The 55,006-nt window shown below is 74.4% G+C and carries 56 protein-coding genes and 1 tRNA gene (2 of these 57 only partly in view); 28 read left to right on the plus strand and 29 right to left on the minus strand.

All coding sequences use genetic code 11. The features are described from left to right. The 3 genes from GV155_RS00950 to GV155_RS00960 form a co-directional block, all read right to left on the minus strand. Positions 1-15 carry the 5' end (the start) of a low molecular weight protein-tyrosine-phosphatase gene (locus GV155_RS00950; protein ID WP_328820779.1) on the minus strand. The gene continues 540 nt to the left of window position 1, outside the view, so 15 of the gene's 555 nt are visible here — the first part of the coding sequence; its start codon is at positions 13-15; the stop codon falls past the left edge of the window. Next, complete coding sequence (locus GV155_RS00955) at positions 12-410, minus strand: phage holin family protein (RefSeq protein WP_160004421.1); 399 nt, start codon at positions 408-410, stop codon at positions 12-14. Before GV155_RS00955 ends, GV155_RS00950 begins: the two co-directional genes overlap by 4 nt. 78 nt (positions 411-488) lie before the next feature. Then, complete coding sequence (locus GV155_RS00960) at positions 489-1,169, minus strand: GntR family transcriptional regulator (RefSeq protein ID WP_160004423.1); 681 nt, start codon at positions 1,167-1,169, stop codon at positions 489-491. 116 nt (positions 1,170-1,285) lie between these two features. Between GV155_RS00960 and GV155_RS00965 the strand changes: the two genes are divergently transcribed. From GV155_RS00965 to GV155_RS00990, 6 genes are all read left to right on the plus strand, one after another. Further along, complete coding sequence (locus GV155_RS00965) at positions 1,286-2,173, plus strand: dimethylarginine dimethylaminohydrolase family protein (protein WP_160004425.1); 888 nt, start codon at positions 1,286-1,288, stop codon at positions 2,171-2,173. Positions 2,174-2,192: 19 nt separating this feature from the next. Next, the gene (locus tag GV155_RS00970; RefSeq protein WP_160004427.1) at positions 2,193-2,771 is read left to right on the plus strand and encodes a VanZ family protein; all 579 of its coding nucleotides are present in this window, start codon (positions 2,193-2,195) and stop codon (positions 2,769-2,771) included. Next, positions 2,768-3,856 (plus strand): histidinol-phosphate transaminase, encoded by a 1,089-nt coding sequence (hisC, locus tag GV155_RS00975; protein WP_160004429.1) that lies wholly within the window; start codon positions 2,768-2,770, stop codon positions 3,854-3,856. Before GV155_RS00970 ends, hisC begins: the two co-directional genes overlap by 4 nt. 111 nt (positions 3,857-3,967) lie before the next feature. Further along, positions 3,968-4,600 (plus strand): PepSY domain-containing protein, encoded by a 633-nt coding sequence (locus tag GV155_RS00980; RefSeq protein WP_160004431.1) that lies wholly within the window; start codon positions 3,968-3,970, stop codon positions 4,598-4,600. A 74-nt stretch (positions 4,601-4,674) separates the two neighbouring features. Then, positions 4,675-5,649 (plus strand): glutathione S-transferase family protein, encoded by a 975-nt coding sequence (locus tag GV155_RS00985; protein WP_160004433.1) that lies wholly within the window; start codon positions 4,675-4,677, stop codon positions 5,647-5,649. Position 5,650: 1 nt separating this feature from the next. Beyond that, the gene (locus GV155_RS00990) at positions 5,651-6,370 is read left to right on the plus strand and encodes an SDR family NAD(P)-dependent oxidoreductase (protein WP_201300008.1); all 720 of its coding nucleotides are present in this window, start codon (positions 5,651-5,653) and stop codon (positions 6,368-6,370) included. 39 nt (positions 6,371-6,409) lie between these two features. On the opposite strand, the gene GV155_RS00995 is transcribed toward GV155_RS00990, so the two are convergent. Beyond that, positions 6,410-7,369 (minus strand): type IV toxin-antitoxin system AbiEi family antitoxin domain-containing protein, encoded by a 960-nt coding sequence (locus tag GV155_RS00995; protein ID WP_160004435.1) that lies wholly within the window; start codon positions 7,367-7,369, stop codon positions 6,410-6,412. A gap of 104 nt (positions 7,370-7,473) precedes the next feature. Here GV155_RS00995 and GV155_RS01000 point away from each other — a divergent pair, with 104 nt between their 5' ends. The 3 genes from GV155_RS01000 to GV155_RS01010 all read left to right on the plus strand — a co-directional run bounded on the left by GV155_RS01000 (position 7,474) and on the right by GV155_RS01010 (position 11,016). Continuing rightward, positions 7,474-8,388: a cation diffusion facilitator family transporter gene (locus GV155_RS01000; protein ID WP_160004437.1), complete on the plus strand. Its 915-nt coding sequence runs from the start codon at positions 7,474-7,476 to the stop codon at positions 8,386-8,388. Between the two features lie 94 nt (positions 8,389-8,482). Beyond that, positions 8,483-10,600, plus strand: coding sequence for a 4-alpha-glucanotransferase (malQ, locus tag GV155_RS01005; RefSeq protein WP_201300009.1), 2,118 nt, complete (start codon positions 8,483-8,485; stop codon positions 10,598-10,600). After that, on the plus strand, positions 10,597-11,016 hold the full coding sequence (locus GV155_RS01010; protein WP_160004439.1) for a hypothetical protein: 420 nt from the start codon (positions 10,597-10,599) through the stop codon (positions 11,014-11,016). The genes malQ and GV155_RS01010 overlap by 4 nt, the downstream gene beginning before the upstream one ends. 19 nt (positions 11,017-11,035) lie before the next feature. Here GV155_RS01010 and GV155_RS01015 read toward each other — a convergent pair whose 3' ends face one another. Beyond that, the gene (locus GV155_RS01015) at positions 11,036-11,509 is read right to left on the minus strand and encodes an SRPBCC family protein (RefSeq protein WP_160004441.1); all 474 of its coding nucleotides are present in this window, start codon (positions 11,507-11,509) and stop codon (positions 11,036-11,038) included. 200 nt (positions 11,510-11,709) lie between these two features. On the opposite strand from GV155_RS01015, the gene pdhA reads away from it, so the two are divergent. Genes pdhA through GV155_RS01030 form a run of 3 tightly spaced genes read left to right on the plus strand, consistent with a single transcriptional unit; the run spans position 11,710 to position 15,374 of the window. Then, the gene (gene pdhA / locus GV155_RS01020; protein ID WP_160004443.1) at positions 11,710-12,882 is read left to right on the plus strand and encodes a pyruvate dehydrogenase (acetyl-transferring) E1 component subunit alpha; all 1,173 of its coding nucleotides are present in this window, start codon (positions 11,710-11,712) and stop codon (positions 12,880-12,882) included. Further along, entirely contained in the window at positions 12,879-13,862 is a 984-nt protein-coding gene (locus GV155_RS01025) for an alpha-ketoacid dehydrogenase subunit beta (protein WP_160004445.1), read from the plus strand. Before pdhA ends, GV155_RS01025 begins: the two co-directional genes overlap by 4 nt. 15 nt (positions 13,863-13,877) lie before the next feature. After that, the gene (locus GV155_RS01030) at positions 13,878-15,374 is read left to right on the plus strand and encodes a dihydrolipoamide acetyltransferase family protein (protein ID WP_160004447.1); all 1,497 of its coding nucleotides are present in this window, start codon (positions 13,878-13,880) and stop codon (positions 15,372-15,374) included. Between the two features lie 16 nt (positions 15,375-15,390). On the opposite strand, the gene GV155_RS01035 is transcribed toward GV155_RS01030, so the two are convergent. Next, on the minus strand, positions 15,391-16,365 hold the full coding sequence (locus GV155_RS01035) for a hypothetical protein (protein ID WP_160004449.1): 975 nt from the start codon (positions 16,363-16,365) through the stop codon (positions 15,391-15,393). Positions 16,366-16,545: 180 nt separating this feature from the next. On the opposite strand from GV155_RS01035, the gene GV155_RS01040 reads away from it, so the two are divergent. The 4 genes from GV155_RS01040 (at position 16,546) to GV155_RS01055 (ending at position 18,825) form a co-directional block, all read left to right on the plus strand. Then, positions 16,546-17,151, plus strand: coding sequence for an alternate-type signal peptide domain-containing protein (locus GV155_RS01040; RefSeq protein WP_160004451.1), 606 nt, complete (start codon positions 16,546-16,548; stop codon positions 17,149-17,151). A 63-nt stretch (positions 17,152-17,214) separates the two neighbouring features. Next, positions 17,215-17,766 (plus strand): signal peptidase I, encoded by a 552-nt coding sequence (locus tag GV155_RS01045; RefSeq protein WP_160004453.1) that lies wholly within the window; start codon positions 17,215-17,217, stop codon positions 17,764-17,766. Further along, positions 17,759-18,382: a TasA family protein gene (locus GV155_RS01050; RefSeq protein WP_268892560.1), complete on the plus strand. Its 624-nt coding sequence runs from the start codon at positions 17,759-17,761 to the stop codon at positions 18,380-18,382. The genes GV155_RS01045 and GV155_RS01050 overlap by 8 nt, the downstream gene beginning before the upstream one ends. Next, complete coding sequence (locus tag GV155_RS01055) at positions 18,379-18,825, plus strand: hypothetical protein (RefSeq protein WP_160004457.1); 447 nt, start codon at positions 18,379-18,381, stop codon at positions 18,823-18,825. Before GV155_RS01050 ends, GV155_RS01055 begins: the two co-directional genes overlap by 4 nt. Before the next feature lie 13 nt (positions 18,826-18,838). Here the strand turns inward: GV155_RS01055 and GV155_RS01060 are convergent, their stop codons facing one another. The 3 genes from GV155_RS01060 to GV155_RS01070 form a co-directional block, all read right to left on the minus strand. After that, on the minus strand, positions 18,839-19,219 hold the full coding sequence (locus GV155_RS01060) for a hypothetical protein (RefSeq protein WP_160004459.1): 381 nt from the start codon (positions 19,217-19,219) through the stop codon (positions 18,839-18,841). 80 nt (positions 19,220-19,299) lie between these two features. Continuing rightward, positions 19,300-20,727: a M1 family metallopeptidase gene (locus tag GV155_RS01065; RefSeq protein ID WP_160004460.1), complete on the minus strand. Its 1,428-nt coding sequence runs from the start codon at positions 20,725-20,727 to the stop codon at positions 19,300-19,302. Next, on the minus strand, positions 20,724-21,308 hold the full coding sequence (locus GV155_RS01070) for an RNA polymerase sigma factor (protein ID WP_160004462.1): 585 nt from the start codon (positions 21,306-21,308) through the stop codon (positions 20,724-20,726). The genes GV155_RS01065 and GV155_RS01070 overlap by 4 nt, the downstream gene beginning before the upstream one ends. 165 nt (positions 21,309-21,473) lie before the next feature. On the opposite strand from GV155_RS01070, the gene GV155_RS01075 reads away from it, so the two are divergent. Continuing rightward, entirely contained in the window at positions 21,474-22,964 is a 1,491-nt protein-coding gene (locus GV155_RS01075) for a serine/threonine-protein kinase (protein ID WP_236554435.1), read from the plus strand. Positions 22,965-22,983: 19 nt separating this feature from the next. On the opposite strand, the gene GV155_RS01080 is transcribed toward GV155_RS01075, so the two are convergent. Beyond that, positions 22,984-23,622 (minus strand): hypothetical protein, encoded by a 639-nt coding sequence (locus GV155_RS01080; RefSeq protein ID WP_160004466.1) that lies wholly within the window; start codon positions 23,620-23,622, stop codon positions 22,984-22,986. A gap of 76 nt (positions 23,623-23,698) precedes the next feature. On the opposite strand from GV155_RS01080, the gene GV155_RS01085 reads away from it, so the two are divergent. Together GV155_RS01085 and GV155_RS01090 are read left to right on the plus strand one after the other, a co-directional pair. Continuing rightward, positions 23,699-25,246, plus strand: coding sequence for an amidohydrolase (locus GV155_RS01085; RefSeq protein ID WP_160004468.1), 1,548 nt, complete (start codon positions 23,699-23,701; stop codon positions 25,244-25,246). A gap of 112 nt (positions 25,247-25,358) precedes the next feature. Next, entirely contained in the window at positions 25,359-26,972 is a 1,614-nt protein-coding gene (locus tag GV155_RS01090; protein WP_160004470.1) for a M4 family metallopeptidase, read from the plus strand. A gap of 9 nt (positions 26,973-26,981) precedes the next feature. On the opposite strand, the gene GV155_RS01095 is transcribed toward GV155_RS01090, so the two are convergent. Together GV155_RS01095 and GV155_RS01100 are read right to left on the minus strand one after the other, a co-directional pair. Beyond that, on the minus strand, positions 26,982-27,953 hold the full coding sequence (locus GV155_RS01095; protein ID WP_160004472.1) for an SGNH/GDSL hydrolase family protein: 972 nt from the start codon (positions 27,951-27,953) through the stop codon (positions 26,982-26,984). Positions 27,954-27,962: 9 nt separating this feature from the next. After that, positions 27,963-29,114: a PucR family transcriptional regulator gene (locus GV155_RS01100; RefSeq protein ID WP_236553805.1), complete on the minus strand. Its 1,152-nt coding sequence runs from the start codon at positions 29,112-29,114 to the stop codon at positions 27,963-27,965. 123 nt (positions 29,115-29,237) lie between these two features. Here GV155_RS01100 and GV155_RS01105 point away from each other — a divergent pair, with 123 nt between their 5' ends. Together GV155_RS01105 and GV155_RS01110 are read left to right on the plus strand one after the other, a co-directional pair. Then, positions 29,238-30,401 (plus strand): ferredoxin reductase, encoded by a 1,164-nt coding sequence (locus GV155_RS01105; RefSeq protein WP_160004476.1) that lies wholly within the window; start codon positions 29,238-29,240, stop codon positions 30,399-30,401. A gap of 61 nt (positions 30,402-30,462) precedes the next feature. Next, entirely contained in the window at positions 30,463-31,704 is a 1,242-nt protein-coding gene (locus GV155_RS01110) for a fatty acid desaturase family protein (protein ID WP_160004478.1), read from the plus strand. Between the two features lie 86 nt (positions 31,705-31,790). Here the strand turns inward: GV155_RS01110 and GV155_RS01115 are convergent, their stop codons facing one another. The 8 genes from GV155_RS01115 to GV155_RS01150 form a co-directional block, all read right to left on the minus strand. Then, a complete protein-coding gene (locus GV155_RS01115) occupies positions 31,791-32,573 on the minus strand; it encodes a peptidase E (protein ID WP_160004480.1) in 783 nt (260 codons plus the stop codon). A gap of 86 nt (positions 32,574-32,659) precedes the next feature. After that, positions 32,660-33,397, minus strand: coding sequence for a DUF2470 domain-containing protein (locus GV155_RS01120; RefSeq protein WP_160004482.1), 738 nt, complete (start codon positions 33,395-33,397; stop codon positions 32,660-32,662). A gap of 69 nt (positions 33,398-33,466) precedes the next feature. Further along, positions 33,467-33,832: a monovalent cation/H(+) antiporter subunit G gene (gene mnhG / locus GV155_RS01125; RefSeq protein ID WP_160004484.1), complete on the minus strand. Its 366-nt coding sequence runs from the start codon at positions 33,830-33,832 to the stop codon at positions 33,467-33,469. Further along, on the minus strand, positions 33,829-34,203 hold the full coding sequence (locus GV155_RS01130; RefSeq protein ID WP_201300010.1) for a monovalent cation/H+ antiporter complex subunit F: 375 nt from the start codon (positions 34,201-34,203) through the stop codon (positions 33,829-33,831). Before GV155_RS01130 ends, mnhG begins: the two co-directional genes overlap by 4 nt. Continuing rightward, positions 34,200-34,709 carry a Na+/H+ antiporter subunit E gene (locus GV155_RS01135; protein WP_160004486.1) on the minus strand — a complete coding sequence of 170 codons (510 nt, stop codon included), beginning with the start codon at positions 34,707-34,709 and terminating at the stop codon, positions 34,200-34,202. Before GV155_RS01135 ends, GV155_RS01130 begins: the two co-directional genes overlap by 4 nt. Continuing rightward, on the minus strand, positions 34,706-36,394 hold the full coding sequence (locus tag GV155_RS01140) for a Na+/H+ antiporter subunit D (RefSeq protein ID WP_236553806.1): 1,689 nt from the start codon (positions 36,392-36,394) through the stop codon (positions 34,706-34,708). Before GV155_RS01140 ends, GV155_RS01135 begins: the two co-directional genes overlap by 4 nt. Next, positions 36,391-36,837, minus strand: a complete 447-nt coding sequence (locus GV155_RS01145; protein ID WP_160004488.1) for a Na(+)/H(+) antiporter subunit C — start codon at positions 36,835-36,837, stop codon at positions 36,391-36,393. The genes GV155_RS01140 and GV155_RS01145 overlap by 4 nt, the downstream gene beginning before the upstream one ends. Continuing rightward, a complete protein-coding gene (locus tag GV155_RS01150; protein WP_160004490.1) occupies positions 36,834-39,776 on the minus strand; it encodes a Na+/H+ antiporter subunit A in 2,943 nt (980 codons plus the stop codon). Before GV155_RS01150 ends, GV155_RS01145 begins: the two co-directional genes overlap by 4 nt. A 134-nt stretch (positions 39,777-39,910) precedes the next feature. Here GV155_RS01150 and GV155_RS01155 point away from each other — a divergent pair, with 134 nt between their 5' ends. The 3 genes from GV155_RS01155 to GV155_RS01170 all read left to right on the plus strand — a co-directional run bounded on the left by GV155_RS01155 (position 39,911) and on the right by GV155_RS01170 (position 43,082). Next, the gene (locus GV155_RS01155; protein ID WP_160004492.1) at positions 39,911-40,717 is read left to right on the plus strand and encodes a crotonase/enoyl-CoA hydratase family protein; all 807 of its coding nucleotides are present in this window, start codon (positions 39,911-39,913) and stop codon (positions 40,715-40,717) included. Next, the gene (locus tag GV155_RS01165; protein ID WP_201300011.1) at positions 40,714-42,366 is read left to right on the plus strand and encodes a hypothetical protein; all 1,653 of its coding nucleotides are present in this window, start codon (positions 40,714-40,716) and stop codon (positions 42,364-42,366) included. The genes GV155_RS01155 and GV155_RS01165 overlap by 4 nt, the downstream gene beginning before the upstream one ends. 149 nt (positions 42,367-42,515) lie before the next feature. Beyond that, entirely contained in the window at positions 42,516-43,082 is a 567-nt protein-coding gene (locus GV155_RS01170) for a GrpB family protein (RefSeq protein ID WP_160004496.1), read from the plus strand. Here GV155_RS01170 and GV155_RS01175 read toward each other — a convergent pair. Then, on the minus strand, positions 43,048-44,004 hold the full coding sequence (locus GV155_RS01175) for an oxidoreductase (RefSeq protein ID WP_160004498.1): 957 nt from the start codon (positions 44,002-44,004) through the stop codon (positions 43,048-43,050). The genes GV155_RS01170 and GV155_RS01175 overlap by 35 nt on opposite strands. A gap of 5 nt (positions 44,005-44,009) precedes the next feature. Continuing rightward, positions 44,010-44,666 carry a LysE/ArgO family amino acid transporter gene (locus GV155_RS01180; protein WP_328820780.1) on the minus strand — a complete coding sequence of 219 codons (657 nt, stop codon included), beginning with the start codon at positions 44,664-44,666 and terminating at the stop codon, positions 44,010-44,012. An 81-nt stretch (positions 44,667-44,747) separates the two neighbouring features. On the opposite strand from GV155_RS01180, the gene GV155_RS01185 reads away from it, so the two are divergent. After that, positions 44,748-45,626, plus strand: coding sequence for an ArgP/LysG family DNA-binding transcriptional regulator (locus tag GV155_RS01185; protein WP_236553808.1), 879 nt, complete (start codon positions 44,748-44,750; stop codon positions 45,624-45,626). 12 nt (positions 45,627-45,638) lie between these two features. Here GV155_RS01185 and GV155_RS01190 read toward each other — a convergent pair whose 3' ends face one another. The 3 genes from GV155_RS01190 to GV155_RS01200 all read right to left on the minus strand — a co-directional run bounded on the left by GV155_RS01190 (position 45,639) and on the right by GV155_RS01200 (position 50,113). Next, positions 45,639-47,927 (minus strand): putative bifunctional diguanylate cyclase/phosphodiesterase, encoded by a 2,289-nt coding sequence (locus tag GV155_RS01190; RefSeq protein WP_160004502.1) that lies wholly within the window; start codon positions 47,925-47,927, stop codon positions 45,639-45,641. Positions 47,928-48,016: 89 nt separating this feature from the next. Beyond that, positions 48,017-48,217, minus strand: coding sequence for a DUF6458 family protein (locus GV155_RS01195; protein WP_160004504.1), 201 nt, complete (start codon positions 48,215-48,217; stop codon positions 48,017-48,019). A gap of 36 nt (positions 48,218-48,253) precedes the next feature. Beyond that, complete coding sequence (locus tag GV155_RS01200; RefSeq protein ID WP_160004506.1) at positions 48,254-50,113, minus strand: acyl-CoA dehydrogenase; 1,860 nt, start codon at positions 50,111-50,113, stop codon at positions 48,254-48,256. 152 nt (positions 50,114-50,265) lie between these two features. Between GV155_RS01200 and GV155_RS01205 the strand changes: the two genes are divergently transcribed. After that, complete coding sequence (locus GV155_RS01205; RefSeq protein WP_160004508.1) at positions 50,266-50,724, plus strand: RrF2 family transcriptional regulator; 459 nt, start codon at positions 50,266-50,268, stop codon at positions 50,722-50,724. Between the two features lie 43 nt (positions 50,725-50,767). Here GV155_RS01205 and GV155_RS01210 read toward each other — a convergent pair whose 3' ends face one another. The 4 genes from GV155_RS01210 to GV155_RS01225 form a co-directional block, all read right to left on the minus strand. After that, positions 50,768-51,631: a hypothetical protein gene (locus GV155_RS01210; RefSeq protein ID WP_160004510.1), complete on the minus strand. Its 864-nt coding sequence runs from the start codon at positions 51,629-51,631 to the stop codon at positions 50,768-50,770. Positions 51,632-51,728: 97 nt separating this feature from the next. After that, positions 51,729-52,370: a DUF2461 domain-containing protein gene (locus GV155_RS01215; RefSeq protein ID WP_160004512.1), complete on the minus strand. Its 642-nt coding sequence runs from the start codon at positions 52,368-52,370 to the stop codon at positions 51,729-51,731. A 191-nt stretch (positions 52,371-52,561) separates the two neighbouring features. Then, positions 52,562-52,637 (minus strand) — tRNA-Gly (locus GV155_RS01220). A 49-nt stretch (positions 52,638-52,686) separates the two neighbouring features. Next, positions 52,687-53,484, minus strand: coding sequence for an SGNH/GDSL hydrolase family protein (locus tag GV155_RS01225; RefSeq protein WP_236553809.1), 798 nt, complete (start codon positions 53,482-53,484; stop codon positions 52,687-52,689). 103 nt (positions 53,485-53,587) lie between these two features. On the opposite strand from GV155_RS01225, the gene dcd reads away from it, so the two are divergent. Together dcd and GV155_RS01235 are read left to right on the plus strand one after the other, a co-directional pair. Then, the gene (gene dcd, locus GV155_RS01230; RefSeq protein ID WP_160004516.1) at positions 53,588-54,163 is read left to right on the plus strand and encodes a dCTP deaminase; all 576 of its coding nucleotides are present in this window, start codon (positions 53,588-53,590) and stop codon (positions 54,161-54,163) included. A gap of 81 nt (positions 54,164-54,244) precedes the next feature. After that, positions 54,245-55,006 carry the 5' portion of an ABC transporter substrate-binding protein gene (locus tag GV155_RS01235; RefSeq protein ID WP_160004518.1) on the plus strand. Its footprint extends 294 nt past the window's final position, so the window shows 762 of its 1,056 coding nt (coding positions 1-762); its start codon is at positions 54,245-54,247; its stop codon lies beyond the right edge, outside the window.

Consider the following 55,006-nt stretch of genomic DNA (forward strand, 5'->3'; position numbering starts at 1 on the left):
CGGGTCGGTGCTCACGCCCGCTTCTCGGTGCCGAGGAGGGCGTCGAGAGCCCAGGTGACCACGGTGATCACGACGGCCCCACCGACCGCCGACCAGAAGCCGTCGACGCGGAACCCGAGGCCGAGCTGCTCGGCCAGCCAGCCCGTGAGCAGCAGCATGAACGCATTGATGACCAGCAGGAACAGCCCGAGGGTCACCAGGATCAGCGGGAAGGACAGCAGCTGGAGCACCGGCTTCACGAACGCCGACACGGCGCCCAGGATCAGCGCCACCGCCAGCAGCGGCAGGATCTTGGACTCGATCTCGGCGCTCCCCGAGCGCGGCCCGGTGAAGCGCAGCCCGTCCAGCAGGGCGGTCGCGGCGGCCAGGGCGAGGGCGGTGGTCAGCAGCCAGGTGAGGAATCGGGTCACCCGCCCATCCTCCCAGTCCTGGCTGAACGCCGCCTGAACCGTCGTCGCGGCCCCGCCGCCCGACTCCGGCGGGCGGGGTCAGCCGAGCCCGAGCGCCCCGATCACCTGCACCGCGGCGTCCTCGAGGTGGTCGCACAGGAAGGCGCCCGCGCCCTCGACGTCGTCGGCCTCGAGCAGCTCGACCAGCGCGGTGTGGCTCTCGGCCTGGTCGTGGGTGTTGCGGCGGATGCGGTCGACCTGGGCCAGCGCGAGCTTGAGCTCGGTCATCAGCGCCTCGGCGGCCGCCACCAGCCGGGGGCTGCCGGTGAGCGCGACGAGCGAGACGTGGAAGGCGAGGTGGTGCTCGTTGAGGGCGCGGAAGGAGTCGCCGGCCGCGACCGCGTCGGTGTAGCGGGCGAGGGCCTCGCGCACGCGCCGGCGGTCGACCGGGTCGGCGTCGCGCCACCCGCGGACGCCGGCACCCTCGAGCACCAGCCGGGCCCGGCAGACGTCGCGCACCGACGAGGCCGCCGGGCGGGCCACGCTGACGCCGCGGTGCGGCTCGCGGGTGGCCAGGCCCTCGGCGACCAGGACGCCCAGGGCCTCCCGGACGGTGGACCGGGAGACGCCGAGCGAGGCCGCCAGGGCGACCTCGCGCAGCGGGGTGCCGGACTCGACCTCGCCCTCGAAGACGGCGCGGCGCAGCTCCTCGGCGGCGCGGTCGACCGTCGAGGAGTGGTCGAGGTGCAGCGTGGCGAACGCCGTCGTCTGCCCGGGCATGCGTCCCATCATGCCCACCCGGCGAGGCGATTTGTCGCCCGGTGCCCGGCCGGGCACACTTGCCTTGTCTGATTGTCCGACAATCTGCGGCGGGAGTCGCGGGACAGGGGTGCTGCATGGCCGAGCTGACGTGGGGACGGCACTACGCCGCGGTGGAGCCGACGGCCTTCCGCGTCGACTACGCCATCAACCCGTTCATGGACCCGGCCGTGCAGCCCGACGCCGCGCTCGCCCACGCCCAGTGGACCGGGATGGTCCGCGTCCTGCGGTCGCTCGGCGCCCGGGTCGACGTCCTCCCGCAGCGCGACGACGCCCCGGACATGGTCTACGCGATGAACCTCGGCCTGGCCCTGCCCGGGCCCGCCGGCGACCGGGTCGTGCTGTCGCACATGCGCTACCCGCAGCGCCGGATGGAGACCGGGTCGGCCGCCGGCTGGTTCGAGTCGGCGGGGTGGAGCACGTCGTACGTCGGCCGCGACGGCGTCGGCGCGCACCTCGAGGCCGGGGACGCCTTCGCCTTCGGCGGCGACCTCGTCGTCGGGTACGGCCCACGCACCGAGGAGCTCGCCCTCAAGGCGCTGGCCACCGACCTCGGCCTGCGCGTGCGCGGGCTGCGGATCACCCACCCCGGCATGTACCACCTCGACCTGGCCTTCTGCCCGCTCGACGACCGGCGCGCGATGGTCTGCCCGGCCGCCCTCGACGACGCCTCGGCCGCGGCGCTCCTCGACCTGGTGCCCGAGCCGCTGGTGCTGACCGAGGAGGAGGCGCTCACCACCTTCTGCGCCAACTCCGTGGTCGTCGGCCGGACCGTGGTGATGCCGGCTTGCCCACCGCGTGTCCGCGCACAGCTGGAGGAGTGGGGCTTCGAGGTCGTGCTCGTGGAGGTCGGCGAGTTCCACAAGGGCGGCGGCTCGGTCCGCTGCCTGACCAACCCGCTCGACGTCACCGTCGGCCGCGAGCTGGCGCCGGTGCCCGGCGGCGAGGTCGTCCTGCCGGCCTGACCCCCGTAGCCTTCGTCGGATGTTCCCCGTGGGTGGCTACGACGTGATGGCGCTCGGCGCGCTCGTCGCCGGCGCCGTCCTCGGCCTGCTCGGGTGGCTGCTGGCGAAGCGCCTCGGCGTGGCCGGGTGGGCCGCGGCCGCGTTCGTCTGGACGGTCGTCGTGATCGCCCTGGTCACGCTCATCCCGGCCGACGCGGACCCCGGCGTGGTGCTGGCCGAGGACCGCCTGCCGGGCTGCTCCTTCGACATCGGGGGGCCCGCCCCCGACGGCTTCTGGATCTTCTCCGGCGGCCAGCGGCTGCTCAACACCGTCGCGTTCGTGCCGTCCGGCGTCTTCCTGGTGCTGGCCGCGGCGCGGTGGCGCTCGGCGTGGCTGACGGTCCGGGTCGGGCTGGTGGGGCTGGCGGCGTACTCCGTGGCGATCGAGGCCGTCCAGCTCGAGCTGGCCCGCATCGACCGGGCCTGCGACGCCACCGACGTGATCGACAACGTCACCGGTGCCGCGGCCGGCGTCGGGATCGGGCTGCTGCTGGCGCTGGTCGTGCGTCCCTGGCGGGACCGCCACGAGCGCCGGGACCGGGCTAGCCTGCGGGCGTGAGCACCCCCCAGCCCCGCGCCCACGTCGAGCGCATCCCGGCCTACGTGCCCGGCCGGCCGCCCACCCCGCGGCCCGGGACCACGACCTACAAGCTGTCGTCGAACGAGAACCCGTACCCGCCGCTGCCGGGGGTCGTCGAGGCCGCCCACCGGGCGGTCGACACGATGAACCGCTACCCCGACATGGGCAGCGCGCTGCTCTACGCCGGGCTCTCGGACCGCCTCGGCGTGCCGGTCGAGGACCTCGCCACCGGCACCGGCTCGGTCGCGCTGATCTACCAGCTGCTCACCGCCTACTGCGACCCCGGCGACGAGGTCGTGCACGCCTGGCGGTCGTTCGAGGCGTACCCGATCGCGATCACGTCGGCCGGCGCGGTCTCCGTGCGCGTCCCGGTGACCGCCGACGGCCGCCACGACCTCGACGCGATGGTCGCCGCGGTCACCGACCGGACCCGCGTGGTGATGGTCTGCACGCCCAACAACCCGACCGGTCCCTCGGTGACGCAGACCGAGCTCGACGCGTTCCTGGCCCGCGTCCCCTCCCACGTGCTGGTGGTGGTCGACGAGGCGTACCTCGAGTTCGTCCGGATGGACGACGCCGTCGACGGGCTGGCGACCTACCGCGGCCGGCCCAACGTGGTGCTCTTCCGCACCTTCTCCAAGGCCTACGGCCTGGCCGGCTTCCGGGTCGGGTACGCCGTCGCGCCCGCCCCGGTCGCCGCTGCGCTCCGGGCCGTGTCGCTGCCGTTCGGCGTCTCCACCGTCGCCCAGGTCGCGGCCGTGGCCTCGCTCGACGCCGAGCAGGCGCTGCTCGAGCGGGTCGACGCGCTGGTCGTCGAGCGCGACCGGGTCGTCGCCGGGCTGCGGGAGGTCGGCTGGGAGGTGCCCTCGCCCCAGGGCAACTTCGTGTGGTTCGACCTCGGCGCCCGGACCGCCGACTTCGCCGCCGCGGCGGAGGAGGCCGGCATCGTCGTCCGCCCGTTCGCCGGCGAGGGCTGCCGGGTCTCGATCGGCGAGGACGAGGCCAACACCCGCCTCGTCGACGTCGCCGCCCGCTTCGGACGGGACGCCGACGCGCCCCTCTGAGGGGTCTCTCATCTTCGCTCACACGTCTCTCACGACGGGCTCATCGCCGGGGCGCAGGGTTCTCTCATCAGCAACGACCCGCTCGACCGACACGAACCCAGGAGCATCACCGTGCGCCGTACCCTTGCCCGCCCCGCCTCCGCCGCCGTCCTCGCCCTCACGCTCGGCCTCGGCCTGAGCGCCTGCGGCGGTGACGACGACGCCGTGTCCGCCGAGGACCGCGACCAGGCCACCCAGGCCGCGATCGCCGCGGTCGGTGGCGACGCCACCGTGACCGGCGTCGACGCCGGCGACGGCGACGACCAGTACGCCTTCGAGGTCGAGGTGCAGTTCGCCGACGGCGAGGACGCCGACGTCCAGCTCGACGAGGACTTCAACGTGATCGGCACCCCGCCGACCGCCCCCTCGGCCGCAGCCCCCTCCGACGACGCCTCCAGCACCCCGGCCCCGAGCGACTCCTCCACCCCGACCCCCGGTGGCTCGGACGACGGTGGGTCCGACGACGGCGGCTTCGACGACTCCGACCTCGACGACGACGGCGACAACCTGACCGGCCAGACCCTCCAGCAGGCCGTCCGCGCCGCGCTGGCCGAGACCGGCGGCGGCCGGGTCACCGACGCCGAGCGCGCCGACGCCGACGAGGACCACGCCTACGAGGTCGAGGTCCAGCTCGACGCCGCGACCGACGACGACGTCAGCGTCGAGCTCGACGAGCAGTTCGGCGTGGTCCGCGTCGACCGCTGACCCCGCGGCCCGTCCGCAGCAGGTGGCCCTCGTCGCACCCCCCGGGTGAGTCGGGGGCCTCCTAGGCTCGCGCCATGAGCGACGACCCGACGTACACCGAGAAGGGCAAGCCCTTCGAGCGGGACACGAACTACATCCAGGACCGGATCACCGCCCGGCCCGGGACCTCCGCGGACCCGTACGTCGGTGACCTCGACGTCGAGACCTGGCCCGTCGAGCCCGGGCGCTACCGGCTGGCCGCGGCCAAGGCGTGCCCGTGGGCCAACCGCGCGATCATCGTGCGCGAGCTGCTGGGCCTCCAGGACGTGATCTCGATGGGCCTCGCCGGCCCCACCCACGACGCCGACTCCTGGACCTTCGACCTCGACCCCGGCGGGGTCGACCCGGTCCTGGGCTACGAGCGGCTGCAGCAGGCGTACTTCGCCCGTGACCCCGACTACCCCCGCGGCATCACCGTGCCCGCGATGGCAGACGTGCCGACGAAGGCCGTCGTGACCAACGACTTCCCGCAGATCACGCACGACCTCTTCTTCGAGTGGCGCGAGCACCACCGCGCCGGCGCCCCGGACCTGTGGCCCGCGGACGTCCGCGACGAGATGGAGGAGGTCATGCGGCGGATCTTCACCGAGGTCAACAACGGCGTCTACCGCTGCGGCTTCGCCGGCTCGCAGGAGGCCTACCAGGAGGCGTACGACCGCCTCTGGACCGCGATGGACTGGCTCGAGGAGCGGCTGACCGACCGCCGCTACCTGATGGGCAGCGCCATCACCGAGGCCGACGTGCGGCTGTTCACCACCCTGGCCCGCTTCGACGCGGTCTACCACGGCCACTTCAAGTGCAACCGCAACAAGCTGACCGAGATGCCGGCGCTGTGGGGCTACGCCCGGGACCTCTTCCAGACGCCCGGCTTCGGCGAGACGACCGACTTCGAGCAGATCAAGGCGCACTACTACGTGGTGCACACCGACATCAACCCGACCGGGATCGTCCCGGCCGGACCCGACCCCGCGGTGTGGCTGACCAGCCACGACCGCGAGAAGCTGGGCTGACGTGGCTGACCGCAGCGGCATGCAGGTCGACGGGGCCCGGGTGCTGGTCGCCGGGGCGACCGGCGTCATCGGGGGCAAGCTCGTCACCGCGCTCGTGGAACGCGGCGCCCGCGTGGTGCCGGCCGGCCGGGACGAGGAGCGCCTCGCGGCCCTCGGCACGCAGTGCGGCACCACGCCCCAGGTGCTCGACGCGGTCGACGCGGACGCCGTACGCCGCGCCGTCGACGCCGCGGTCGCCGAGCTCGGCGGCCTCGACCTGCTCGTGGTCACCATCGGGGCGGCCGGCTTCGGCAAGGCCGTCGACCTCGACGCCGCCGTGACCGAGGAGCTCTTCGCCGTCAACGTGCAGGCCCCGATGGCACTCGTCCGCGCCGCCGCGCCCGCGCTGACGGAGTCCGAGCACGGCACCGCCGTCGTCCTGTCCGCGATCCTCGCCGACCTGCCCACGGTCGGGATGGCCGACTACTCCGCGGCGAAGTCCGCGCTGTCGACCTGGCTCGGCGTGCTCCGCAAGGAGCAGCGCCGCGCCTTCCGCGTCGTCGACGTCCGCCCCCCGCACCTCGACACCGGCCTCGACCAGCGCGCGCTCGCCGGCGAGCCGCCCCGCCTCCCCGAGCCGGTCGCCGCGGACGAGGTCGTCACCGCGATCCTCGACGCGCTCGCCGGGGACACGGGCGAGCTGGTCTGGGAGGCCAAGGAGAAGAAGCTCACGCCCCGTTAGGCATCAGGTCGTGATCTGGTGCCAGCAGGTGGCACCAGATCACGACCCGACGGGCCGCGGGCACTGCGGGCAGCACCGCAGCGTTCCCTCCCAGCCCCTGGACCGCAGGACGGCGCCGACGTGACCCGCCGTGCTGCAGGCGTCGCGCAGCACCTGGCCCCACCCCACCCGGAGCGTGACGCGGTCCGAGCCGTGGCGGAGTGCCGCCGTGGCCAGGTCGCGGCCGAGGTCCTGGTCGAACGCCTGTGGCGACTCGTGGAACGCCCGCCCGTCCAGCTCCACGACGACGGCGAACGGCCGGTACTCGACGTCGCGCTGCACGCGTCCCACCGCCGTCGCCCCCACCTGCCGCTCGGCGCAGGGGAGACCGTGCGCCCGCTCGACGCGGTGCAGGTACTCGCGCTCCAGCACCGAGCACGCTCCGAGCGCGAGGTCGTCGAGCATGCCCGCCAGCAGCGCGTGGTTGGCCCCGCCACGGCGCCGGCCCAGCGTGGCCGCGATCGTCCTCGCATCGGTCTGCCGGGACCACGTCGCCTCGGCCAGCAGCCGGTACGCACGGCCCGGGTCCGGTTCGTGGAGGGCGGCCTCGACCGCAGCCTCCTCGATGCGCAGGCGGGGAGGGCACGATCCCGGCCGGACGCGGTCCTCCCAGTGTGCGGTGCGGTGGGCCACCACCCCGGGCACGGCGCGGACGCTCCGACGGAGACCGATGGCGACCTGGACCGGCGCCCTGTCCGGTGGTCGGGGCAGGGCCGACTCCCGGGTCAGGGCGCACGGCTCGTGGAGGAGGACCGCCGCCCAGGCGCGCTGGTCCCAGGTCGTCGGGCCGTTGTGCTCGACGTAGACCCCGGGGTGGACGGGCGTGAAGCGCCCGCGCCTGAGCCACCGCCGCAGGTCATGGGGCTCGGCGCCCAGGTCGAACAGCTGGCGGCGGGACACGACCCCGTCCTGCACCCAGCGGAGCAGATGGGCGAGCCCCTCCTCGTCCATCCCGGTCATGCACGTCATCGTGGCGCGGAGGCCGCGTTCGTGCGGGTGCTGCGCCGGCGACCTGTGGACAACGTCACCACGCCGGAGGTGCCGGTCGCTCCTAGGCTGCTGGCATGGGCCACGACCACGGGCACGCCGCCGGGCGCGCCGCCGACCGCTCCAAGCTGCGGTGGGCGCTGCTGGTCACCGTCACGGTGCTGGTCGTCGAGGTGGTGGGCGCCGTGGTCACCGGGTCGCTGGCGCTGCTTGCCGACGCCGGACACATGGCCACCGACGCCGGGGCGGTCGTGCTCGCGCTCGGGGCGTCGTACGTCGCCGGCCTCGGCGGGGGGCGCCGCTCCACCTTCGGCCTGCACCGGGCCGAGGTGCTGGCCGCGGTCGCGAACGCCGTGGTGCTGCTGGGCGTCTGCGCCTTCATCGCCTGGTCGGGACTGAGCCGCCTCGGCGACGCCCCGGACGTCGACGCGCTGCCGATGCTCGGGTTCGCGCTGGTCGGGCTGGTCGCCAACGGCGTCTCGCTGACGATCCTGCAGCGCTCCGACACCGGGTCGATCAACCTGCGCGGGGCCGCCGCGGAGGTGTTCGGCGACCTGGTCGGGTCGGTGCTGGCCGTCGTCGCCGCCCTGGTCATCGTGGCCACCGGGTGGCAGGAGGCCGACGCGGTCGCCTCCCTGCTGATCGCGGCGCTCATCCTGCCGCGCGCGGTCCTGCTGCTGCGCGACGCCGGCGCCGTGCTGCTCGAGATCGCGCCGAAGGGGCTCGACCTCGACGCCGTGGAGCACCACGTGCGCCACGTGCCGGGCGTGGTCGACGTCCACGACCTGCACGCGTGGACCATCACCAGCGGCTTGCCCAGCCTCTCCGCCCACGTGACGGTGACCGATGAGGCGCTGGCAGAGCGGGGCGTGGGCCCGATCCTCGACGAGCTGTGCCGCTGCGTGGGCGACCACTTCGCCGTCCGGCACGCCACCTTCCAGCTCGAGCCGGCCTCCCACCGCGCGCACGAGGACCTCGGCGAGGTGCACTGAGGGTCGCGTCGCGATCTGGTGTCACCTGGTGACACCAGATCGCGACCTGAGAGCCGTCACCGGTCACCCGGCCCGCGCACCTACGATCTTCGGCGTGCCCCTGCCTCCCGCGCTCGCCCGGCTCGCCACGGTCTACGGCGTCGACACCGCCTACGAGGACTGGCAGGACCAGCCCGTGGAGGTGCCCGAGACCACGATCGTCCGCGTCCTGACCGCGATGGGGGTCGACGTCGCGGACCCGGAGGCCGCGCTGGCCGAGCAGGAGACCGCGCCGTGGCGGCGGGTGCTGCCGCCGGCCGTCGTCACCGTGGCCGGGCAGGCCGTGACGGTCGACCTCCACACGACCGACGGCGAGCGACCGCCCGCGCTGCGGCTCGACCTCGAGGACGGCAGCAGCCGCGACCTCGCGACGTCGAAGCCCGGGGGTACGCGCGAGGTGGACGGCGCGGCCGTCGTACGCCGGTCCGTGCGGCTGCCCGACGACCTCCCGCTGGGCTACCACGAGCTGGTCGCCGGCGACGCCCGCTGCCGCGTCGTCGTCACCCCGCCGGTCCTCGGCCTGCCGCCGAGCCTCGGCGAGCGGAACGGGTGGGGCTTCGCCACCCAGCTCTACAGCGTCCGCTCGCGGCAGTCGTGGGGCGTGGGCGACCTGGCCGACCTGGCCGACCTCGCGGTCTGGTCGGCCGGCCTCGGTGCCGACTACGTCCTGGTCAACCCGCTGCACGCGGCCGAGCCGGTCGCGCCGCTCGAGCCCTCGCCGTACCTGCCCACGAGCCGCCGCTTCCCGAACCCGCTCTACCTGCGCGTCGAGCGGGTCCCGGAGTACGCCGACCTGGCCGCCGAGGACCGCGCGGTGGTCGACGGGCTCGCGGCCGACGTCCACACCGCGCTGGACGACCTCGACGCCATCGACCGGGACACCTCGTGGACCGCCAAGCGGCGGGCGCTGCGCGTGGTCCACGACGCCGGGCTCACGCCCGGGCGGCGGCTCGCGCTCGAGGCGTTCGTCGCCCGGGAGGGGGCGTCGCTGACCGAGCTGGCGACCTGGCGCGCCCTGGCCGCCGAGCACGGCCCCGACTTCCGGGAGTGGCCCGAGGACCTGCGCGACGCCCACGGACCCGCCGTGGCCGCGGCGCGCGAGGAGCTGGCCGCCGAGGTCGCCTTCGAGGTGTGGCTGCAGTGGGTGCTCGACGAGCAGCTCGCGGTCGCGCAGGCCGCGGCCACCGGCGCCGGGATGGCGCTGGGGACGATGCACGACCTCGCCGTCGGAGTGCACCCCGGCGGCGCCGACGCCTGGCGGCTGCGGGAGGCGTACGCCGAGGGCGTGCGCGTCGGCGCGCCGCCGGACGCCTTCAACCAGCGCGGGCAGGACTGGGGCCAGCCGCCGTGGACGCCGACCGGGCTGGAGGCCACCGGCTACGAGCCGTTCCGCGAGATGGTCGCGGCGCTGCTGCGCCACGCCGGCGGGGTCCGGATCGACCACGTGATCGGGCTGTTCCGGCTGTGGTGGGTGCCGGAGGGCGGGTCGCCGGCCGACGGGACCTACGTCCGCTACGACCACGCCGCGATCATCGGCGTGCTCTGCCTCGAGGCGCAGCGCGCCGGGGCGGTCGTCGTGGGCGAGGACCTCGGCGTCGTCGAGGACTCCGCGCGCGCCTACCTGCTCGAGCGCGGCGTGCTCGGCACCTCGATCCTGTGGTTCGAGCGCGATGAGGACGGCGACCCGCTCCCGGCCCAGGAGTGGCGCGAGCTCTGCCTGGCCTCCGTCACCACCCACGACCTGCCGCCCAGCGCGGGCTACCTCACCGGCTCCCACGTCGACCTGCGCGAGCGTCTCGACCTGCTGACCCGGCCCGCTGCCGAGGAGCGCGCGGCCGACGAGGCCGAGCGCGCGTCCTGGCTGGCCGAGGTGCGCCGCCAGACCGGTCTGGCCGAGACCGGTCTGGCCGAGGACGCCGGGGTCGAGCAGGTCGTCGAGGCGCTGCACGCCTACCTGACACTGACGCCCAGCCGGTTGCGCAACGTCGCGCTCACCGACGCGGTCGGCGACCGGCGTACGCAGAACCAGCCCGGCACGAGCGACGAGTACGCGAACTGGCGCGTCCCGCTGTCCGGCCCCGACGAGCGACCGGTCTCGCTGGAAGACGTGCTGACGTCGACCCGGGCCCGTAGCCTGGCGCGGGTGATCAGCGCGAAGCAGGACGTCCCGTGAGGCCGCAGGTCCTCGAGCTCATCGCCGTCGAGCACGCCGCCGGCGGGCAGGCGGAGGAGACGCCCACCGGCACGGGCGGTGAGCGGGGGACCGACGACCACTGCGGGCTGTGCGGCCTCACCGTCGACAAGGCCGCCTGGGAGGCGATCGGCGAGGAGCTCGGGGTGCCGGTCACGCTGCACACCAGCGACGACCTGTCGCCCGAGGAGAGCCCGGTCGTGCGCGAGGTCGGCACGCCGGCGGTGATCGCCCGCTTCGAGGACAACGAGTTCCACGCCGTCGTCCTGGCGGAGCGGCTCGAGGTCTTCGACGGCGACGTCACGCGGCTCGTGCGCGAGGTGCGCCTCGTCGCCGAGCAGCAGGGTTGGGACCTCCAAGCCAGCGAGCAGCCCGAGGAGCGGCCCGAGACGCTCTAGGGGCGCCCGCCCCGACGGCTCAGGCCTTGCCGTCCTGCGCGGTGGCGTTCTTCTCGTCGGCCTCGGCGGCGTGCGCGAGCTTGACCAGGGTGCCGTCGATGCCGCGGCGTGCCTTGTAGGGGAACCCGGCGATCTTGAGACCCAGGCGGATCGGCGCCGGCACCCTCGACAGGTCCCACGTCTCGGTGACCTTCGTGCCCCCGGCGACCGGCTCGAGCTCGTAGCGCCAGCGGTGCGGCGCGAAGTGCTTCCACGCGATCAGCCGGTCCTGCTCGAACTCCACCACCGTGTTCTTGGTCCGGTAGGCCGCGCCCTGCTTCATCCCCATCCCGAAGGTCGAGCCCAGGGTCAGCGTGGCCGGGCCCTCCACCGAGCCGCGCAGGGTGCCCGAGCCGTCGATGCGCTGGTGCTGGCGCGGGTCGGCCAGGATCGCGAAGACCCGCGCGGGCGAGGCCTCGATGACGGTGGAGGAGGAGACGCTGGGGGTGCTCATGGCACCACCGTAGGGAGCCGTGCCGCGGGGCGCTCCCCGAGAGGGGTGGGATTGGCGGCACTGCCGGGGCGTTCGGTACGTTGACCCCGACCTGACTGTGGTCGGGGTCACAGCGTCACCCACCCTCGTGGCGCGTGCCCCACCGCGACCGGACCGGCCAGGCGGAGACCCCGTCCACCGGTGAGAAGCGAGGAGCCGACGTGAGCCCGACCCCACCGCACGACCCGTCCTTCGGGCCCGACCTGGTGGAGGTCTTCGGGCCCCAGCAGACCGACGGCGGCCCCGAGCTGGTGCAGCTGCTGACGCCCGAGGGCGAGCGCGTGCACCACCCCGAGTTCGACCTCGACTTCTCCGCCGACCACCTGCGCGGGCTCTACCGCGACATGGTGCTGACCCGGCGGATCGACACCGAGGCCACCGCGCTGCAGCGCCACGGCGAGCTCGGCATCTGGGCCCAGCTGCTCGGCCAGGAGGCCGCGCAGATCGGCGCCGGGCGCGCCCTGCGCCCGCAGGACCACGTCTTCCCGACCTACCGCGAGCACGGCGTCGCCTGGTGCCGCGGGATCGACCCGCTCGACCTGCTCGGCCTCTTCCGCGGGGTCGACCACGGCGCCTGGGACCCCGCCGAGAAGCACTTCGGGCTCTACACGATCGTGATCGGCGCCCAGGCGCTGCACGCCACCGGGTACGCGATGGGCATGCAGCGCGACGGCGTCGTCGGCACCGGCGACCCGGACCGCGACGCGGCGGTCGTCGCCCACTTCGGTGACGGCGCCTCCTCGCAGGGCGACGTCAACGAGGCCTTCATCTTCGCCGCCTCCTACAACGCCCCCGTGGTGTTCTTCTGCCAGAATAACCAGTGGGCCATCTCGGAGCCGATCGAGCGCCAGAGCCGGATCCCGCTCTACCAGCGCGCGCTCGGCTTCGGCTTCCCCGGCGTCCGGGTCGACGGCAACGACGTGCTGGCGACGTACGCCGTCACCCAGGCCGCCCTCCAGCGCGCCCGCGACGGGCAGGGCCCGACCCTGGTCGAGGCCTACACCTACCGGATGGGCGCCCACACGACGACCGACGACCCGACCCGCTACCGGCTCTCCGACGACGTCGAGCACTGGAAGCTCAAGGACCCGATCGCCCGGGTCGAGGTCTACCTCAAGCGCAACGGCCTGGTCGACGAGGCGTTCCTCGCCGACCTGAAGAAGGAGGCCGACGAGCTCGGCCACCACCTCCGCGAGGGCTGCAAGGCGCTGCCCGACCCCGAGCCGGGCGCGATGTTCGAGCACGTCTACGCCGAGGAGACCGAGGAGCTGCGCGTCCAGCGCGAGGGCTTCGCGGCCTACCACGCCGGCTTCGAGAGCGAGGGCGCGCGATGAGCACGAGCAGGATCACCCTGGCCAAGGGCCTCAACATGGGTCTGCGCAAGGCGATGGAGGACGACCCCAAGGTCCTCCTCATGGGCGAGGACGTCGGCAAGCTCGGCGGCGTCTTCCGGATCACCGACGGCCTGCAGAAGGACTTCGGCGAGGACCGCGTCATCGACTCCCCGCTGGCCGAGTCCGGCATCGTCGGCACCGCCGTGGGCATGGCGCTGCGCGGCTACCGACCGGTCGTCGAGATCCAGTTCGACGGCTTCGTCTACCCCGCCTACGACCAGATCGTGTGCCAGGTCGCGAAGATGAGCTACCGCTCCAAGGGCCGCTCCCCGATGCCGATGGTCATCCGGATCCCCTTCGGCGGCGGGATCGGCGCGGTCGAGCACCACTCCGAGTCGCCCGAGGCGCAGTTCGCGCACACCCCGGGACTGAAGGTCGTGGCCTGCTCCAACCCCGTCGACGGCTACTGGATGATCCAGCAGGCCATCGCCAGCGACGACCCGGTGATCTTCCTCGAGCCCAAGCGGCAGTACCACGCCGACAAGGCCGACCTCGACGACACCGCGCGCCCCGACCCGCTCTTCACCTCCCGCGTCGTGCGCGCCGGCACCGACCTGACCGTGCTCGCCTACGGCCCGACGGTGAAGACCGCCCTGGCCGCCGCGGAGGCCGCCGCGACCGAGGGCCGCTCGCTCGAGGTGATCGACCTGCGCACCCTCTCGCCGCTCGACATGGGCCCGGTCCTGGACTCCGTACGACGTACGGGTCGCGCCGTGATCACCCACGAGGCGCACGTCAACCTCGGGATCGGCGCCGAGGTCGCCGCGCGGGTGAGCGAGCAGTGCTTCTACTCCCTCGAGGCGCCGGTGCTGCGCGTCGGCGGATTCGACACGCCCTACCCCGCGTCACGGATCGAGGAGGAGTACCTCCCCGACCTCGACCGGGTGCTGGACGCCGTCGACCGCTCGTTCGAGTTCTAGGCCAGGAGACCCGACATGGCTGAGTACAAGCTGCCCGACCCCGGCGAGGGGCTCACCGAGGCCGAGATCGTCACCTGGCGCGTCAAGGTCGGCGACACGGTCGAGATCAACGACGTCGTCGTCGAGATCGAGACCGCGAAGTCGCTGGTCGAGCTGCCCTCCCCGTACGCCGGCACCGTCGTCGCGCTGCTGGCCGACGAGGGCCAGATGGTGGAGGTCGGCACCCCGATCATCCGGATCGTCGACCCGGCCGAGGCGGCGGCGTCGGTCGCCGACGCGCCGCCGGCCCCGACCGCCGAGATGGAGATCGACCTGTCCAACCCGGCCGCCAGCGGCGGCGGTGAGGGCGAGAGCCTGGTCGGGCGCAACAAGGCCGACCGCGGTCCGGTGCGCCGTCGCCGCAAGGGCGCCGCGTCGCCGTCGACCGAGGCCGGCGCCAACACCCAGATGCAGCTCCAGGGCGCCTTCGCCCCGGGTGGCGCGATGTCCGACGAGGTCGTCGCCTCCGACGAGCCGGCCGTCCCCGCCACCTCCGCCCGCGGACCCGAGCCGGAGGCCGCCGACGCGCTGGTGCCGGCGCGGGCCACGTCGCCGCAGGAGACCCGGGTGCTGGCGAAGCCTCCGGTGCGCAAGATGGCCAAGGACCTCGGGGTCGACCTGACCTCGCTGACCGCGAGCGGGCCCGGCGGCACGGTCACCCGCGAGGACGTCCAGTCCGCCGCCTCCGGACGGGGCGCGGCGCCGGCCGGCGTACCCGCTCCTGCGCCGGCCGCCGACGCGCCGCGCGCGGCGCACGCCGGCGCCCGGGAGACCCGCGAGCCGGTGAAGGGCGTTCGGAAGATGATGGCCGGGGCGATGGTCGGCTCCGCCTTCTCGGCGCCCCACGTGACCGAGTGGGTCACCGTCGACGTCACCGCCGCGATGGAGCTGGTCGAGCGGCTGCAGCGGCACCGGTCGCTGCGCGACGTCAAGGTCGGTCCGCTCCTGGTCCTGGCCCGCGCGGTCACCCTCGCGGTGCGCCGCACACCGGAGATCAACTCGTGGTGGGACGAGGCGGCGCAGGAGGTCGTGGTCCGCCACTACGTCAACCTCGGGATCGCCGCGGCCACCCCGCGCGGTCTGGTCGTGCCGAACGTCAAGGACGCCGACGCGATGTCGCTGCACGACCTCGCCGCGGCCCTCGGTGAGCTCACCGCCACGGCGCGCGAGGGGCGTACGACCCCCGCCGCCATGAGCGGCGGCACGTTCACGATCACCAACGTCGGTGTCTTCGGGGTCGACGCGGGCACCCCGATCATCAACCCCGGCGAGTCCGCGATCCTGTGCTTCGGCGCGATCCGCAAGCAGCCGTGGGTGGTCACCCGGGACGGCGTCGACGAGATCGTGCCGCGCCAGGTCACCACGCTCGCGTTGTCCTTCGACCACCGCCACGTCGACGGCCAGATGGGCTCGCGCTTCCTGGCCGACGTGGCCGGCATCCTCGAGGACCCGGGCTCCGCGCTGCTGTTCTAGTCGCTGCTGGTGCGGGTCAGGCGTAGAGCCGGACCCGCACCAGCAGCGGGCGGTGGTCGGACTCGAACCCGTCCAGGGTGCGGTGCGCGGCGAGCTGGGCCGGGCCGCGGACGCCGTCCTCGGTGCGTCGGCGTACGGAGTCGGCGGCCAGCCAGACGTAGTCGATCCACCGGGTGTTGCGGGTCGGTACGACGCCGTCCAGGCCGAGGGCGTCGTAGGACGAGACCGCCTTCCCCTCGAACACCCGGGACAGCCCTCCTGCGGGCCGGGCCGCGGCGTCGTCGGCGTGGTCGAAGTTGTAGTCGCCGGTGCCGAGCACGACGTCGCCGGGGGTCCGGGACCACATCCGCGCCATCGTCCGGTAGTGGCGCTTCGCTCTCCGGGCGTTGAGGTTGCGCTCGAAGCGCTGCCCGGTCTCGATCGTCTGGTTGACGTGGGTGTTGAGCAGGCTCACGGTCCGCCCGGAGTCGCGGTGGCGCAGCCGCACCGTGACGACCCAGCGGGACGGGAACGGTGCGGCGGTGACGGCGGCGGACGCCCCGCCGTGCATCTTGCGGGTCCGGGCGCCGAGGAAGGCGAAGGTGTCCCGTCGCCAGCTGACCGCCAGCGGCGCGGCCGCCCCGGTGCCGGGTGCCTGCCAGGTGCCCCAGCCGCGGGCCGCGTACTCCGCAGCGAGGTCGCGGAACATCGGGGTCGCCGCCTCCTGCCACCCGACCAGGTCGACACCGGGCGTGCCGGCGAGGCGGGCCCAGTCCCGGCCGGCCTGGTCGGGCGTGAGGGTGCGGCGGGCGTTGAACGAGAGCACACCCAGGTCGTCGACGACCCGCCCCGGCAGCGGCGCGGCGCGCGACGGGCCACCGGCGGCCCGGTCCCGGGTCCCGGCCGCTCCGTCGGTGCCGTCGGTGAGGTGCAGGACGACCGCGAGGAGCGTCGCGGCGAGCGCCGCGACCAGGACCAGGACGCCGGTCCCGACGAGAGGGCGGGCGGTCATGCGCGCAGGGTAGTCGTGGTGCCGGGGCAGTCGCGCGCAGGCGGCGCCGAGGGGTCCGCGACCCGTGATCGTCTCGCGGCCGAGAGCCTGACCGGGTTCCGCCACGCACGACGAGGAGTGGCCGCACCCTGGGGGGACCCGACATCCCGCTCCGTGCCTCACCCCCCGAAGGAACCCCCCATGCACAAGTCCAAGAAGGCGGCCATCGCCGCCGTCGCCGGCGGCGGTCTGCTCCTCGGCGGCCTCGGCTCCCTCGCCTACTGGGAGGACGCGGAGAGCGCCCCCGGTGGCACCGTCACCGCCGGCACGCTCGACATCTCGGCGCCGGTCTGTGGCAGCTGGAAGGCAGGTGCGACCGATGTCGTCCTCGCCACGTTCCGCATGGTGCCGGGCGACTCACTGACCCGCACCTGCACCTTCACCGCGGACGTGGCGGGTCAGAACCTGAAGACCAAGCTGGCGTTCGTCAAGCCCGCGCTGGACTCGAGCACGCTCGCCGGCGAGCTGACCTACGGCGCGACCTATGCGCGCAACGGTGGCACTGCGGCCGACCTGGCGGCCTACGACAACGCGACCCCTACCCTCACCAACATCGCTGACAACGACACGATCACGGTGAACTACACGGTGTCCTTGCCGTTCGGGGGCAACGAGGCCGGCGCTCCCGGTGTCGACAACGAGAGCAACTCCGGTGCCGAGTTCAGCTCCGGCGCGACCGGTCTGGTCGGCGGCGAGCTGACCGCGGTCCTGAGCGACCTCACGCTCACGGTCACCCAGGTCTCCTGAGCCCGAACCCCGATGGCCGAGCCCACCGCACGTCGGCGTCGCCGGTCGACCTCTCGTCGACCGGTGGCGCTGGTCGTCAACGCCTTGAGCTGGGTGCTGGCGGCGGTGGTGCTCGCGATCGTGGTGCTGGCTGTGATCGTGCCGCGGGTGGCCGGGGCGGAGCCGTACACGGTGCTGACGGGGTCGATGACCCCGGCGTACCCGCCCGGGTCGATGGTCGTGGTGAGGCCGAGCGACGACATCGTCGTGGGCGACGCAGTGACCTACCAGCTGGAGAGCGGCGAGCCCGCGGTCGTCACCCACCGCGTCGTCGGGATCGGCTACGACGGTGAGGGCGATCGGTCCTACACGCTGCAGGGCGACGCCAACGAGGAGCCGGACTCCGAGCAGGTCCGACCCGAGCAGATCCGGGGCGAGGTCTGGTACTCCTTGCCGTGGGTCGGTCACCTCGGCGTGCTCGTCACCCCCGGGCAGCACCAGCTGCTCGTCTACGTCGCCGCCGGTGCGTTCTTCGCGTACGCGGCGGCGCTGCTGTGGCAGCTCCGGCGCGACCGGCGCCGGGAGCAGGCCCGCGGGAGCGTCCGGTCCGAGCGCGAGGAGGAGTCACGTGTCTAGCCACCGTGCTGAGCGCCCGCACGGTCGGCGGCTGGGTCGCGGCCCGCTCGTCGTCCTGAGCGTCACGGCTGCGCTCGGGTCCGTGACGAGCATCGGGACCTACGCGTTCTGGAACGACACCGCGACGGTCGCCGGCGCGACGATCACGTCGGGGACGTTGGACCTCAAGGTCAACGACGCCGACAACCTGCCGACGTGGACGCCGTTTTCGATGACCAACATGGCACCCGGCGAGAGCCGGGCGGCCGTGCTGACGCTGAGGAACACCAGCCCCACGCCGTTCACGGTCGCCGCCACCGGGTCGGCGACCGGTGCGGACCTGCAACCCGTGATGGTCGTCCGCGTCGTCGTCGGCGCGTCGGCCACGGTCGACACGTCCTACCCCCGCACCGAGGCGTGCACCGGTGGCACCCAGGTCTACAACGCGATCCTGCCCGCCGGCACGCCTGCGCAGGTCCTGCCCGCCCCGCCCGTCGTGGCCCCCGGGGTGAACAACGGCGCACCCGTCGACGTCTGCGTGCAGGCGACGCTGCCGAACACTCCGGCCGTCAACCAGAACGCGCTGCAGGGCAAGACCTGGGTCCCGACCTTCGTCTTCACCGCGACGCAGTCATGAGGCGTCCCGGGGCCGGGGTCCTGGTCGCAGCGGGTCTCGTGCTGGCCGCGACGGCCCCGTCCGCGACCACCCGGGCGGGGTGGAACGACACCGCGCGGGTGTCGAGCCAAGCCACGACCCTGACGGTGGCGCCGGTTCTGTCGTGCACCGAGGTGGGCTCCGAGGCAGTCGTCTCCTGGCCCCGTCCGGTGACGGGGACGACGTACGCGACGGTGGCCTACACGGCCACGATCGCGCGCAACGGAGGTGGACCGGTCAGCGCCCCGGTCGCCGACTCGGGCTCGTCGCTCTCGGTGACGGTCCCGAACTCCGTCGCCGTCCTCTCGTCCGACGTCTTCGTCTCGGTGACCGGGACGCTCTCCGGCACGAGCTGGACCGGCTCGACGCCCATCACGTTACGGATGCGTGGCCTCCTGGCGGGCTGGCGGGTCGCCTGCACGTGATGGCGACGGCCTTTCAGCCGGCCTCGCGCTGCACCGTCAGCCGCGGCACCCCGCCCAGCCCGAGCCGGTAGCGGACGTGGGCCGCGTGGTGGGCCAGTGCGTCCCAGAGCGCGGCGTGCGCCGACCAGGGGAGCGGCTCGTCGCCGACGTGCCAGGAGTCGCCGAAGGCGATCCAGACCGGGGTCCAGTCCGCGGCGAGGTCCCACGCGCCGCGCCGGGCCATCAGCATCCGGCGACGCACCTGGAAGGCCATCCGGGGGCCGTCGTCGGCGATCGGGGCCGTCGCGACCGGCCACACCCACAGGTCGAGCGCCATCAGCTCGAGCTCGAGGTCGCGCAGCACGGCAGGGTCGACCAGCACGGTGGCGACGTTCTCGTGGGGCGGGCGCCTCATGCCGCGCACGCTACCCAGGCGCTCCCACCCGGCGGAAGGGCCCGCCCGGTGCCTGTGGACGGGCGGCGCCCGGGCCGGGTCTACCCCTCGGACGCGTCGACGGGCGGGGTGGTGCCACCGAGGAGCCACGCCTCGAGGAAGGCGGTCAGCTCGGTGCCGGTCTCCTCCTCCAGCCAGGCCCAGTAGTCCTCGCGGTCGGTGGCGACGTCGTCCCGCGCGGCCGGCCAGGCCCGCACCATCGACCAGAAGGCGTCGTCGCCGAGGTCGGCCCGCAGCTCGTGCCACATCAGCGCGGGGAGGTAGTAGATGTTGCCGTCGCCGAACCTGTCGGGGTCGTAGTCGGCGGGCGGGCCGGCGTACGCCCGGCTGGCGGTGTCGCCGGCGGCGATCTCGTCCATCACGGCCTGCAGGGGACGGCCGCCGTGCTGGGACTCCCACAGCAGCTGCAGGTACATCGCCATGCCCTCGTTCATCCACACCTCGCTCCAGTCGTCGGGGCCGACCTGGTCGCCGTACCAGTGGTGGGCGAGCTCGTGGAGGACCACCGCCGGGGACGTGCTGTAGGCGTCGTCCCCGAGCGTGATCATGGTCTGGGTCTCCATGCCGCTGGCGCCGTCGACCACGACGAACCCGAGGGTGGAGAACGGGTACGGCCCCAGCCGCTCCTCCAGCCAGTCCAGAGCCCGGGGGGCGGAGCGGAGGTTCCACAGCCGGTTCGCCCGCAGGTCCGGCGAGGTCCAGTAGGTGATCAGGGTGCCCGACCTGGAGGTGTCCTGGGTCGTCTCCAGCCTGCCGGTGGCCACCGTGACGAGGTAGGACGCGGCGGGCTGGTCGAGGTGCCACTCGGTCCGGGTCGTGCCGGCCTCCTCGGTGCGGGAGACGAGCCTGCCGTTCGAGACGCCGATCGACGGCGAGGGGACCTCGATGGCGATGTCGTAGAGCGCCTTGTCGGAGGGATGGTCGTTGACGGCGTACCAGCTGTAGGCGCCGTAGGGCTCCTGCATCGTCCAGGTCCCGCCGTTCGGGGTGACGTGCCAGCCGGTGGTGGAGATGTCGGCGCGCGCCGTCGGGGCCGGGACGGGCCCGGGCGTGCCGGCGTAGTCCAGCTCCAGCTCGTGGCGCGCGTCGGCCTCGACCGGGGCGTCGACGACCAGGTCCTTGCCCTCGCGGGCGACGTCGACCGGCTCGCCGTCCAGCGTGGCGTCGAGGACCTCCAGGGGCTCGCCCAGGTCGAGCCGGAACGAGTCGGCCGTGGTCGTGGCGCGGAAGGTCAGCACCTCGGTCGCGGTGAGCTCGCGGCCCTCGGGGTCCCAGGCGAGGTCGAGGTCGTAGTGCAGGGCGTCCACGCCCGGGTCGCCGACCTCGGGGTAGACCGAGTCCTCCTGCGGGTCGCTGACCGCGGCGGCGTACGGGTCCTCGGCGGCGGTTCCGGGCTGCGCGGCCGGCTCCGACGAGCACGCCACCAGCGCCAGCACCGTCAGGAGAGCGGCCGGGACCGTGCTCCTCACACGTCGTCCCGCAGCAGCGGCCGGGCCAGCTGGCGGCCGTGGTGCACCTGGGCCTTGACGGTGCCGAGCGGCAGCCCGAGCGCGTCGGCGATCTCGCCGTAGGCCAGGCCGTACACGTCGCGCAGGACTAGCGGCTCGACGAACTGCGGGTGGCCCTCGCCGATGGTCTCCATCGCCTCGAGCAGGTCCAGCCGGGTGCCGGCGATGACGCTCGTGGTGCGCGGGTCGGGACGGTCGAGCCGGCCACCCTCGGCGGGGTCGGCGGCCACGGCCTGGCGCTTGAGGCGGCGGTACGTGCTGCGGGCGCTGTTGAGGGCCACGACGTGCAGCCACGTGGTGAACCGCCCGCGCCCGTGCCACGACCCGACCTTGGTGGCGACCGAGAGCATCGCCTCCTGGCAGGCGTCCTCGGCGTCAGGACCGTGCGGTAGGACCCCGCGGCACACCGCGAGGATCCGCGGGCGGACGACGCCGAGCAGGTCCTCGAGGGCGACCCGGTCGCCGCGGGCCGCCGCCCGGGCGAGCGCGTCGACGCGGTCGGGCTCGCTCGTCCCGTCGGTCTCGCGGGGCGCGGGGGTCATCAGGGGGGTCCTCGTGGTCATCGGGGTCAGGCCTCTCCGGTGGGCCCCATCATGCCTGTCCGCGTCGCGGGCGGGGCGTCTCCTGCTGGGACGCCGCCGGGGACCGTTCGGTTGCCGCCCCCGGTTGCCGCCTCCGCGAGGGCAGCCCATGATGCGCAGGTGACCATGCCCTCCCGCCTCGGTCGCTACGCCGTACGCCGCCGGATCGGCGCCGGCGGGTTCGCGACGGTGTGGCTGGCCTACGACGAGCAGCTCGACAGCCCGGTGGCGGTCAAGGTGCTGGCCGACAACTGGGCCTCCGACCCGCAGGTGCGCACCAGGTTCGTCGAGGAGGGCCGCTACCTGCGCCGGGTCGAGTCGCCGCACGTCGTGTCGGTCTACGACGCCGGCGAGCTCGAGGACGGCCGGCCGTACCTGGTGATGTCCTACGCCGACCAGGGCACGCTGGCCGATCGGGTCGACCTGGGCGGGCTCGGCCCGGACGCCGCCCTGCAGGTGGTCCGCGAGGTCGGCGAGGGCCTGGCCGCCCTGCACGCCCGCGGCATCGTGCACCGCGACGTCAAGCCCGCGAACGTGCTGTTCCGCGCCGTCGACGGCCGGCTGCGGGCGATGGTGGGCGACCTCGGCCTCGGTCGGGCGATGGACGCCTCGTCCCGGCTGACCATGGTCGCCGGCTCCCCGTCGTACGTCGCGCCGGAGCAGGCCCGCGGCGGCGAGCGGCCCGACGCGCGCGCCGACCAGTACTCCCTGGCGGTGGTGACCCACCTGCTGCTCTCCGGGCGACCGCCCTTCGACCACGTCAGCCTCGGGGCGGCGGCCGACCCCGCGCCGGTGCCCGCGCTCGACTGGACGGGGCGCAGCCTGCCGGCCGCCGCGGACGACGTCGTGCGACGCGCGCTGAGCCCCGACCGCGAGGAGCGCTACGCCGACGTCCCGGCCTACGTGGCCGCGCTCGCCGAGGCGCTCGCCCCGGCGCTGCGGCCCGAGGACGCCGCGGGCCGGCTGCCGGTGGACCCCGCGCTGACCGTGCCGGCCGCGCGGCCCGCACCGGACGGGTCGGCGGGGCGTACCGACCCGGGCCCGGGCCGGGACCCAGGGGACGCTCCCGCACGGACCCGGCCCCGGACCCGGCCCCGGTCGTTGGCCGTGGTCGCCGCCGGTCTCGCGGCGCTGGTGGGCGGCGTGGCCGGCGGCTGGGCGGTCCACGACGCGCTGGCGCCGGGGGAGGTCGGGGTCGCCGACGCCACGGGCTCGCTGTCGGTCACCGTCCCGTCCGCCTGGCAGGCCTCCGTGGTGGACGACGGCTGGGAGCCGCCCGTGGAGGGTGCGAGCGGCGACTACCCCGCGCTCGCCGCCGGCACGGGCGAGGGCTGGCAGGACTCCGGGGAGGGCGTGTTCGTGGCACTGCTGCCCGGCGCGGAGCTGCCCGACCCGCTCCCGCAGCACCCGGAGTGCGAGACCCGGCGGGCGCCGTACTCCGACACCCTCGAGGACGGCGCGGCCACCACGGTGGTCTCCACCGGCTGCCCCGGCGGGGTGCGGGTGGAGCGCGTCGTGCAGGTCACCACCGGCGAGCTGCTGTGGGTGCAGGTGCGCAGCGCCGACCAGGCCACCGCGATGCGGGTGCTCGACAGCGTCGAGACCGTCGGGCTCTAGGCCGGGCTCTAGGCCGGGCTCAGCCGACCGGCTGCAGGCTGGCCGCGACCTGGTCGAGCAGGTCGTCGAGGCCGGGCAGGTCGCGCTCGCGGCCGAAGACCGACACCTCGACCACGGCCTCGGTGGACCCCGGGCGGGTGAACCACCGGAAGGTGTTGAAGCGCAGCCAGTTCTCCGGCAGCGCGCGGTAGCTGACGGCGAGGGTGTCGGGCGAGCTGCCGCGCACGGCCACGTCCGGGTAGCCGCTCTCGAAGGCGGCGAGCTTCTGGGCGACCATCTGGGCCGGCGCCACCCGCTCGCTGACCAGCTTGACCCGCATCCCGTAGCCGTTGTCGACGGCGTCGGGCGGCACCAGCTTGGTCTCGCCGGCCCCGATGTCGGTGGCCACCCAGCCCGCCGGCGCCTCGTAGGTCCAGCCGAAGGGCGGCGTGCCCAGCCGTCCCTTGCGGTACTCGAGGTCGACGGCCAGCGCCGGCGGCCCGCCGTCGACGGCGTACGGCGCCTCGGTCCGCACCGGGACCGACGGCGAGCTCGCAGGCAGGGGGCTCGCGGGGCCCGCTGCGGCGTCCGGCCCCGCGTCCAGGCCGGCGAGGAGCCAGCCCCCGCCGAGACCCACGAGGGCCAGCAGGAACACCACCCCGACGACACGACCCCGCACGGGCGTCACCGTAGCCCCCCGTCCGCCCGCTGGCCCGGTGCCTGGTGACGACCGTCCGTCTCCTACGTTGGCGCTCGTGCCCAGCCTGCTGATCCGCGACGCCCACCTGGTGCCGCTCGAGCCCGCACCCGCCACCGCGCCCCCCGCCGGATCCCCTGCCCCGCCGGGAGCTCCGGGCGGCGGGCCGGTCGACGTGCTCGTCAAGGACGGACGCGTCACCGAGGTGGGCCCGCGCCTGCGCCGCCCCGACGGGGTCGAGGAGGTGGCCGCGGACGGCCGCTGGCTGATGCCGGGGCTGTGGGACCAGCACACGCACCTGGGGCAGTGGACGCTGAACCGGGAGCGCCTCGACCTCTCCGAGGCCCGCTCGCCCGAGGACTGCCTGCGGCTGCTGGCCGACGTCCTCGGTGAGGACGCCGGCGACGCCCCGGTCGTGGGCTTCGGTCACCGCCCGGGCGGCTGGTACCGCCGCGCCAGCACTGTCGAGCTCGACGAGGTGGTCGGCGACCGGGTCGTGGTGCTGATCGCGGGCGACGCCCACCACGCGTGGGTCAGCTCGGCCGCCATGCGCGCCCTCGACATCGAGTGGCGCGACGGCGTGGTCGCCGAGAACGACTGGTTCCCGGCGTACGCCCGCCTCGACGAGCTGGTCGGCAGCGACGGCACCTCCCCGGCGGCGTACCGGCGCTCGCTGGAGGCCGCCGCGGCGCTGGGCGTGGTCGGGGTCGTCGACTTCGAGTTCTCCGGCGGCGCGCAGGAGTGGTGCGAGCGTTGGGAGGCCGGCTGCGACCTGCTCCGGGTCCGGATGGCGACCTACGCCGACGGCCTCGACACCGTGATCGAGGCCGGTCTGCGCACGGGCGACCCGCTGGGACGCGACCCGCTGCTGACGATGGGGCCGCTGAAGATCATCAGCGACGGGTCGCTGAACACGCGGACGGCGTGGTGCTGCGAGCCGTACGCCGACGCGGAGCGGGTGCAGCACGCCCACGGCGCCCCCAACCAGAGCGGCGCCGAGCTGGTCGCCCTGCTGACGCGGGCCCGTGACCACGGCCTGGAGGTCTCCACCCACGCCATCGGCGACGCCGCGGTGACCGGGGCGCTGGACGCCTACGAGATCAGCCGCGCGCGCGGCTCGATCGAGCACGCGCAGCTGGTGCTGCACCGCGACGTGGGCCGGATCGCCCGGCTCGGCCTGCGCGCGAGCGTCCAGCCGGCGCACCTGCTCGACGACCGCGACCTGACCGAGCTGGTCTGGCCGGGGCAGGCCGAGCGGTGCTTCGCCTTCCGCTGGATGCTCGACGCCGGCGCCCGGCTCGTGCTCGGCTCGGACGCCCCGGTCTCGCCGCTCGACCCGTGGCTGGCGATGGGTGCGGCGGTCCACCGCTCGGCCGACCTGCGCGAGCCGTGGCACCCCGAGCAGGCCCTCACGACGCTGGAGGCGCTGGCCGCCAGCACCGACGGGCAGGGAACGGTGGCCGTCGGCTCCCGCGGCGACCTCGCGCTGCTCGACGCCGACCCGCTCGAGTTCGAGCCGGACTCGGCGGCCTCGAACGGGCACCTGCGGGGCACGAGCGTCGCGCTGACCGTCGTCGACGGGCGGGTCACGCACCGCGCGCTCTGATCAGGGTCGTTGGTCCCTCGGGATTGCCTGTGGAAGACCCTCGCGGCCGTCGGCCGTGTGGTCCTAGGTTGAGCGGGCGCCGCCGCTCAGGTGGCCCACCCCGGGAGGCACCGTGCACCGTCCATCCCTCGTCGCCGTCGCGCTGCTGTGCGTCTCCGGCGCCGCCACCGCCCTCGCCGCTCCCGGGCAGGCCGCGCCCGCCACGCCTGCGGCGGGCGCTGCCCGGGCCGCCGCAGCGGCCCCCGACGGTGGCGCCCGTGCCGTCGCCGCCCGGGACGACGCCCGCCGCGCCGCGCGCGACCTGGCCGGGCTCGGGGCGCGGGACGCGCTGGTGGCCACCGACACCGTGCTCGAGCCGCAGGGCCGCAGCCACGTCCGGTTCCAGCGGACCTACGCCGGGCTGGAGGTCGTCGGCGGGGACGTCGTGCTGCACCAGGGCGGCGCCGACGGAGACTCGCTGACCGGCCCGACCACCCGCGTGCGGGTGGCGACGCGGCCGACCGTCGCGGCGGCGAGCGCGACCCGTACGGCCCGCGCGCAGCTCGACCTGCAGGACGAGTCCGCGCGCCGCGACCTCGTCGTGCTGGCCGTCGGCGACCCGCCCCGCCTGGCCTGGCGGGTCGAGGTGCGCGGCGCCCGGGCCGACGGATCGCCGGCAGGTGAGCTCGTCTTCGTCGCGGCCCGCGGGTCCGACGGCTCCGGTGGGGTCCTCGACCGGTGGCCCTCGGTGCTCGCCGAGACCGGGACGGGGCAGGGCCGCTACGTGGGCACGGTCCCCGTCGAGGCCACCCGGGGCTCGCAGGGCGTCTTCTCCATGGTCGACCCGACGCGGGGCGCCAGCCGCACCTACGACGTCTCCCTGGGCCGTCGCGGCGTCTACCCGGTCGTGACCGACGCCGACAACACCTGGGGCGACGGCACACTGGCGGACCCGCAGACCACCGCCGTCGACGCCCACCAGGGCGCCGCGACCACCTGGGACTTCTACGAGGACCGCTTCGGTCGGATTGGGATCGGCGACGACGGGGTCGGGGCGAGCTCGCTGGTCCACGCCGGCCGGTTCGCCAACGCCTTCTGGGACGACTACTGCTTCTGCATGACCTACGGCGACGGCGGCGGTGGTCTCGGCCCGCTGACCTCCTACGACATCGTCGGCCACGAGATGACGCACGGCGTGACCAGCGCCAGTGCCGGCCTGGTCTACCGCGGCGAGTCCGGCGGCCTCAACGAGGCCACCAGCGACATCCTCGGCACGATGGTGGAGTTCTCGGCCGGCAGCGCCACCGACCCGGGCGACTACGTGCTGGGCAGCGAGGTGTTCAAGAAGTACGACCCGGCAACGCGCTACATCCGCCGGATGGACGACCCGCGGGCGGACGGCCGCAGCCTGTCCTGCTACTCGCCGCGGGCGGCGTCGGTCGACGTCCACTACTCCTCCGGCCCGGCCAACCACTTCTTCTACCTGCTGGCCGAGGGCAGCGGCGCGAAGGAGATCAACGGGATCGCCTACGACAGCCCGACCTGCAACGGCGCCGCGGTGAGCGGGATCGGTCGTGAGGAGGCGACGGCGATCTGGTACCGCGCGCTGACGATCTACATGACCCCGCGCACCGACTACCGCGCCGCGCGCGGCGCCACCTCCCAGGCCGCCCGCGACCTGTACGGCGCCGGGTCGGTCGAGGTCGCCACCGTCCGGGCGGCGTGGGCCGCGGTCCGGGTGCCCTGACCTGGTCGGTCAGCCGACCAGGTCCGCGACGGCCGCGGCCACGGCCTCCTGCTCGACGGCGAAGGGGTGGAAGGCCAGGGCCCGCTCCGGGTCGGTCTGGATGCCGTTGACCCAGGGGTCCTCGGAGCACACGTCGCGACCCTTGCTCATCCCGAGCACGTCGATCGTGTCGGCGTCGGCGGCCTCCGCTCCGGCGACCACCGCGCGGGACAGCTCGGCGTTGACCTCCCGCACGTAGGCGTAGTCGCCGGCGGCGAGCGCCCCGGCCTCGCAGCTGCCCTCGGCGGGCAGCAGCTGGGGGTAGTCGACGACCACGATCTGGGCCTTCGGCGCGCGCTGGCGGATCCCGGTCACGATCGCCTCGACCAGCCCGTCGACGCGGCGCACCGCGGGGAGCAGGTCGTCCGGACCGCCCTCCAGCTTCTCGGTGCAGGGGGCGCCGTCGGGGTCGTCGGCGGCCAGGGGCAGGCAGTCCTGGAACAGCGTGGAGAACAGCTCGACGTCGTTGCCGCCGATGCCGAGCGTGACCAGGTCGGTGTCGCGGCCGAGCGCGTCGAACTGGGCCGGCTGCGCGCCCGACTGGGTCTGCTGCACCCCGACCATCGACGTGGTGGTCGCGCCGACGCAGCTGACGTCGGTGAGCTCGTAGCCCAGCTCGGCGGCGAGCAGGTGCGGGTAGTTGCCGTCCGAGCGGAGGCAGCCGTCCGAGGTGTCGGTCGAGGGCACCAGGGGGGCGGCGGTGTAGGAGTCGCCGAGCGCGACGTACTGCTCGCCGTTGGAGGGCGCAGGCTCCGCGGTGTCGCTCGGCTCCTCGGTGGGGGCCGACGAGGAGGACGAGGAGGGGGAGGGTGTCGGGTCGGCCGCGTCGCTGCGTTCCTGGCCGCCGCCGGAGCAGGCGCCCAGGAGCAGGGTCGCGGACGCGAGCCCGGCCACGAGCCCGGGCAGGGAGGAGCGTCCTGCCGGACGGGGGAGCTTCGGCATGGCGACAACCTACGGGAGCGCTCCCAGGGCGATCACCAGGCGCAGCACGGTGGCGGGGTCCTCGAGGTCGTCGGCGTAGAGCTCGCGCAGCTGCTGCATGCGGTAGCGGACGGTCTGGGGGTGCACGAAGAGATCGGCGGCCACGTCCTCGCGGCGGCCCTGGTGCAGCAGCCAGGAGCGCAGCGTCGCGGTCAGCTTCTCCGCGGCGGCCGGCTTCAGGTCCGCCAGCGGAGCCAGCGCCCGGGCGCGCAGGTCGGCGAGCGCCTCGGGGTCGGCGGTGAGCACCAGCTGCTCGAGGTGCTCCTCGGTGTCGCCGCCCAGCCCCAGCGCGTGCGCCCGGCGGGCGCGGTCGACCGAGCGGTGCGCGTCGGTCCAGGGGCGGGCGGGGCCGGCGACGACGCCGCGGTCGTCCACGCGGCCCAGGGTGGTGGACCGGGCCGAGCCGTGGCAGTCGGGCACGAGCAGCACCGCGGCGTCGTCGAGGCCGGCGACGTCGGTCACCGACAGGGTGCCGGGGGGCAGGGCGGCGAGCACCGGGCGTACCTGGGCCGAGGGCACCACCAGCGCGGTCAGCGTGCTCGGCGGCGTCCAGCCGGCGTCCTCGGCGGCCGCGGTGACCGTCTCGGCCGGGGCTCCGTCGAGCAGGTGGCGCGCCAGTCGCTCCCGCAACCGCTCCCGCGCCCGGCCGGCGCTGGCCAGCTCGTCGTCGTGCCCGGCGACGCTGCTGGCCGACAGCTCGTCGATGTAGGCGAAGACCAGCTCGGCGAAGGAGGCCGTCTGCGCCGCGTCGAGCCCGCTGGCCACGGCCACGCCGGACATCTCGCGCCAGGAGACCCGCGCCCCGATCCGGTACGCCGAGAGCAGCGCCGCGGTGCTCCGCCCGCTGCGGGCCTCCCCACGGCCCAGCGCGTAGGCCCCCTCGACCGCCGGTGCGGTCGGGGTGCGGGGGTCGCTGCCGCGCCGACCCGAGGCCAGCGAGAGGAACCCGCCGAGCGCCATCTGCACCGCCGTACGGATCGTGCTGCCCATCCGGCCCCCGAGGTCGTCCTCGTAGCCGGGGATCTCGGCGATGATGGCCGCGACGACGTCGTCGGCCACCCGCGGCAGGTGCGCCCGGATCGCCGCGGCGGACTCCTCGGGCAGCAGCAGGCCCCGGCTCACCAGCTCTCGTGGACCACCTGACGCCATGCGTACCCCTCTTTTCGTCTCGACCGAACAAAGAGTACCGCTCGAATCACGTCTTGAGCACAGGAGTTTGTGCCGCCGGTCGAGCAGACTAGGTGCATGAGCTCCTTTTCCTCCCTGCGCATCGGCCCGTCCTCGGGACGCGGCCGCAGCACGGCCGGCCTCCGGGCCGCCGTGGGCTCGCGCGTGCGCCGTGTGGCCGAGGCCGCGGTGACGCCGCTGGAGCTCGACGACGTGCTCGACGTGTTCAGCCCGCTGCGCGCCGGTGGCCCGTTGCGCGGCCGGATCGTGGCCGTGCACCCCGAGACCCGCGACGCCGCGACGATCGAGATCAAGCCCGGCGCCGACTGGGCCGGGCACGTGCCCGGCCAGTACGTCCGGATCGGCATCGACGTCGACGGGGTGCGCCACTGGCGCGCCTACTCGCTGACCCACGGCCCCCGCGCCGACGGCCACGTCTCGATCACCGTCAAGGCGGTGCCGGACGGCCACGTCAGCTCCCACCTCGTCCACGGCGCCCGCCCGGGCACCCTGGTCCACCTCGAGCAGGCCGCCGGCGAGTTCGTGCTCCCGCCGGAGTCGCGCAAGCTGCTCTTCGTCACCGCCGGCTCCGGCATCACCCCGGTGATCGGGATGCTCCGCAACCTGTTCCCGTCCACCGACGAGGGCGTGCTGCTGCCCTCGCGGGGCGCCGACCGCGACATCGTGGTCGTCCACGTCGCCCCCAGCCAGCCCGACTCGATCTTCCACGACGACCTGGTCGCCCTGGACGCGGCCGGCGCGATCCGTCTCGTCACCCGCTACGACGACGAGCACGGCGTGCTCGACGTCGGCTCGATCGGCGACCTCGTGCCCGACCTGGCCGAGCGCCGCACGTTCGCCTGCGGCCCCTCGGGCCTGCTCGACGCCCTCGACGCCCACCACGAGGAGCACGGGCTCGAGCTCTTCGTCGAGCAGTTCCGCACCTCGCGGGTCGAGCCGGGCGAGGGTGGCACCGTCACCTTCTCCACCTCGGCCACCGACGTCGAGATCGACGGCGCCACGCCGATCCTGGACGCCGCCGAGGCGGCCGGCCTGCTGATGCCCAGCGGCTGCCGGATGGGCATCTGCATGGGCTGCGTGCTGCCGATGCGCGAGGGCTCGGTGCGCGACCTGCGCAACGGGGCCATCACCACCGCGGTCCCCGGCGAGACCGACCCGCGCGGCGTGCTCGTGCAGACCTGCGTCAACGCCCCCGCCGGCGCCTGCTCGATCGACCACTGAGCACCACCCGCACCACCACCGACCTGACCCACCCGACCACCGTCACACCACGGAGGCACCCATGACCGTCATGACCAAGAAGCCCGAGAACCCCACCGCGCACCTCACCGAGGCCGACGTCGAGCAGATCGGCGTCGAGCTCGACGCGATCCGCCAGAGCATCATCGACGACCGCGGCGCGGCCGACGCGGCGTACATCCGTCGCATGGTCGACGTGCAGCGCAAGCTCGAGCTCGGCAGCCGCGCGGTGCTCCTGGCCAGCGCCTTCCCCCCGGCCTGGGTCGCGGGGACGATCGGCCTGAGCATCGCCAAGATCCTCGAGAACATGGAGATCGGGCACAACGTCATGCACGGCCAGTGGGACTGGATGCGCGACCCGAAGATCCACTCGAGCACCTGGGAGTGGGACAACGCCTCCACGGCCGAGGGCTGGAAGCACTCGCACAACGAGGTCCACCACACGTACACGAACATCGTGGGCAAGGACAACGACCTCGGCTACGGCATCATGCGCGTCGACGAGGACCAGCGCTGGATCCCGATGTACCTCGCGCAGCCGCTGTGGAACGCGATCAACGCCTGCTTCTTCGAGTACGGCATCGCGGCCTACGACCTCGAGCTGGGCAAGAACCTGTCCATCCCGAAGGAGAAGCGCAGCGACGAGTTCAAGCGCCGCGCCCGCAACACGATCACCAAGATCCGCAAGCAGGCCACCAAGGACTACGTCGTCAACCCGGCGCTCGCGCTGCCGTTCGGCGGGTTCCTCCCGGCCCTGGCCGCGAACTTCACCGCCAACGTGGTGCGCAACGTCTGGTCCCACTCGGTGATCATGTGCGGCCACTTCCCCGAGGGCGTCGAGACCTTCGAGCGCAAGGCGATCCCCGAGAACGAGACCCGCGGCCAGTGGTACGTCCGCCAGATGCTCGGCTCGGCCAACATCTCCGGCTCCAAGGCGATGCACCTGATGACCGGGAACCTGTCGCACCAGATCGAGCACCACCTGTTCCCCGACCTGCCGTCGAACCGGTACGCCGAGATCGCCCCCCAGGTGAAGGCGCTCTTCGACAAGTACGAGCTGCGCTACCACGAGGCCCCGCTGCCCCAGCAGGTCGGCAGCGCCTGGCACAAGGTCGTCCGGCTGTCGCTGCCCAACGGCTTCATGACCACCACGACGCCGAAGAACCTGCCCAGCCAGATGAAGCTGCTCTACGGCATGGCCACCGGCGGCCCCAAGGTCCGCCGCGCCGCCCAGGCCCGCCTCGAGCAGCAGGCCCGCCGGATCAAGGCCGCCAAGGCCGCCTGACCGGTCCGCCCCCTCCGGGGCACCCGCGCAACGTCATACGGCGCGCACCGCAGCCGCGGTGCGCGCCGTACGACGTCCTGGGCGTCTCAGCCGAGGAACCGCACGTCCAGCGGGCTCTCCGCGACGTCGGCGAGGTCGGCCGCGTCGTCCACGTCCAGCGCGCCGCCGGCCAGGTGCACCCGGAACGCCCGGCCGTCGGGCCGCTCGCTGACCGCCTCGACCAGCGCGCCGTCGCGGAACAGCAGCCCCACCCCGTCCTCGGCGGCGAAGCCGCTGGGCAGGGCGCGGCTCCCGACCATGTCGAGGTACGCCGGGCGTCGGTCCGGCTCGCCGTCGTAGTGCGGGCACGCCGAGCCCGGCAGGAACCCCAGCCCGTCGTCGAGCGCGCTGAGCGGGCCGTGCGAGTCGGTGACCGAGGAGTCGAACCAGCAGTTCATCCCGGCGCTGACGCCGGCCAGCACGACCCCGTCGGCCAGGGCCGCGGCCATCGCGGCGTCCAGGCCGTGCAGGCGCCACAGCGCGAGCAGGTTGAGCGTGCTGCCGCCGCCCACGAACACCGCGTCCTGGTCCAGCAGCGTCCCGGCGAGGTCCGAGCCGTCGCGCCAGAACAGCGACACCACGGTCGTCTCGGCGCGGTCGCCGAAGGCGGCCTCGAACCTCGAGGTGTACGCCTCCGCGTCACCGCTGGCCGTCCCGACGAACGCCACCCGCGGCCGGTCGCCGTGGCCGCGCTGCTCGGCGCGGGGCCGGGCGAGGTCCAGCAGCAGGTCGTCGAGGAGCGGGCTCCCACCCACCGAGAAGCCGCCACCCCCGAGCGCGAGGATGGTGCCGGCCGGTCGTGACGGGCGGCCCGAGTCAGCGGTCGTCATGTCGCGATGGTGTCACCCCGGCCGCCCGCGTGTCCGCAAGCGTCACCTCGAGGCGCCGCGAGCGTCATCTCGGCTGTCCGCGAGGGTCATCTCGGCGGGGGGAGGCGGGCCTCGACCAGCTCCTGGAGCGCGAGCCTGGCGTCGCAGCCGCACCGGACCTCGCGGCCCAGCGGCAGGTGCAGGTCCTCGACGCGGCGGGGCGGGACGTGGTGGACGCGCAGCGTGATCCCGCCGCGGTCCACCAGGACCGGGCGGACGACGGCCGCAGGGTCGAGGTCCGGCCGTACGCTGCGGGCCAGTGCCGCGGCCAGGTCGGGGTGGTCGCGGTCGAGGTGCGCGGTCCACCCGGCCTCCCAGCCGGCCAGGGGGTCCGGAGCCGCGGCGGTGTAGTCGGCGGCGTCCACGCCCTGCCAGCCCTCCTGCTCCGGCCCGACCCGCCAGTCGATCGCGACCCGCTGCGGCACCAGCCGCAGGACCGGCCGCCCCGGGCCGGCGCCCAGGTGGGTCGCCACCCCGGCGGGCAGGGGGTCGGTGGCGCGCGTGAGCGGTCCGGTGAGCCGGACCCGACCACGGACCCGGTCGGGCTCCGGGACGCCGGCGACGTCGGTGAGGGTCGCCGTCAGCACCGGCCCGGGGAACCGGCCCGCGAGGGCCAGCGGCGAGCCCGGCTCGCCGGACCCGGTGGGCGGAGCGCAGATGAGCAGCGAGCCGTCGGCGTCGGCGAGGTGCCGCTCGACCGGGACGGTCATCGAGAGCACCCCGACCTCGAGCCCGGTGGCGGTGACCACGACGGCGCGGGCACGCTCGGCGTACGACGGTGACATGGGACCTCCCCCGGTCGATCGGCAACGACTTAGGTAAGCCTAACCTCAATCCACCCGGGTCGCCAGGGGTCAGGGCGCCCCGCGGGGCTCCTCGGCGTCGCGCTGCTCGGAGAGCTCGTCGACCTCGAGCAGGTCGGTGCGCACCCTCCCGCCGCGGACCGCGGCGCGCCCGATCATGTGGCTGGCGACCGGAGCCGTGACCAGCTGGAACAGCACCACCAGGCCGAGCAGCGCCACGACGGACGGGTCGCGCAGCCGCAGCCCGACGCCCACGGTGATCAGGATCAGCCCGAGCACCTGCGGCTTGGCCGCCGAGTGCATCCGGGTCAGCACGTCGGGGAAGCGCAGCAGGCCGACGGCCGCGACCAGGCTGAACAGCGCGCCGAGGACGAACAGCACCCCGGCGATCCCGTCGGCCACGCCCGCCCAGCTCACAGCAGCCCCCCACCGGTCGGGCGGCCGAGCGTGCCGTCGTCCGCGGGGTCCGCGGGGTCCGACGAGGCCGGCTCGTCGGCGGACGGGTCCTCGTCGAGGCGCGGCTCGTCGACGTCGTCGCTGCCGGGGAAGAACCGGGCGATGGAGACCGAGCCGACGAAGCCGAGCAGGGTGAGGACGAGCAGGATCGGTACGGCGTCGGCGTCGCGGTCCGCGGCCACGTCGAGCGCGATCCCGGCCAGCAGGACCGCGGCCAGGACGTCGAAGGAGATCGCGCGGTCCAGCATGGTCGGACCCAGCGTCATCCGCAGGACGACCAGCACCGCGGCGATCGCGAGGATCGCCCCGGCGAGGAGGATGGCGATGGTCACGAGGCCGGCTCCTTCCGGGCGAAGGCCCGCAGGACCCGCTGCTCCTGGGCGAGGGCAGTGGCGCGGGAGTGCTCGACGGCGGCCGGGTCGGGGGCGTCGAGGACGTGCAGGAAGAGGGTGTGGGTCGAGCGCCGGGCCTCGATCACGACGGCACCCGGGACCAGGGAGATCAGCTCGGCCACCACGGTCAGCACCAGGTCCGAGGAGGTGGCCAGGTCGACCTGGACGATCGCGCTGCGGGGGTGGCCGGGACGCAGCGTGGTCACCGAGACGCGCACGCTGGCCACCACCACGTCGGCCAGGAACCGCCCGAGCAGCACGAGCAGGGGCCACGGTCGGACGACGCCGTCGGCGCGCAGCCGCGGCAGCGGGAAGACCAGGCAGACGGCGACGCCGACCAGGGCCCCGGACAGCAGGATCTTGGGGCTCACGCTGCCCCACAGCGCGCACCAGACCAGGGCCAGCCAGAGCACCACGGGCCACTGCAGCAGGCGGAGACGGCTCATCGGGCCTCCTCCCCGAGCACGGCGGAGAGGTACGGCTGGCGGTCCGCGAGGTCGGCCGCGGCCCGGTCGGTGTAGCCGTAGAACGGGCCGCCGACCACGCTCAGGGCCAGGCTCACCGCGACCAGGGCCGCGGCCGGGGCGGTCATCAGCAGCGGCAGCCGGCGGGGCAGCGCGTCCTCGAGCAGCAGCTGGTGCAGGTCGCGGTCCGGGTCGTCGTCCGCGCGCAGGGCCCGCGCGGCCTCGAGGTCGCGGGGCCCGAAGGTGACCGGGCCCATGTGCACGTGGTCGCCGTGCCTCTCGGCCGCGGTGCCGCTGTCGGGGTCGATCATCGAGGTCGTCATGTCGTGGGCCTGCTCCGGGCTGCGCCAGAAGGCGAGCGCCCACGTCTTGGCCACGGCGTACAGCGTGAGCAGGCTGGTCACGACGCCGGCGGCCACCAGCACGAGCGCCAGCGCGGAGCCGTCGGCCAGGCCGGCCTGCAGCAGCCCGGTCTTGCCGAGGAAGCCCGACATCGGCGGGATGCCGGCGAGGTTCATCGCGGGGATGAAGAAGAGCACCGCGATCAGGGGTGAGAGCCGCGCCAGCCCGCCCAGGCGCAGCAGCGAGGTGCTGCCCGCCCGGGTCTCGATGAGTCCCACCACCAGGAACAGCGCGGTCTGGATGGTGATGTGGTGGGCGACGTAGAAGATCGCGCCGGAGAGTCCCGCGGTGGTGGCCAGGGCGATCCCGAAGATCATGTAGCCGATGTGGCTGACCAGGGTGAAGGACAGCATCCGCTTGATGTCGGACTGCGCGATCGCACCCAGCGCCCCGATCACCATCGTCAGCAGCGCGGCGACCAGCAGCAGCACCGTCAGGTCGCTGTCGGGGAAGATCAGCGTCTGCATCCGGAGGATCGCGTAGACGCCGACCTTGGTGAGCAGGCCGGCGAAGACGGCGGTGACCGGCGCCGGGGCGGTCGGGTAGCTGTCGGGCAGCCAGAGCGACAGCGGGAAGACGGCGGCCTTGATCGAGAAGGTGACCAGCAGCAGCAGCTGCAGGACCAGCGAGACGCCGTCGGGCAGCTCGCCGACGCGCAGGGCGACCTGGGCCATGTTGAGGGTGCCGACCGCGGAGTAGACCGCGGCGATCGAGACCAGGAACAGCATGGAGCTGACCAGGTTGACCACGACGTAGATCGTGCCGGCGCGGACCCGCGCCGTGGTCCCGCCCAGGGTCAGCAGCACGTAGCTGGCGAAGAGCAGCATCTCGAAGCTGACGAACAGGTTGAACAGGTCACCGGAGAGGAAGGCGTTGGAGACGCCGGCCACGAGCACCAGGAAGGTGGGGTGGTAGATCGAGACGGGTGCCTCGCGGTCGTCGTCGGTGATCCCCTGGCCGATGGAGTAGACGAGGACGGCCAGGGTGACGACGGAGGAGACCAGCAGCATCAGCGCCGCCAGCCGGTCGGCGACCAGCGAGATGCCCAGCGTCGAGGACCAGCCGCCGAGGGTGAGCACCTGGGGTCCCTCGCGGTCCACGACGACCAGCAGGGTCGCCGCGATCGCCACCACCGCGGCCAGCACGGAGGTGCTGACCCACCGCTGCAGGGTGGGGCGCCCCGAGAGCATCAGTGCGGCACCGGCCCCGAGCAGCGAGAGCAGCACGGGCAGGGGCAGCAGGGCGGTCACGCCGAGCCCGGTCATCCGCGGTCCTCCTCGGGTCGGGCGGAGGCATGGTCGCCCTGCTGGTCGCGGTCGTCGAGGTCGTAGCCCTGCGAGGTCTCGTCGGCGTCGGCGAGCCGGCGGATGGAGGCGTCCTCGACGTCGTCCTGGACCTCGTCGTGGCCGTGGAGCTGCCAGCTGCGGTGCGCCATCGCCAGCAGGAAGGCGGTGGTGCCCAGGGTGATCACGATCGCGGTCAGCACGAGGGCCTGGGGCAGCGGGTCGGCCATGTCGGCGGTGGGGGCGCTGCCGTAGATCGGCGGCTCCCCGGGCTCGCCGGCCGAGACCATGAAGCCGAGGTTGACGCCGTTGCTGAGCAGGACCAGGCCCACCAGCACCCGGGTGAGGCTCCGTTCGAGCATCAGGAAGACACCGGTGCCGACCAGGACGCCGCAGGTCGCGACGAGGACGAGGCTGACGTTCATCGCGGCGCCGCCCCCTCGCGCCGGCCGGCCTCGGCCTGGCGGTCGATGCTCTCCCCGCGGTCGCGGGCCTGCTCCTCGCGCAGGATGTGACGGTCCAGGCGCGAGCCGAAGGTCCGCAGCACGTCCAGGGTCAGCCCGACGACGACCAGGAAGACGCCGATGTCGAAGCCGACCGAGCTCACCAGGTGGATCTCGCCGAGGAGTGGCGGGTAGAGGTAGACGTCGTAGGTGCGCTGGGCCTCGCCGCTGACCACCAGCGGGCCGAGGCTGGCCAGGGCGGCCACGAACAGGCCCGTCCCGATCAGCACCCCGGCGTCGACGGGGGCGGCCTCGTCGAGCTCGTACCGGCCGCCGGCGAGGTAGCGGACCATCAGGGCCAGGCCGGCCACCATCCCGGCCGCGAACCCGCCGCCCGGCAGGTTGTGCCCGGCCAGCAGCAGGTAGATCGCGAAGACCATGACGGTGTGGAAGACCAGGCGCGTGATGACCTCGAAGACGATCGAGCGGCGCTCCGGGCTGAGCGTGCGGGGCCCCGGCAGCCAGGCGCGGCGCCCGCCCTGCGACGAGAGCTTCGTGACGTCGCGCGGGTAGGGGATGTCACGCACCCGACGGATGCCGGAGGTGCGGCTGTCGATGAAGATCAGGCTGGCCACGCCCGTCGCCGCGGCGACGAGGACCGCGATCTCGCCCATCGTGTCCCAGGCCCGGATGTCGACCAGGGTGATGTTGACGACGTTCTTGCCGTAGCCGAAGTCGTACGCCGCGTCGGCGAACGCCTCCGAGATGGGGCGCGCGGTACGGGCGTTGGCCGAGACCAGCAGGAACCCGGAGACGGCCGTGCCGACGGCGACGCCGAGGGCCGCACGCCACCATCGCCGCACGCTCAGCGGGCGGTCGCTGAAGAACGGGGGCAGCCGGCGCAGCACCAGCACGAAGACGACCAGGCTGACGGTCTCGACCAGCACCTGCGTCAGCGCCACGTCGGGCGCGCCGTGCAGCAGGAAGATCAGGCCCGCGCCGTACCCGGTGACCCCGGCGAGCGCGACGGCGCGCAGCCGGCGCCGCGACCGCGCGGCGGCGACGGCGGCCAGCACCGTGACCAGCGCGACGGCGCCCTGGGCGGGGGAGTCCCACAGCCGCACGCCCAGCGGACCGCCCTCCGTCCCGCCGGTGAGCACCGCGACCGTGGCCGCGCCGGGCAGCGCCAGGACCACCAGCAGGATCACCGCGAGGTACGTCGGCACCGAGCCCCGCTGGAAGAGCCCGGTGGCCTCGACCGAGAAGCGGTCCACCCGGCGCAGGACCACGCGGTACGCCGCGTCGGCGGTGAAGCGGGTGCCGACCCGGGCGGCGATCCGGCAGTACTGGTGCTGCAGCCGGAACAGCAGCAGGCCGAGCAGCAGGGCGACCGCGGAGAGCGCGAGCGGCAGCTCGAGGCCGTGCCACAGGGCGAGGTACTCCTCCTCCTCGCCGGTCGGGAGCTGGTCGGCGTACCCGTCGAGGACGTCGGTCAGCACGCCGCCGGCGAAGCCGAGCACGACGGTGAGCCCGGCCAGGACCACCGGGGCGAGGGCGAAGGGGGCCGGCACCGGGGTGACCTCGGTGGCGGCGACACCGGTCTTGGCGGCGAAGGCACCCCACCAGAAGCGCAGCGTGTAGGCCGCCGTCAGCGCCGAGCCGAGGACCAGCCCGACCAGGACGGCCCACCCGGCGGCCGGGGGCAGGTCGCCGCGGGTGCCGTCGGTGACCTCGAGGAGCGCGGCCCACACGGTCTCCTTGCCGACGAAGCCGAGCAGCGGCGGGACGCCGGCCATGGACGCGCCCGCGACGGCGGCGGCGACCGCGACCGCCGGCATCCGGCGCCCGACCCCGGACAGCTCGCGCAGGTCGCGGGTGCCGGTCTGGTGGTCGACGATGCCGACGACGAGGAACAGCGTGGCCTTGAAGAGCGCGTGGGCCAGCAGCATCGCCAGGCCGGCGAGGGCCGCCGTCCGCGTGCCGATCCCGACCAGCACCATCAGGAAGCCCAGCTGGCTGACCGTGCCGTAGGCCAGCAGCAGCTTCAGGTCGAGCTGGCGCAGCGCGCGGGCCCCGCCCAGCAGCATCGTGGCCGTGCCGAGCCCGAGCACCACGGGGTGCCAGCCGGGCGTGCCCGCGAACGCGGGGGCCAGCAGGGCGACCAGGTAGACGCCGGCCTTGACCATGGACGCGGCGTGGAGGTAGGCGCTGACCGGGGTCGGCGCGGCCATCGCCGCCGGGAGCCAGAAGTGGAAGGGCACCTGCGCGGACTTGGTCAGCGCGCCGAGCAGGACCAGCAGCAGCGCCACCGTGGTCGCGGTGCCGGCGGGCGGGTCGGCCAGGATCTCGCTGATCCGGAAGGTCCCGGCCTGCTGGCCCAGGACCAGCATCCCGACCAGCATCGCCAGGCCGCCGAGCGTGGTCACCAGCAGCGCCTGCATCGCGGCCAGGCGCCCGGGCCGGTCGGTGGGCTTGAAGCCGATCAGCAGGTAGGAGAAGACCGTGGTCAGCTCCCAGAAGACGTAGAGCAGGAGCAGGTCGTCGGCCAGGACCAGGCCGAGCATGGTGCCGACGAACGCGGTGAAGGCCAGCCCGAAGCCGGCCAGCGACGCGGGCGGTGTCTCCGCGAAGTACCACGCGCAGTACGCCATCACCAGCACGCCGACGCCGGCGACGACGAGCACCATCACCCACTGGAGCAGGCCCATCCGCAGCGCGAGGTCGAGCCCGAGGGCCGGCACCCACTCCGTCACCGACACGGCAGCGCCACCGTCGGTGACGGTCCCGGCCCAGGTCAGCGCCCAGACGAAGGTCGCCGCCGGCACCAGGGCGAGCACCAGGAACGCCCAGCGGCCCACGCGGTGGACCAGCGCGGGCGCGACGCACGCCGCCAGGGCGTGGGCGAGGACGACGGTGAGCACTCTCGGCCTCTCGACAGCAGGGGAGGTCAGGGGGAAGCGAGCCTGGCCCGCGGCTCCAGACTAGTCGAGCGGGGGTCGCCGCCCGGACGAGCCGACCGCTCCCGGACCGTGCCCGGTCGCCCTAGGCTGCCTCCATGTCGAGCCCCGCTGCCCACGTCTCCTGCGCGGTCGAGGACGGCGTCGCCCACGTCCGGCTCGCCCGGCCGGACAAGCTCAACGCCCTGACCCTGCCGATCCTCGACGACCTCGTCGCCACCGCCCGGCGGCTGCGCCGCGACCGGCACCTGCGCGCCGTGGTCCTCTCCGGCGAGGGCGACGCCTTCTGCGCCGGCCTCGACTTCGGCTCGGTGATGCGGCACCCGGTCGGCGTCGCCCGCGCCTTCGTCCCACGGCCGTGGCGCGGCACCAACACCTTCCAGGAGGCCTGCTGGGCCTGGCGCCGGCTGCCGGTCCCGGTCGTCGCCGCGGTGCACGGCCACTGCCTCGGTGGCGGCCTGCAGATCGCGCTGGCTGCGGACTTCCGCATCGCGACGCCCGACTCGTCGTGGTCGGTGCTGGAGGGCAAGTGGGGGATCGTGCCCGACATGAGCGGCATCGCCAGCCTCTCCCAGCTGGTCGGCATCGACGTCGCCAAGCGGCTGACGATGACCGCGGAGGTGGTCAGCGGCAAGCAGGCCCACGACCTCGGGCTGGTCAGCGAGCTGGACAGCGACCCCGTCGCCGCGGCCCACGAGCTCGCCGCCCGTCTCGTGCAGCGCTCGCCGGACCAGCTCGCGGCCACCAAGCGCCTGTTCGACGCGACCTGGTCGGCCAGCCCGCGGCGTACCTTCGCCCGGGAGCGCGTCGAGCAGGCGTTCCTGCTGGGGGCGCGCAACACGAAGGTCGCCCGGGAGGCCGCGCTGGCGAAGGTCGCCCCGGTCTTCGGCCCGCGCGGGCGGTGAGGCTCCCCGGGACCTCCGGGGCCTCCGGGGCATCCGGGACCTCCGGGGCCGGGGTCGCCGGGATCGGGCGGGTCCTCGCGGTCGGTGCCGCGCTGGTGGCCTGGCTGCTGCTCCTCCGGGTGCTCGGCCCCGCCGCCCTGCTCCTCGGGGTCCTCCTGCTGGTGCTGCCCCGCGTCGGTGCGCGCGTGCGCGGCTGGCTGCGTCCGGCTTCCTGGGGCTGGTGGAAGGTCGCCTTGGGCGTCGCGGTCGTCGTCGGCACGCTCGGCGCGGTCCTCGTCCTCGCGCCCGCCGGTCGGCTGCCGCTGCCGCCGTCGACCGGCACCTGGGTGACGCCGTCGTTCCTCGGCCGGGCCGCGGTGGCCGACCCGCTGCCCGCGGTCGCGCCGGGCCCGCCGGGCCCGCTGGGGGACTCCCCGGAGGTGGGCGGGGCGTGGTTCGGCGGCGCCGACTGCGGGGACCTGACCGCCCTGCCCACGGGCCTGCTCGTCGCGGTCTGCGCCGAGGGCGGCGAGGACGACGAGCCCGGCGGCGGGGACCGCGTGCTGCGGGTCCTCGACCCGGTCACCCTGCGGCCGCTGGTCTCCCGGGACCTGCCACCGGCGCCGCCGGGCGCGCCGGCCCGGTGCGGGCGGGCGCTCGCGGTCGTGGGGGAGCAGGTGGTCGTGGGGACCGCGGCCGGCGCGCTCGACGTGCTGGCGACCACCGACGCCGCAGGCGAGCCCGACCTCACTCTCGCCGCCTCGACCGACCTGCGCGGGGAGCTGGCCGAGGGGGAGTGCCTGGTCGCCGTGGCCCCCGACGCGACCGGGCTGTGGTGGGCCGGGTCCGCCGGCCGGGTCGGCGTCGTCGACCCCTCGGACGGCGTCGCGTCGTTGCGGCTGCCCGGGACGGTGGCCAACCCGGTGACCGCCGTCGACGGCACCGCCTACGTGGTCACCACGCAGGTGCTCGCCGCCGTCGGGCGCGACCCGGCCGGTCGGCTCGAGGTGCGCTGGCGGTCGGTCTACGACGCGGGGACCGGTGTCCGCACCGGCCAGGTCAGCCAGGGCGGCGGCACCGCCGCGGTGCTGCTCGACGGCACGGAGGAGTCGGGGCCCCTGCTCGCCATGACCGACAACGCCGACCCGCGGGTGCAGCTGCGCCTGGTGCGGGCCGGGGACGGCTCGCTGGTCTGCCAGACCGCGCTCTTCGAGGACGACGCCAGCGCCGTGGAGGCCGACCCGGTGCCGGTCGACGGCGCCGGGGTGGTCGTGGCCAACGCCGCCGGCTGGACCGGCCCGCGCAGCACGCTGCTGGGCCGCGCCCCCGCGGGCGGCCTGGTCCGGGTCGACCTCGTCGACGGGGAGTGCCGCACGACCTGGACCTCCGACGTGGCGTCGCCCTCGGTGCGACCGGCCGTCTCCCCGGTCACCGGCCTGGTGCACGCCTGGGCCGTCCGTCCGAGCTGGTGGGGCGTCGACGCGTGGTACCTCACCGGCCTCGACGCCCGGACCGGCGACCTCCGCTTCGCCGCCCGTGCCGGCACCGGCCCGGCCTACGCCGGCCGCCGCGGCGGCGTGCTGCTCGGTGCCGACGCCGCTGCCACGGTCGCCACCGCGGGCGGGCTGGTGCGCGTGGTCGACCGGTTCCCGACGCTGGCGGAGGACTGACCGGGTGACGTCCTGCAGGTGATAGTCCCTGACGAGATCGTCCTCCGCGACGCCGGATCAGGACGATCTCGTCAGGGACTACCCCGTGCTGCCGCTGGCGACGCCGACCACCAGCAGCGGACTCGAGCGCGCCGGGGGACCATCGGCGGGTGAGCACACCCCGAACCCCCCGCCGTCCGGACGTCACCACCGTCGAGCTCGTCGGCGGGATCGAGAAGCGCGAGCTCGTCCTCGACGAGTACGACCCCGCGTGGCCCCAGCGCTACGCCGAGCACGAGACGCGCATCTGCACCGCGCTCGGCGTGCACGCCGTCTCCGTCGAGCACGTCGGCTCGACGTCGGTGCCCGGGCTGGCGGCGAAGCCGATCCTCGACGTGCTGGTGACGGTGGAGGACATCACCGCGGAGGAGGACTACCTGGTGCCGCTGATCGACGCGGGGTACCTGCTGCGCGTGCGGGAGCCGGGCCACCGGATGGTCCGCACGCCGGAGCTCGACGTCCACGTGCACGTCCACGAGGTCGGGGACGCCGAGGCGCAGGACAAGGTCCGGTTCCGGGACCGTCTGAGGTCCTCCGAGGAGGACCGCGTGCTCTACGAGCGCACGAAGCGTCGGCTGGTCGCGCAGGACTGGCCCGACATGAACGCCTACGCCGACGCCAAGGGCAACGTCGTCGCCGACGTCATGGCCAGGTCAGCCCCACGGTCCGCTCGCTGAGATCCCACAGCGCCCGCTGCGCCTCCGGGTCCTGCGCTGCGCTGCTGGCCGTGACGACCTGCGGTCGCCCGCGCATCTGACCGGGCCCGTCGGGGCCGCAGTACGTGCCGCCCGGGAGGTCGGCGGTGGCGGCCATCAGGGTCGGCCACGCGCCGGCGGCGACCGGCTGGGCGACCGCGCGGACGGCGGCGTCGTAGACCGTGGAGGCCCGCCCGGCCAGGCCCCCGGCGGCACCGCCGAACTGCCCGTTCGCGGCCAGGTGGGAGCCGGCGAAGCCGGGGTGGGCGGCCAGGGCGCTGATCGGCAGGCCGGCGTCGCGCAGGCGGCGCTCGAGCTCGAAGGTGAACAGCAGGTTGGCCAGCTTGGACTGCGCGTAGGCCTGCCACTTGCGGTAGCGGCCCTGCTGGCGGGGGTCGTCGAGCGGCGCCGATCGGGCGCGGCGGTGCATCAGGGAGGAGACCGTGACCACGCGGGCGTCCTCCGCCGCCACCAGCTGCGGCAGCAGCAGGCCGGTCAGCAGGAACGGACCGAAGTGGTTCGTGGCCATCTGCAGCTCGAGCCCGTCGGGGGTGCGGCGCTCCGGGGTGCCCATCACGCCGGCGTTGTTGACCAGCAGGTGCAGCGGACCCAGGTCGGCGGCCCTGCGGGCGGCCGCACGCACCGACGTCAGGTCGGCGAGGTCGACGACCAGCTGCTCGGGGGCGGGCTGGTCGCCACCCAGCTCGGCGGTGACCGCTCGGGCGGTGGCGTCGAGCTTGTCGGCGTTGCGCCCGGCCAGGACGACGCGCGCGCCGCGCCGGGCCAGCTCGAGCGCGGTGTGGTGGCCCAGGCCGCCGAGGCTGGGTCCGGTGACCACGGCCGTCCGCCCGGCCTGGTCGGGCACGTCGGCGAGGGTCCAGGGGGCGACCGCGGCGGAGCTCATGCCGCTCAGCCTAGGTCGGTCCGGGCGAGGGTCACGGCGAGCAGCAGCATGACGACACCGATCAGGGCGTCGAGGACCTGCCAGGAGCGCGGGCGGGAGAGCAGGCGGTGGGCCCGGTGCGCGCCGTAGCCCAGCCCGACGAACCACACGGCGCTGCCGAGCACCGCGCCCAGCCCGAACCACCACCGCTCGCCGGGCCCCTGCGTGGTGGCCACCGAGCCCAGGAACAGCACGGTGTCGAGGTAGACGTGCGGGTTGAGCCAGGTCAGCGCGAGCGCGGTCAGCACGGCCTTGCGGCGGGTGCCGGCGCCGGACTCGGCGGCGCGGAGCACGTCCGGGCGGGCCGCCCGGCGCAGCGAGAGCAGGCCGAAGACGGCCAGGAACACCACGCCGCCCCACCGCACGGCCTCGAGCAGCCACCCGGCCTGCTGCACCAGCGCGCCCACGCCGGCCACCCCGGCCAGGATCAGGACGGCGTCGGAGGCCAGGCAGATGGCGACGACCGTGCCGACGTGGGCCCGGGCCAGGCCCTGCCGCAGGACGAAGGCGTTCTGGGCGCCGATGGCCACGATCAGGGCGAGGCCGGTGACCATGCCGGTGAGGGCCGCGGTGGCCGCCGCGGTGGCCGGGGCGGTGGCCGGGGCGAGGAGGGAGACGAGCACGGGACCGACGGTAGGTGCGCCGGACCGTTCAGGCCAGCGAAACAATCTTCACGATCATCAGCCGCGCTTATGATCGGTCGGGTGGATCCCGCCCCCGCCCAGCTCGCCGCCCTGGCCGCGATCGTCGACCACGGCACGTTCGAGGCCGCGGCCCGCCACCTGCACGTCACGCCGTCGGCGGTGAGCCAACGGATCCGCTCGCTCGAGCAGGCCGCCGGGCAGGTGCTGGTCCGGCGTACGACGCCCTGCCGCCCGACCGTCGCGGGCGAGGCGCTGGTCCGGCTGGCCCGGCAGACGGCGCTGCTGCGTGCGGAGGCCGCGCAGGTCCTGGCCGGGACCGGTGCGGGCCCGGTGGTGCTGACCGTGGCCGTCAGCGCCGACGCGCTGGCCACCTGGTTCAGGGGGGTCCTGGCCGAGCTGGCCCGTCCTGCGCCGGACGGCTCGGTCGTCGCGCTGCGGCTGCACGTGGAGGACCAGGCGTACTCGGCCGACCTGCTCCGCCGCGGTGACGCGCTCGGTGCGGTGACCTCGGAGCCGGGGGCCGTGCAGGGCTGCTCGAGCGAGCCTCTCGGGGTGCTGCGCTACCACGCCGTGGCAGCGCGCTCCCTCCTCCCGGACGGGCCGGCCCCCGACGCCCCCGCCGGCCTGCCGATGGTGGTCCTCAACGAGCAGGACGACCTGCAGCACGCCGTCCTGCGGGCCCGCGGGCTGCCCGAGCCCCCGGTGGTGCACCGGGTGCCGACCTCGGCCGACTTCGCCGAGGCGGTCCGGCTCGGCCTCGGCTGGGGCATGCTGCCCGAGCCGCAGCTGGCCCCGATGCGGGCCGCGGACGAGGTGGTCGACCTCGGGCCCGACCCGGTCGACGTCGCCCTGCACTGGCAGCGCTGGCGTCTCGACGCGCCCGCCCTGGACCGGTTGAGCGAGGCCGTACGCCGGGCCGCCCGCGCCGGGATGCGGTGACCGGGCCCGTCCTCACCCCGGCAGGGAGGTCGGGGCGCTCGAGCCGGTGTCGAGCCGGCTGATCTCGACGGCGGCGACGACCGCCTCGACCGTCGTCTCCTGCCCGGCAGCCGACCCGGCGGGGTCGGCGCCCCCGGTGCGGGGGACGCCGGCGACCAGGATGGACCGCGCCTCCTCCAGGGCGACCGGGCGCGACCAGAGGAAGCCCTGGGCCATCACCGCGCGGTGCTCGCGCAACCACGTGGCCTGCTGGGCCAGCTCGACGCCCTCGGCCACGGTCTCCAGGCGCAGCGCGTCGCTCATCGCCAGGATGGCCTCGACCAGCGAGGAGGCGTCCTCGGAGCCGCCCAGGCGCTGCACGAACGACCGGTCCACCTTGAGGACGTCCACGGGGAGCACCGCGAGGTTGGACAGCGAGTTGTACCCGGTGCCGAAGTCGTCGATGGCGACCCGGACGCCGAGCCCGCGCAGCGCGGCGAGGGTGGCGACGCCGCGCTCGACGTCGTCGAGGATGACGGTCTCGGTGACCTCCAGCACCAGGCGCTCCGCCGGCAGCCCGCTGGCGGCCAGGGCGTCGACCACGGTGTCGTGGAAGGCCGGGTGGGTCAGCTGCTGCGCGGCGACGTTGACCGCCATGAACAGCGGGCCGCCCTCGCGGTCCAGCGCGGCGCCGGCGCGGCAGGCCTCGGCCAGCACCCAGGCGCCGAGGGGCACCACGAGCCCGGACTGCTCGGCCACCGGGATGAAGTCGTCGGGCATCAGCAGGCCGCGCTCCGGGTGCTGCCACCGCACGAGCGCCTCGAACCCCGTCACGCTCTGGCTCTCGAGCGCCACCGTCGGCTGGAAGTGCAGCAGGAGCTGGCCGCCGGGGATCGCCTCGGCCAGCTCGCCGCGCAGGGCCAGGAGCTCCATCGCCCGCGCGTGCAACGACTCGTCGTAGAGCGCCAGGCACCCCTTGCCCTGAGACTTCGCGTGGTACATCGCCACGTCCGCGTTGCGCATCAGCTCCCGGCTCGTCCGCGCTCCGGTGGCGGTGCCGGCCAGCCCCACGCTGGCCTGGAGCCGGTGCCGTCGGCCGCCCACCACGAACGTCCCGTCGAGGGTCTCGAGCACCAGCCGGGCAGCATCGCCGGCGGCGTCGAGGTCGGTGTCGTCGAGCAGCACGGCGAACTCGTCCCCGCCGAGACGCGCCACCGTGTCCTGCGGGCGGAACGCCGCGCCCATCCGCTGCGCCGCGGCGACCAGGAGCTCGTCGCCGGCCTGGTGGCCCAGGCTGTCGTTGACCACCTTGAAGTCGTCGATGTCGAGGAAGAGCACCGAGAGCTCGCCTCCGACGGACTCCCGACGCTGCAGGGCGTGGTCGAGCCGGTCGGTGAACAGCTGGCGGTTCGCCAGGCCGGTGAGGGCGTCGTGGAAGGCCTGGTGGGTCAGGCTCTCCTCGAGCCTGCGGCGGTCGGTGACGTCGCGCACCGTCAGCACCCAGCCGCCGACGCTGGGCTCCTGGTGCAGGTCCTTGACGGTGGCCTCGAGCACGAGGGGCCGCCCGCCGGCATGGACCGCGCGCAGGGTCAGGAGGTCGTGGTCCTCCTGGCGGGCCAGGGCACGGGCCAGCAGGGGGCGGTCCTCCGCGTCGACGAGGTCGACGAACCGCCTGCCGCGCACCTCCTCGGGCTCGAGGCCGAGCACCTGGAGCGTCGACGGGCTGACGTAGGTCGCGGTGGAGTCGGCGTCCAGGACGGCGACGACGTCGGTGCTGTTGCGCACCAGCGCCTCCAGCCGGCGTTCCCCGCGGGCAGTGACCTCGATGGCGGTCAGGGCCTGCTGGACCGCGCGGTGGCGCCGCGCCAGCCGTCGGAACCAGGTGAACCAGCCGACGCACACCACCACGAACAGGCCGAGCAGGAGCGCCAGCACCGCACGGTCCGCCGCGGCGCGCTGGTCCTCGACCCCCTGGCCCGTCACGTCGAGGGCCTCGCGGAGCGCCGCGGCCGCGCCCGGAGCGCCGGCCACGGCGGCCGGGACAGCGTCGACCACCTCGTCCGCCCCCGGTGCGCCGGAGGCGACGAGCCCGTCCGCCGCGGCCCCCAGCCGAGCAGCGGCCGTCTCGTCCAGCCCGTCCCGCGGGGCCTCGGGCAGCAGTGCCTGGACCCGGGCGAGCGCGACCCGCCGGTCCTCGACCGGGTCGTCGAGGTGGTAGACGCGGACGACGAAGACCAGCTCCGCGGTCAGGACCGCCAGGATCGCCGCCAGCCGCAGGACCCGTGCCACGCGCGTGCCGCGGGCCGGACGGGGGAGTCTCATGGGCTAGACGTCGGCACCGCAGCGGGGCGCCTTGACCGACGACCAGACCGGTGGGCCGGACCGGTGGACCGGACCGGCCGACCCGAGGACTAGCGCCGGTCCGAGGGGTGCCGCTGCGCCTGGCGGCTGGTGACCACGCCGAGCACGATCGCCAGCGCGCCCATCGCCAGGCAGATCCACCCGACGACGTCGGTGCGCACGACGTCCGTCACGGCCTGCGGCATCGCGATCGCGTCCAGCGCGAGGACGGCGCCGACGACCATCAGCACGACACCTGCTCCGAGTCCCATGCGGGGGAGCCTACGACGTCCTCGCGCCGTCGCCGACTAGAAGGCGGCCTCGTCGAGGTCCATGATCGAGGAGTCGGTCGCCTCGGCGATGGCGCGCTCCGCGGTCACCTTGGGCAGGTTGTACTGGCAGAAGAACTGCGCGGCCGCGACCTTGCCCTCGTAGAACGCCTTGTCCCGGCCCGGCTCGCCGTCGAGCTTCTGCAGCGCGACGTCGGCCTGGCGCAGCAGCAGCCAGGCGCAGACGACGTCGCCGAGCACCATCAGCAGGCGGCTGGTGTTGAGGCCCACCTTGTAGATGTTCGACAGCTCGTCGGCGGAGGCCATCAGGTCGTTGATCATGTGGCCGACGATCGCGTTGGCGTCCTCCAGCGCGGTCCCCAGCAGCGCGCGCTCGTTCTTGAGACGCCCGTTGCCGGCCTCGCTGGCCAGGAAGGCCTGGATCTCCTGCGTCAGGTGGCCCACGGCGCGGCCCTGGTCCTTGACGATCTTGCGGAAGAAGAAGTCCTGGCCCTGGATCGCGGTCGTGCCCTCGTAGAGCGTGTCGATCTTGGCGTCGCGGACGTACTGCTCGATCGGGTACTCCTGCAGGAACCCGGAGCCGCCGAAGGTCTGCAGCGACTCGGTCCCGAGCAGGACCCACGAGCGCTCGGAGCCGTACCCCTTGACGATGGGCAGCAGCAGGTCGTTCACGGCGGCGGCCAGCTCGGCGCTCTCGCCCCGGTGCTCGGCCAGCATCACCTCGTCCTGCCAGGTGGCGGTGTAGAGCACCAGCGCGCGCATCGCCTCGGCGAAGGACTTCTGCACCATCAGCGAGCGGCGCACGTCGGGGTGGTGGGTGATCGTGACGCGCGGTGCGGTCTTGTCCGCGGCCCGGGTCAGGTCGGCGCCCTGGACGCGGGTCCTCGCGTAGTCAAGCGCGTTCAGGTAGCCGGTCGACAGGGTCGCGATGGCCTTGGTGCCGACCATCATCCGGGCGTTCTCGATCACCTGGAACATCTGCGCGATGCCCTGGTGGACCTCGCCGAGCAGCCACCCCTTGGCGGGCTCGCCGCCGCCCACCGACGGGTCGCCGAAGGTGACCTCGCAGGTGTTGGAGACCTTGATCCCCATCTTGTGCTCGACGTTCGTGACGTAGACGCCGTTGCGCTCGCCGGTCAGCTCGCCGGTCTCGTGGTCGAAGTGGATCTTGGGCACCAGGAAGAGGCTCAGGCCCTTGGTGCCGGGGCCGCCGACGCCCTCGACGCCGACGGGGCGCGCGAGGACGAGGTGCAGGATGTTCTCCTGCAGGTCGGACTCGGCCGAGGTGATGAACCGCTTGACGCCCTCGATGTTCCAGGAGCCGTCCTCGTTCTGCGTGGCCCGGCTGCGCCCGGCGCCGACGTCGGAGCCCGCGTCGGGCTCGGTCAGCACCATCGTCGCGCCCCAGCGGCGGTCGATCATGTGCTGCGCGATCCGCTGGTCGCGCTCGTTGCCGTTGCGGTGCACCACCGCGGCGAAGCTCGGGCCGGCGGCGTACATCCACACCGGTGCGTTGGCGCCGAGGACCAGCTCGCCCATCGCCCAGTTCAGGCTCGAGGGGGCGGCCTGGCCGCCGAGGGCCTCGGGGACCTGCAGGCGCCAGTACTCCGAGTCCATCCAGGCGTGGTAGCTCTTCGCGAACGAGGCCGGCACCGGTGCGGTGTGGGTGGCGGGGTCGAAGACCGGCGGGGTGCGGTCGCTGTCGACGTACGACGCCGCGAGGTCCTCGCGGGAGAGCCGGTCGACCTCGGCCAGGATCTCGCGGGCGGTGTCGGTGTCGACCTCGGAGAACGGGCCGGTGCCGAGGACGTCGCCGCGGCCGAGGACCTCGAAGAGGTTGAACTCGATGTCGCGCAGGTTGCTGCGGTAGTGGCTCATGTCCGGGGGGCTCCTTGGCGGGTGACGATCGGTGCGGCGGCGATGTTACCGCTCGGTCTACTGACCAGTAACATCATCGTACGGGCGCTTCCCGGGGCCCGCAAGGCAGGTCGCCCGCCCCGCGGGGTCGCTGCGTCTGGGAGACTGGCCGCGTGCGCGTCTCAGCCAAGTCCGACTACGCGCTGCGCGCCCTGGTCGAGATGGCCCGGGCCGACGGCGAGCGGGCGATCAGTGCCGAGGAGCTCGGCCGACGCCAGGAGATCCCCCACGGGTTCCTCCAGGCGATCCTCGCCGACCTCCGCCGGGCCGGGGTCGTGCGCTCCCAGCGCGGCCAGTCGGGCGGGTGGCGCCTGGCGCGCGAGCCCGCCGAGGTCAGCGTGGCCGACGTGATCCGGGCCGTCGACGGCCCGCTGGTCTCCGTCTACGGCCTGCGACCGGAGGGCGTGTCCTACAACGACCACACCGAGGTCCTGCAGCGGGTCTGGATCGCGGCGCGCAGCGCGCTGCGCGAGGTCTTCGAGGACGTCTCGATCGGCGACCTCGCCGCGGGCCGGCTGCCCGAGGCCGTCGAGGCCCGAACGCTGGACCAGGACGCCTGGCAGCCGCACTGACCCCGTCCGGCGCCCCGTCCGGAACCCCGGTGGGAGCCGGGGATCAGGCGACCGAGAACCGGCGGCGCCGCGGACCCTGGTCGGCCTCGTCGAGACGCGCCTCGAGGGTCTCGTTGCGGCGGCTGAGCCGTTCGACGTCGCGACGGGCCTCGGCCAGGGCGCGGGTCGTGCGCAGCAGCGCGCCGTCGAGGTCGGGCGTGGGTGCGGGAGCGGGCGGCAGCAGGTCGGCGAGGTCGCCGCGCACGTCGTGACCGCCGGTGACCACCGCCGTGCGCCAGGTCTCCGCCCGCTCGCGCAGCCGCTGGGTGCCCGCGGCGTCCAGCGGGCGTGCGGCCGGGGCCGGCCCGGGCTCGAGGCCGTCGAGGGACAGCGAGCGGGTGCCGAACCCGACCACCCGGCCCAGCTCCCGCCACGCCGCCTCGCGCCCGGCGTCGCCCGGGGGCACGACGACCACGTGCAGCCGGTCGGGGTCACGCACGGCGCGCTGCCAGCGGCCGACCACCGAGGCGAGGTCGGTGTCGGGGTCGCCCGGCTCGGCCCAGCCGTCGGGCGCGGTGACGGTGACGACGACGTGCAGCTTCAGGCCCGGCAGCTGCGTGGTCAGCAGGTCGATCTCGTCCTCGCCCGCCCCGGCCAGGGCGGTCTGGCTGACCAGCACCGTCGAGCGGCCCTTCAGGGCGCGCCGCGCGATCCCGGACCAGGCGCCCTCGACCTCCTTGCGGCGGTAGCCCCACTCCCGGTGCCGGCGGCGCACCTCGATCGCGGCCCGGAACGACTCCTCGCGGGCCTTGGTCGGCACGAGCACGTCCAGCTCGGCGAGGTTCGTGCGGTGCCGCTGGACGGCGGTGTCGAGGACGTCGCCGACCCCGGGGAGCCCGATGTGCAGGTACGCCTTGCGCTTGGCCATGGCGCCAGCCTCGCCCGGCCGGGTCACGCGGCGGCGAGGGGCGTACGGCGTCGGGACGGCCTGCGGGTGAACACCCGGTGATCCGGGGTGGGCGGCCTCAGGCCAGCGCCCGTTGCACCCAGGTCACCAGCGGCCGCAGCGCCTGCCAGTCGCGTCGCACCAGCGCGCCGATCTCCGGGGTGTGGATGACGGGGTCGAAGCCGTGGTCACGCCCGACCACGATCGTCTTGTGGCGCAGCAGCCCGATCCGCGGGTGGTCGGCCGGGTACCCGCGCGGGGAGGTCTTGAGCTGCTCCCCGCCGACCTCGAAGCCGGCCTTCTCCAGGGTGGTCAGCGTGCGGCGCAGCGCCGGCCCGGTCCGGTCGTCGGCCATCGCCGCCCGCAGCGCCGCGAGCCGCTCGCCGGAGGCCTCGTAGAGGCCGGCGCCGGCGCGTACCCCCCGGGGGCTGAGCTCGACGTACCAGCCCCACGACGGACCGGCCGGGACGAACCCGCCCTGGTGGGTCTTGTAGGGCGTCTTGTCCTTGCTGAAGCGCACGTCGCGGTAGGGACGGAAGACCTTCGCCGGCCGACCCTGGGTGGCGAACTCGGGCGCGAGCTCGTCGATCAGCGCGGTCATCGGGGCCCGCACCGACTCCTCGTAGGTCGCGCGGTGGGCCTCCCAGTAGGACCGGGTGTTGTCCATCTCGAGGTCGTCGTAGAAGTCGAGCGCGGCGACGGGGAAACCGGTGAACGACACGGGCCGAGCCTAGGCCCGGCGCCTGGCCCCCCGTACGGCCCGGGGCGGCAGGGCGGTGATGCCTCGTGTGCGCCACCGCCCTGCCTGTGCGGCGGGATCGGGGGGTATCCCGCCGCGCCTCCACGGTGGCACATCAGAGGGGAGGGGCCCCAGCATCTTTCGGAAAACAGGCCGACGTGGCCCGGAGGACGTGGAGCGGACGACGAGACTCGAACTCGCGACATCGACCTTGGGAAGGTCGCGCTCTACCAACTGAGCTACGTCCGCAGGCGACCGGCGGACCGGTCGCGACCGAGGATAGACGATGGCGGCCGGCTCAGGCCCCGCCGGGGGAGACCGGGCGCCCCAGCGTGGGGTAGCGGGGTGCCAGCCCGTCGCCCGAGGACCGGCCGGTCAGGCGGCGGTGCACCCACGGCAGGGCGGACTCGCGGGTCCAGGCGGCGTTCTCGCGCAGCCGCTGCCGGGCGTCGGGCGCGACCACCGCGCGGGGCGTGGCGGGCGGCAGGTCGTGGGCTACCCCGAGGACGGCCAGCACCTCGGTGGCCATCCGCAGGTGGCCGGCCGGGCCCATGTGCATCCGGTCCTCGTCCCAGAACCCCCAGTCGCGGTACTCCCGCAGCCGCCAGAAGTCGACGATCCCGGCGCCGTGGTGGTCCGCGGCCGCGCGGACCAGCTCGTTGTAGAGCGCGAACCGCCCCCGCACCGCGCGGTAGATCGCCGAGCCGCCCGGGTCGAAGGCGGTGAACACGAGCACCCGGGCGCCGGTCGCGGCCAGCCGCCCGATCGCCTCGTCGTACCGGGCGACCATGGCGTCGAGGTCGACCCGTGGCCGCAGGATGTCGTTGGCGCCGGCGTAGACGGTGACGACGTCGGGCTCCAGCGCCAGCGCGGGTGCGAGCTGCTCGTCGAGGATCCCGTGCAGCTTGCGGCCGCGGATGGCCAGGTTGGCGTACCCGAAGTCGTGCCCGGCCTCGTCGGCCCGTGCCGCGAGGACCTCGGCGACGCGGTCGGCCCAGCCGCGCAGGCCGTTCGGGCGGGCGGGGTCGGGGTCCCCGACGCCCTCGGTGAAGGAGTCGCCCAGGGCGACGAAGCGGCGGTACGCGGCGGTGCTCACGCCCGCATCCTGCCAACACCCCGCCGAGATGACGCTCGCGGACAGCCGAGATGACGCTCGCGGCGCCGCGAGATGACGGTTGCGGCGGCAGTAGGGTGCGGGCGTGCTGCTCAGCGACCGCGACATCCTGGCCGAGATCGACGCGGGCCGGGTGGCGATGGAGCCCTGGGACCCCGAGATGCTCCAGCCGTCGTCGATCGACGTGCGCCTCGACCGCTACTTCCGGGTCTTCGAGAACCACAAGTACCCGCACATCGACCCCGCGGCCGACCAGTCCGACCTGACCCGGATCGTCGAGCCCGACGGGGACGAGGCGTTCATCCTGCACCCCGGGGAGTTCGTGCTCGGGTCGACGTACGAGGTCGTCACGCTGCCCGACGACGTCGCCGCCCGCGTCGAGGGCAAGTCGTCGCTGGGCCGTCTCGGTCTTCTCACCCACGCCACCGCGGGCTTCGTCGACCCGGGCTTCTCCGGCCACGTCACCCTGGAGCTGGCCAACGTGGCGACGCTGCCGATCAAGCTCTACCCCGGCATGAAGATCGGCCAGTTCTGCTTCTTCCGGCTCTCGTCGGCCTCCGAGCACCCGTACGGCTCCGCGCGCTACGGCTCGCGCTACCAGGGCCAGCGCGGCCCGACGCCCTCGCGGTCGTTCCAGGGCTTCCACCGCACCCCGATCTGAGACCTGGGTCACCCGGACCGCTCGGCCGGACAGAGTTAGGTTAGCCTTACCTCGGTATCCGACGAACCGAGGAGCTCGACCGTGCGCCCACTGCACCGCCTGACCGGCCTGGCCGCCGCCACCCTGGCGCTGACCACCCTGACCGCCTGCAGCACCGGCCCCTCCGACGAGGCCGCGACCGAGGCGGTCGAGCCGACCAGCGAGGTCGACGCCGACGCCTTCCCGGTCACCATCGAGCACGCCCTGGGCGAGGTCACGATCGAGGAGGAGCCGACCCGTGTCGTCTCCGTCGGCTACGCCGAGGCCGACTTCCCGCTGTCGCTCGGCGTGGTCCCGGTCGGCGCCGCCAAGATCACCTACGCCGGCAACGAGAACGACTCCTCGGACTTCTTCGACGAGGCCCTGGCCGAGATCGACGGCGCCGAGCAGCCCGTCCGCCTCGACGAGACCGACGGCGTGCCGGTCGACAAGATCGTGCGCCTCGAGCCCGACCTGGTCACCGCGACCGCCTCGGGCATGACCCAGGAGGAGTACGACCAGCTCACCGAGGCCGGCATCCCCGTCGTGGCCTACCCCGAGGCGCCCTACACGACCACCTGGCAGCAGTCCCTCGACCTCGTCGGGCAGGCCCTGGGCCGCAGCGAGCTGGCCGACCAGGTCGAGGCCGAGACGGAGGAGCTGTTCGCCGCCACGGCCGAGGAGCACCCCCAGCTCGAGGGCGCCTCGTTCGTCTTCGGCGGCCCGAACGCCGGCGACAACTCCTCCTTCTACGTCTACACGCCCGAGGACAACCGGCCGCGGCTGCTCGCCGAGCTGGGCATGGTCAACACCGAGTTCGTCGAG

It is taken from the genome of Nocardioides sp. AX2bis (assembly GCF_902506435.1).
In the GTDB taxonomy this organism is placed as follows: domain Bacteria; phylum Actinomycetota; class Actinomycetes; order Propionibacteriales; family Nocardioidaceae; genus Nocardioides.

Excerpts from the sequence above, each read along its gene's own strand:
- GV155_RS01025 (WP_160004445.1), top strand. The coding sequence starts at position 12,879 with ATGAGCACGAGCAGGATCACCCTGGCCAAGGGCCTCAACATGGGTCTG.
- GV155_RS01015 (WP_160004441.1), bottom strand. The coding sequence starts at position 11,509 with ATGAGCACCCCCAGCGTCTCCTCCTCCACCGTCATCGAGGCCTCGCCC.
- GV155_RS00970 (WP_160004427.1), top strand. The coding sequence starts at position 2,193 with ATGTTCCCCGTGGGTGGCTACGACGTGATGGCGCTCGGCGCGCTCGTC.
- GV155_RS00965 (WP_160004425.1), top strand. The coding sequence starts at position 1,286 with ATGGCCGAGCTGACGTGGGGACGGCACTACGCCGCGGTGGAGCCGACG.
- GV155_RS01195 (WP_160004504.1), bottom strand. The coding sequence starts at position 48,217 with ATGGGACTCGGAGCAGGTGTCGTGCTGATGGTCGTCGGCGCCGTCCTC.
- GV155_RS00960 (WP_160004423.1), bottom strand. The coding sequence starts at position 1,169 with ATGCCCGGGCAGACGACGGCGTTCGCCACGCTGCACCTCGACCACTCC.
- GV155_RS01145 (WP_160004488.1), bottom strand. The coding sequence starts at position 36,837 with ATGAACGTCAGCCTCGTCCTCGTCGCGACCTGCGGCGTCCTGGTCGGC.
- GV155_RS01030 (WP_160004447.1), top strand. The coding sequence starts at position 13,878 with ATGGCTGAGTACAAGCTGCCCGACCCCGGCGAGGGGCTCACCGAGGCC.
- GV155_RS01115 (WP_160004480.1), bottom strand. The coding sequence starts at position 32,573 with ATGACGACCGCTGACTCGGGCCGCCCGTCACGACCGGCCGGCACCATC.
- GV155_RS01000 (WP_160004437.1), top strand. The coding sequence starts at position 7,474 with ATGGGCCACGACCACGGGCACGCCGCCGGGCGCGCCGCCGACCGCTCC.
- GV155_RS01035 (WP_160004449.1), bottom strand. The coding sequence starts at position 16,365 with ATGACCGCCCGCCCTCTCGTCGGGACCGGCGTCCTGGTCCTGGTCGCG.
- GV155_RS01175 (WP_160004498.1), bottom strand. The coding sequence starts at position 44,004 with ATGAGCTCCGCCGCGGTCGCCCCCTGGACCCTCGCCGACGTGCCCGAC.
- GV155_RS01040 (WP_160004451.1), top strand. The coding sequence starts at position 16,546 with ATGCACAAGTCCAAGAAGGCGGCCATCGCCGCCGTCGCCGGCGGCGGT.
- GV155_RS01110 (WP_160004478.1), top strand. The coding sequence starts at position 30,463 with ATGACCGTCATGACCAAGAAGCCCGAGAACCCCACCGCGCACCTCACC.
- GV155_RS01140 (WP_236553806.1), bottom strand. The coding sequence starts at position 36,394 with ATGACCGGGCTCGGCGTGACCGCCCTGCTGCCCCTGCCCGTGCTGCTC.
- GV155_RS01155 (WP_160004492.1), top strand. The coding sequence starts at position 39,911 with ATGTCGAGCCCCGCTGCCCACGTCTCCTGCGCGGTCGAGGACGGCGTC.
- GV155_RS01055 (WP_160004457.1), top strand. The coding sequence starts at position 18,379 with ATGAGGCGTCCCGGGGCCGGGGTCCTGGTCGCAGCGGGTCTCGTGCTG.
- GV155_RS01060 (WP_160004459.1), bottom strand. The coding sequence starts at position 19,219 with ATGAGGCGCCCGCCCCACGAGAACGTCGCCACCGTGCTGGTCGACCCT.
- GV155_RS00995 (WP_160004435.1), bottom strand. The coding sequence starts at position 7,369 with ATGACCGGGATGGACGAGGAGGGGCTCGCCCATCTGCTCCGCTGGGTG.
- GV155_RS01120 (WP_160004482.1), bottom strand. The coding sequence starts at position 33,397 with ATGTCACCGTCGTACGCCGAGCGTGCCCGCGCCGTCGTGGTCACCGCC.
- GV155_RS01200 (WP_160004506.1), bottom strand. The coding sequence starts at position 50,113 with ATGAGCCACTACCGCAGCAACCTGCGCGACATCGAGTTCAACCTCTTC.
- GV155_RS01070 (WP_160004462.1), bottom strand. The coding sequence starts at position 21,308 with ATGACCCCCGCGCCCCGCGAGACCGACGGGACGAGCGAGCCCGACCGC.
- GV155_RS01190 (WP_160004502.1), bottom strand. The coding sequence starts at position 47,927 with ATGAGACTCCCCCGTCCGGCCCGCGGCACGCGCGTGGCACGGGTCCTG.
- GV155_RS01135 (WP_160004486.1), bottom strand. The coding sequence starts at position 34,709 with ATGAGCCGTCTCCGCCTGCTGCAGTGGCCCGTGGTGCTCTGGCTGGCC.
- GV155_RS01075 (WP_236554435.1), top strand. The coding sequence starts at position 21,474 with ATGCCCTCCCGCCTCGGTCGCTACGCCGTACGCCGCCGGATCGGCGCC.
- GV155_RS00985 (WP_160004433.1), top strand. The coding sequence starts at position 4,675 with ATGAGCGACGACCCGACGTACACCGAGAAGGGCAAGCCCTTCGAGCGG.
- GV155_RS01095 (WP_160004472.1), bottom strand. The coding sequence starts at position 27,953 with ATGCCGAAGCTCCCCCGTCCGGCAGGACGCTCCTCCCTGCCCGGGCTC.
- GV155_RS01210 (WP_160004510.1), bottom strand. The coding sequence starts at position 51,631 with ATGGCCAAGCGCAAGGCGTACCTGCACATCGGGCTCCCCGGGGTCGGC.
- GV155_RS01105 (WP_160004476.1), top strand. The coding sequence starts at position 29,238 with ATGAGCTCCTTTTCCTCCCTGCGCATCGGCCCGTCCTCGGGACGCGGC.